This window comes from Sphingobacteriaceae bacterium GW460-11-11-14-LB5 (genome assembly GCA_002151545.1).
Classification (GTDB): Bacteria; Bacteroidota; Bacteroidia; order Sphingobacteriales; family Sphingobacteriaceae; genus Pedobacter.
In genome coordinates, this window is sequence record CP021237.1 from 749731 (window position 1) to 807401 (window position 57671).

Consider the following 57671-nt stretch of genomic DNA (forward strand, 5'->3'; position numbering starts at 1 on the left):
CTAACCTGAAAGGCGAAACCATAAGTTTAGCCAGTTTGAAAGGTAAAATTGTGATTTTAGATTATTGGGCCACTTGGTGCGGGCCTTGTGTATCCTCTTTCCCTGGGATGCAAAAAGCAATGAACAAATACGCCAGTAATCCAAATGTGGTTTTCCTGTTTGTAAATACCTGGCAAACAGAAGAAAATAGAGAGAAAGTGGTGACTGACTTTATTGCTGCGAAGAAATACAATTTTAATGTGCTTTACGATACCAAAAATGCAAAAGATCCTTCCAAGTTTGATGTGGTAAGTGCCTATAAAGTGGATGGAATCCCGACTAAATTTGTGATTGATGGTGATGGTAATATCAGGTTTAAAGCGGTAGGTTTCTCTGGTTCTGATGATGGTGTGGTGAAGGAAATAGATTCCATGATCGGCTTATTGGCAGGAAAAGAATCGAGTAAATAAATAATAATTTCAAAACAGAAAAGGTGCTGAGTATCGGCACCTTTTCTGTTTTAATACGCTATCCTCATCGGTGAGGTTTCCCATAGCTTAAAGGCTGCCAGGGCTTCGTCGCGCATCAGCTGGACAACCGGCAGGCTTCTGTTTTCCATGGGTTTGTCTAACTCTTCATAAATAAATTTATCACTAAAACCAATGTGTTCGGCGTCAGCCTTGGTATTAGCATAATAAATGGTGTCGATTTTTGCCCAATAAATTGCTCCTAAACACATGGGGCAAGGCTCGCAGCTGGTGTAAATTACGCAGCCACTCAAATCGAAAGTGTTTAACTCGTTGCAGGCCAGCCTGATGGCCGAAACTTCCGCATGTGCAGTCGGGTCGTTGGTAGAAGTGACCTTATTTGCCGATTTGGCAATCAACTTTCCATCTTTTACCACTACCGCTCCAAAAGGTCCGCCAATGCTTTCACTCACATTTTGTACAGATAACTCAATTGCCATCTGCATATATTTCTGATGTTGATTGTCCATATTAATCTGATCTTTTTATAAAATACAGCACAAAAAAAATGCCCCGATTTATACGGGGCATCTATATTTTAATCGCTGTTTGCTTATTTTTTGCTGTATTCAGCGTTTAAGCCTTTAATTACTTCAGAAGTAACATCTAAACTTTCGTCGGCAAATAAAATAGCGCTGTTACCTTTTGAGTAAGTTAAAACCATTTTATAGCCTTTTTCCTTCGCGTAACCTTTTAAGTAATCGGCTACTTTATCATAAAGTTTTTCATTCTCAGCAGCTTGCTCATTTTGTAAAGCACCACCAGCATTTTGTTGGTAAGTTTGTAGTTCTTGTTGTTTACGTGCTAAACGCTCTTCAGTGCTTTTACGTTGATCGGCCGATAAAGTTTGTGCCGATTGCTGGTATTGCGCCACCTCTCTTTGAAAAGCCTGACCTTTAGCCTGCATGTCTGCCTGAGCATTTTTGGTCTTACCTTCAAATTTCACTTTAAGATCTTTGAAGTATTCATATTTTGTAAGTAACGAGTCGGAGTTTACGTACACAATTTTCTCAGTTGGAGAAACCGCGGCAGTAGTACCCTCTGTTTTTTTAATTTCAGTAGTTTTAGTGTCTTTGTTCTGGCATGCAGAGAAAGCAGTTATCAAAGTTGCTGTTGCAAGTAAACCAAAGGTTTTAAAGGTTCTTCTTTCCATTCTTGTTTAATAAATTTTAGCAAACTTATATAAATTAGTTTTTATATCCAATTTAAAGAAAGGCCTATCGCAATACAAGTTGCTCCAAATTGGTTTTTGCGTTAAACGTTTAATTTACTCAACGCTAAGCGCATAAGGCTAAGCGTGTCATCTGGTAGCGGTGATTTGAAAAGCAAAGCCTGTATTTCAAAAGGTTGTTCGTCCCGCTGTCCGCTTTATTTCATGTCCGCTGCCATCCCTTAGGTTTGAGAAAGATTATCAAAGAATTAAATTTGACAAAGGAAACCTTAAAAGCAGAGGTGAACTATGCTGCGATCCAGACTTACGATCTAGAACCTGTAACAGACCTCTGCTTTTTAGTTGAACAAGAACCATATAGAATTTTAGTCTAGCGGACTATTAAGGGATTCAGTTTTATTCAACTTTAGGATTTCCATTTCACTTAACCGTAAAGTTATGAATTATGAACTATTTGTTGGAATAGATATTTCCAAATCAACCATCGATGTTGCTGTTGTTACACAGGCCTGTTTCGACAAGCCCCTTCACCATGTTTTTAAGAACAGCTATGATGGCTTTGGCCTAATGCTGGAATGGCTTTCCATACATGGTATCGCGCCTAAGAAGGTTCTTTTCTGTTGCGAGCATACAGGTATTTATATCTGCCCCATAACCAACTTTATGCATGCAAATGATTTATCTATATGGGTTGAAAACGGGCTGCACATTAAGCGTTCCATTGGACTTAAACGGGGGAAATCTGATAAGGCTGACGCACAGGCAATCGCAAGCTATGCTTTTTCAAATCAGCACAAAGCCCGTCCTTACCTCCTTCCTTCGGCAACAAGCTCAAAACTCAAACACCTGCTGGCACACCGCGAACAGTTGGTAAGACACCAGACCTCTTTTAAATGCACTTGCTCAGAGCTTAAAGGATTTGATAGGGAGAACGCTGGCTATTGCATAGCCGATAGCCAGGAAATGCTTGCCCTTTACGCCGAACGGATAAAAAAGGTAGATATCGAGTTGGCAGCCTTAATAACAGAGGACCAGGAACTAAACGAACAGTTCAGCCTTGTGCAGAGCGTGCATGGGATCGGAAAGCAGACGGCTATGTTTATCCTGATCCATACTGAAGCCTTCGCTGCATTTTCAGACTACAGAAAGTTTGCGAGCTATTGTGGAATAGTCCCATTTCCACATAGCTCGGGGACGAGTATACGAGGGAGAAACCGGGTAAGCAACCTCGCCAATAAAAAACTAAAGGCGTTACTGACCATGTGTGCGCTAAACACGATAAAAAAAGATAACGAATTCAAACGATACTATGATCGAAAAAAAGCTGAGGGAAAAAACGCTATGTGTGTACTGAATGTGATAAAAAATAAGCTACTGAGCAGAGCTTTTGCTGCTGTTAAAAGAGGTACGCCATACCTCCTGGAGCCTGCTGCATAAATCTAAAGTAATGCTTCTCAGAAAAAAAACTTTTTATTTGCATAAACCATAGAATACGGGTTTAAGTGGCGCGGCCAGCATGGCTATTTGGGGCTGCAGGGTGGCAATAGCAAATTTCACAATCCAAACATTCCTACGGAACGAAAAAACATTTCATTTTTTTTTCTACCCATCAGGCGTTCTTACGGAACGAAAAAGGGTAAAATTCTAGTTCACAAACCGTTCCGAAGGAACGCTTCATCGGTAGCCAATCGTACAATTGGCGTTTTCGTTCCGTAGGAACGTTTGGCAGAAGATGTAAAGTTGAGACATAAAAAATGAGAGATCAGCCCTTTTTGGAATACGCGATTTAATTTTCAAAAAAAAACATTTTAATTATCCTTAACAGGCTTTATGCTTAAGTGTTTAGTTAGAAAGCTTTATCGCTTTTTCACAGCCTAAAACTTATCCACATATTGGGTTAAATGCCAAAATTTCCGTATTTTTGATACTTATTGTTTTTAATTAAAATATGAGCGAAGAACAGGATTTAAAGTCAAATTATTCGGCAGATAATATACAGGTTTTAGAAGGTTTAGAAGCGGTGCGTAAGCGCCCTTCAATGTATATAGGTGATACGGGTGTAAAAGGTTTACACCATTTGGTTTACGAGGTTGTAGATAACTCAATTGATGAAGCATTAGCTGGTCATGCAGATACAATCGATGTTAGAATTTTAGAAGGTAACTCCATCAGGGTTGAAGATAACGGTCGGGGTATTCCAACCGGAATTAATACAAAAGAGAATAAATCGGCGCTTGAAATCGTAATGACGGTTTTACACGCGGGTGGTAAATTTGATAAAGATACCTACAAAGTATCGGGCGGTTTGCACGGTGTGGGGGTAAGTTGCGTTAACGCCTTATCTACACATTTAAAAGCAGAAGTTCACCGCGAAGGTAAAATCTGGATGCAGGAATATAACATCGGTAAACCTTTATACGATGTTAAAGAAGTAGGTGAGACCGATAAACGCGGTACCATTGTAACTTTTAGTCCGGATGCGACCATTTTTACGCAAACCACTGAATATAAATACGATACTTTAGCAGGTCGTTTACGTGAGTTGGCTTTCCTGAATAAAGGAATTACTTTAACGTTAACTGATGAGCGTGAAGTTTTAGAAGACGGGAAATTCTTATCAGAAGTATTCCACTCAGAAGGTGGTTTGAAAGAATTTGTTGCCTTTTTAGATGGAACAAGAGCATCTTTCTTACCTGAACCGATTTATATCGAAGGAATTAAGAACGGCATCCCGGTTGAGCTGGCTTTTCAGTACAACGATAGTTATTCAGAAAATGTTCACTCTTATGTGAATAACATTAATACCCACGAGGGTGGAACACACATTGCAGGTTTCCGCAGAGGTTTAACCCGTACTTTAAAAGCTTATGCCGATAAATCGGGTTTATTAAAAAATCTGAAGATGGAAATTACCGGTGATGACTTTAGAGAAGGTTTAACCGCAGTAGTTTCGGTAAAGGTTCAGGAGCCTCAGTTTGAGGGACAAACCAAAACCAAACTGGGTAACAGTGAGGTAATGGGAGCGGTTGATGTTGCGGTTGGTGAAGCATTGGGATACTATCTGGAAGAAAATCCGAAAGAAGCTAAAATGATCATCAACAAGGTAATTTTAGCGGCTACAGCACGTGCAGCGGCGCGTAAGGCACGCGAAATGGTGCAGCGTAAGAGTGTAATGGGCGGATCTGGTTTGCCAGGTAAATTAGCCGATTGCTCAGATAGCGATCCGGAAAGATGTGAAATTTATCTGGTAGAGGGTGACTCGGCGGGTGGTACCGCTAAACAAGGTCGCGATAGAAACATTCAGGCCATTTTACCACTAAAAGGTAAAATCTTGAACGTGGAAAAAGCGATGGAGCACAAAATCTACGAGAACGACGAGATCAAAAATATGTTTACGGCTATCGGTGTGAGTATCGGTACGCCAGAAGACGATAAAGCATTAAACCTGACTAAATTACGCTATCACAAGATCGTAATTATGACGGATGCGGATATTGATGGTTCTCACATTACCACTTTGATTTTAACGTTCTTCTATCGTTATATGAGGGCATTAATCGAAGCCGGTTATGTTTATATTGCATCACCACCGCTTTACCAGGTTAAAAAAGGTAAAGATTTCGAATATTGCTGGAATGATGTACAACGCGATGCAGCTGTACAACGTATTAAAGGTAATGGTAAAGAAGATAGCGTACACATCCAGCGTTACAAAGGTTTGGGTGAGATGAACGCTGAACAACTTTGGGATACTACACTGAATCCTGCTACGCGTACCTTATTACAGGCTACAATCGAAAGTGCAGCAGAATGCGATCATACTTTCTCGATGTTAATGGGCGATGAAGTTGCGCCACGTAGAGAGTTTATTGAGCGTAATGCAAAGTATGCAAAAATTGATGCTTAATCCTTAATCCCCTTAAGGGGACTTTAAAATACGAACCCTCTTCATTTAAATCTTGAAGAGGGTTTTTTGTTTTTTATCATATTAACTTTAAAATTTATATACATAATTTTCTTATGTATGTAAAAATTTATATGTTTGCGATATGGCAGTTAATAATGAATTATTTAAAGGTACTTTACAAACCATTATTTTAAATCTTTTATCAGAAAATGAAAAGATGTATGGTTATGAAATTACTCAAAAAGTAAAATCCATCACGCAGGGCGAATTATTGTTAAAAGAGGGGGCTTTATACCCGGCTTTACATAAACTGGAAGCAGAAGGTTTATTGGAAACAACTACAGAAGTGGTTGAAAACAGGGTAAGGAAATATTATTCCTTATCTAAAGATGGAGAAAAAGAGGTGGTAAATAAATTACAGGAAGCAAAAGATTTTATTGCCCAGCTACAGTTATTGTTAAACTTAAAACCTTCGTTTTAAATGAATCTCAGTAAAGAACAACTGCATCAAATTAAAGCGCTTATCGCACAGAGAGGCTTTAAAGATGTTGATGTACAAATGGAAATTTTGGATCATGTAGCCTCATCAGTAGAAGATAAAATGGACGAAAATCCATTGCTTAGTTTTGATGCTGCGGTAAGTGAAACACATCAGTCATTTGGTGTAATGGGATTCAGTGCCGTTGCCAATGGGATAGCCAATTCAATCCGTGCAAAATATAGCCGCCTGTTTTGGAGGATTTTCTGCTCAGCTTTCGGATATAAATATGTGCTACTGCTGTGTTTCTCCATATTTGGTATTTACAAAATGGAAGGGTTACTTACAAAAGACAACTTTTATATGTTTTTTGTTCTGGCGATGCTTTTAGTGTTTGGAGTTTTGATATTTTCCTACATTAACATTCAGGTTTCTGGTTATAAAAAATATCTGTCTTTTAAGTCTGGAAATTCTTTCCTTAGTCTGTTAGGAGCTGATTTGATTTTTACGAATCTTATCGTGAATAACACACCGTCTGAACTCACTATTTTTTCTATTAATGTACAGCAATTAGTGGTGTCACTTTCTATCATTTTATTTGTACTCTATTTTAATGCTGCTATTAGAACAGCAAGGGCAGGTATAAGGGAAACTAAGTCATTAATGGAGAAATACAAATTGTTATACAGTTAATTATAAAAACAAAGCCATTCCGTTTACGAATGGCTTTGTATCACTATAAACCTTTCAAAATGATCTGGACTATCCAGTACAGATACATTTTAATTAACTAACCATCTCAATGATGAGATTATTTTTAGGCAAGGATTGATTACAGAATGTAATACGATCCAACAGGTGCCAATTCGGTTTGAGGTTTGTCCTCGTATATTTTATTATCATCCAGCATCTGGCAAAGATCGCGTTCAATATTTCTACAGATAGTTGTCGTTGGTGTGTCTGTAGGTTTATTTTCGAATGGATCCTGAAGATGAACCGCCATTTTTTCTACCAATAAAAAGAATGCCGCAATAGCAACGACTAGAGGCACTTCCATGTAGCCAAAATATTCAATTAAGCCAAAAGGCAGTAATACGATGAACAAATGGATCGACATATTGATGTATTTGCTATAAGTAACCGGGAAAACGGTATTTTTTATTCTTTCCGATCCGCCCATATGGTTACATAAAGCCGTAATGGTTTTGTCGATTTCTATCTGCTGGTATTTATTAATCCAGCCTTCCTGTAATGCCTTTTTTAAGTCCATGGCATGTAACTCCAATATCGTTGTCGTTACATTTTTACGTTTTTTAATAAAAGCGATTTCCTCGGCGCACAGGTATTCTTCCAAATCTTTGCGTGCATTAAAACCCCTTAACGATTTACTTAAAGCATAACACCAGGCAATTTGCCTTTTGATGAAACGTTCTTTAAATTGCTCAACCTCATCTAAACCATAAGGATTTTCGACGAAAGACAATATCTGACGTGATAGCGTTCTGGAATCGTTAACGATAGCTCCCCAAAGAATTCTGGCCTCCCACCACCTATCGTAAGCCTGGTTAGACCGAAATGCCAATAGCAGCGAAATGATTGTGCCTAGTAAAGCGGGTACAGCAACAGGAATGGAAATGCGTGTAACATGAAAGTTTTCATATAATACCACAATACCTATAGAGTAGCCAATAACAAACAGGAGTTCTTTTTTGATCTTTCCGAATATATAAGTGAGCGGAATATTATTTCGTAACAGCATAATATAAATTTTAAAATGTGATAATTAAGCGTTTGCTTCTTGCAACTGTGTTTCGTGTATTTTTGTGTCAATTAAGTTTTCGCTTGCATGAACGGTCAACGTGTTTAATTGAATTACTTCACAGCCGGCACGTTCTGTTAATATTTTAGGGTCGATACTATATTTATTGATCGGCGTAAAATTGTATTCTTTTAAGTAGGCAATACGTTCTACATCAAAGGCTTCGATAAAGTTTTTGAAAGCCGCTACCGTACTTCCATAAAAATATTCGATCCCGATAGTATTGATCTGTGTAGGGTATTTTGCCTTGGCCTGATTGATCTGCTGATAAAATTCGTCGCTAACATTTTCGTAATCACGGCTGCGGCGACTCAACATTAACATATCAGTTATCGAATCGGATAGTTTAAAGGCGTGAACAAAAATGATGTTTACGCTTTCGTTTTTTTGATGTTGAACAAGCGCATCAATAATTTTAACGCTTTCTAATTTAAAGTCGGTTGGTACTAATACTGTTTTCATCGCTATATCTTGTTTAAATGAATTGAAAAATTATTTATACAAGTTTAGCCTGATGTTATTATAGCGAAATAAGAGCGAGATTAGAATGAGATTAGAGTGTACTCCTTTTTTGAATAATCAATGGTTAACTGTATAAATTGGTTAAGCGGTTAATTGTACCTCTCGTTTAATTACAGTTAACCAGGTAAACGGTTTAAACAATTAACCTGTTACAGGTAATAAAACCTTAATCTCTGAGCCAATGCCTTCCTGCGATTTAATAGCGATACTACCTCTGTGTAAACGGATAATATTTAAAGAAAGTGGTAAGCCAACGCCGTAGCCCTTAAAATCGTTGGTGTTAGATGCACGGTAAAAGGGTTCGAATATATGCTGGATATCTGACTGCGGTATTCCAATCCCTCTGTCTGTTACAGCAATCGAAAGCATATTGGCATTACTTTCGATACTAATGTTTACCAGATTTTCATTTGAGTATTTACAGGCATTGTTTACAATATTGCTGATGGCAAGTTTGATCAGGTTTTTGTTGACCCGAAGTGTTAGTAATTCTTCATCGTCAGGGAGTTTGGTAAAATCGATTTCTATTTTACTGTTGGGGTGTACCTGGTTAACCGATTCTTTAATTTCCCATAACAGTTCGTCCATCCGTACCTCTTCCCAGGGTTGGTTTTTCCCATTAAAGCCCGATTGTGCCAGGCCCAGTAAACTGGTTAAGATATGTTCTAATCTTTCTGCCTCATCTTTAATTTTCGCTAAAGCTTTTTCCTGTTTTGCGGTATCTTCGATGGTTTTCATCGCCAGTTCAACCTCCCCGCTAATAATGGTTAAAGGTGTTCTTAATTCGTGTGAAGCATTGCTGATAAAGTTATTCTGCGTTTCGAAAGCTGTTTCCAAACGGTTAAGCATGTTGTTAAAGGTTTGGGCCAATTGCGACATTTCATCATTCCCTTCTTTAACATCTAATCTCAGGTGTAGATTTTCTGCTTTTATTTTTTTAACACTCTTAATTACATTTCTTAACGGCATTAACATGTAATTAGAAAATTTCCAGCCAACCACAAAAGATAAAATAACAGAAAGGAAAAAACCGATAATCAAGATTCGTTGCAGGTCTTTTAGCTCCCGAAAGCCAAAGGGGTCGTTTGCCGAAACAATTACGATATATCCTTTACTTGGGTTTTTAAAGAATTTGCCAGCATAAAAGTGATTCTCCACACGATAACGTGCTACATATCCGGCATTTATGCGGTTGTAAAAACTAGCTGGTAACTCTCGGTCCAGTTTATTAGTTGGTTTTCCAGCTTCTATGATGTACTCTTTTTCTGAAGGCAGACGTTCAAGGTATTGATTACGCATTTTAGCATACACCTTATTGTTCTCGTCTTCGTACAATTTAATCTGCGCAGCAATATTAACCCTGGCTTCTAAACGTTTATAAAAATCTTCAAAGGCAAAGTCGTTAGAAAAATACCAGACAAAACCACTTAACAGGGAGATAATAATTGCCGATAAAATGGCGAAAAGTAAAGTGATTTTTTTGGCAATCTGCATTATTTATCTTTTAATATATAGCCCAGGCCTACTGCGGTATGGATAAGCTTTTGATCGGCGTTTTTATCTATTTTTTTGCGAAGATAATTAACATAAACATCAACCACATTGGTGCCGAGGTTAAAATCGATATCCCAAACGTTTTCTAAAATATCTATCCGGGATAAAATTTTAGATTTATTTTTTGCCATGTATTCGAGTAAGCGATATTCTGTTGCAGTCAGTACAATTTCCTGTTGATTGCGCTTGACCGTTTTCGCGCTTAAATTTAGCTGGAGATCTGCAATGGAAATGATCTGATCTTGTGAAACTACCCCATGATATCGCCTCAGCAGCATTCTGATCCTTGCAAAAAGCTCAGCAAATTTAAATGGCTTGATTAAATAATCATCTGCACCATTATCCAGTCCGTTTACCACATTTTCGGTAGTACCTAATGCGGTAAGCATAATAATAGGTGTATTTGGTTTTTGTTCTTTAATGATTTTGCAGAGCTCCAGTCCATTTATTCCAGGTAGCATGATATCGAGAATAATCAGGTCGAACTGATTTTCTAAAGCCATCTGCTTCCCGATTAAGCCATCAGGAGCTATACTCACCGTAAAGCCTTCGTCGCTTAAACCTCTCGAAATTACAGATACAACGCTCGGTTCATCTTCTACAAGTAATAAATTCATTTGCTGGCAAGTAATCTAAAAAATAGGGAATTACAAAATCTTAATTGCTGCTTAGTCGGTTTTTAATGTTTTTTTAACGTAAAGCCGACACAATTGTTTGGATTACTACAAATTATGGCAAAAAAAAGCCTCCCAAGCGAGAGGCTGTAAATAATTTTAACTAGTCTTAGACTATGTTCACAATGACAATACTCCGTGCTTTCCGTGGCTCCGTGGCAAATAGTTGTGCTCGGATCGATTAAACTCCCTTTTCTGATTTTTCTTTCAGAAATTTTAGCCCATCTTCAAAATCCTTGCCGATCATTTTATCCATACTCACAAACACACACATCCACTTACTGATCAGGTTATTTTCTCCACTCATTGTCCAGGTTACCTTATTGCTGCTTCCCTCAGGTTGAATGTCGAATTTGGTGTCTGCTAAACTTTCAAAAGGTTCGATAAATTTTAATTCAATATCTACCTGTTTGTTAGGTGCTACACTTTTTATTTTCATGTAGCCACTTCCTGTTTCCTTACCTTTCCATTCGTAGATATGCCCAGGTTCGCCAGCAACCCCACCATAGGTCGTTTTAGCTGTAGGCTCCATTTTTGCCCATGGATTCCATTTGTAGAATTCTTTAAAGTCCGCCACGTTTTTGTAAATCACACTGTCTGGAGCATTGATTACTGTAGACCTGGTAACGGTATAACTTTTAGGCAAGAAAAAGCCACCTACAATAATGATTATTGCCAATACGACAATAATGCCAAGTAAGATTTTTAGGAATTTCATAATTTGATTTTAGTTTGGTTAACTAAATTTATAAAGAAAGCAGTTGAAATCAAAGTAAAAAAACTTAAACAATTTTAATCTTCGGTTGCGGTGCATTGATTTTGAAATGCATTAAATCGGCAATAGATTGTGCTTTTTGTTTGATCAGATCTGCATTAGCTCCCGCAAAAAGATCATTAACGGTTTGGAAGAATAGATTTTTCCAGGTTTCGAAGGCTTCAGTTTGTAGTGGTGTTTGCTCATTTAGTGTAAAATGGGTAAGCATAGGATTACCTTTATAAGTGGCCTTTCCAAAGAGAATGCTTTCCCAGAAATCGTACATTTTTGGTAGGTGGTGCGACCAGTCTACTTTGGCAACATCGGTAAATATTGGCCCAATATGTTTGTTAAGGGCTACATTTTTATAAAACGTATCCACTAAAAGCATAATATCATTCCTGTCACTGATGTCGTTCTTCATTACCTTGTATTATTTATAAAGCCTGAGGATCATTTTCCTGTAATCAATAACGGCTTTATATTGCATTAATATATCTCCGCCAATAATACTTATAATAGGTGGGTGGCCAAACTGTTGATACGTTTCGCTAACCGATTGCAGATCAAAAGCCACTGTTTCGTAGTTTTTGAGCTTTAACGGTCCGATTTTTAGTTCAGGGATCGTTGCCTGGATGGTAGTGGTGGTGGTAAAAAGGGTAGCTGCATTAATTTCGTCTGATACCTGTAGGGTTTCAGAGAGGTGTTGCTCAATTAACGATTTATCGAATACACTACGTGAGGCACCAGTATCTAAAACTGCAAAATGTTTTTCCTTAAAAACAACAACTTCCACCAAAAGGTGGAAGCCGTCATCTTGTAAGTTGATCAGTTTTAGTGGGATTGAAATTGATCTCATTATTTATTGCTGTCTACTGTCCTTCGATTAAACTCAGGATGACAATTTATTTAAGTGAAAAAAAGCCCCGGATTACAAAAATACACGGATGATAAATCTATTCCGTGCTTCTGTGTTTACGTGGCAAAAAAATCTTTTATCTTTCTGTGGCAAAAAATAAAGTATGTTGGTGTTAAACCAACTTCATTTCTGCCAGTACACTGTTCATATTCCTTACCGCATCGGCACTTTTGTTAAATGCAGCCTGCTCATCATCGGTTAATTTAAAATCGATGATTTTTTCCCATCCATTACGGCCAATAATTACCGGTACACCTAAACAGATATCTTCCTGTCCGTATTCTCCTTCGAGGGAAACACAGCAGGTAAATAATTTTTTCTCATCACGTAAAATCGCTTCAACCAGTGCAGCACCTGCAGCACCTGGTGCGTACCAGGCAGAAGTGCCAATTAAACCTGTTAAAGTAGCACCACCAACCATCGTATCTGCTGCAACTTTATCCAGCGTAGCTTTATCCAGTAAATTACTTACTGGTAAACTTTGGTACGTAGCTAAACGGGTTAAAGGAATCATCGTGGTATCGCCATGGCCTCCAATCACAAAGCCCTGTAAATCGTTTGGATTGCAATTTAAAGCTTGCGATAAATAAAATTTGAAACGGGAGCTATCTAAGGTTCCACCCATGCCGATAATGCGGTTTTTAGGCAGACCTAATGATTTTAAAGCTAAATAGGTCATCGTATCCATCGGATTACTAATCACGATGAAAATGGCTTCAGGAGAGAATTTTAAAATATTTTCGGCAACACCTTTAACAATACCAGCATTAATACCTATGAGTTCTTCTCTGGTCATCCCTGGTTTACGGGGCAAGCCTGAAGTAATTACCACGACATCAGAACCAGCAGTTTTGCTGTAATCGCCTGTTACACCGGTAATTTTGGTGTCGAAACCCAAAAGGGTTGCAGTTTGCATCATGTCGATTGCCTTGCCTTCGGCAAAACCCTCTTTAATATCTAACAGGACAAGTTCGTTCGCCAATTCTTTGCGGGCAATATTATCTGCACAAGTGGCACCAACTGCGCCTGCGCCAACAACCGTTACTTTCATATATTTTATTTTAATGGTTTGCGTATCGTTAAATATTTAATCGAAGGTAGAAATAAATATAAGGTTTAAAAATCCTTTTCAAAACTTTATAATTTGATGATGGTTTACTTAATAAGTTCAAAAGCAGAAGCATAAAAGTAAAGGCCAATTATGGAAAACAAACCCATTTCAAATATCGATTATAAAGCCTTTGAAGGTAAATGGTATTCATTATATTCCATCCCAACATTATTGGATAAACATTGGAAACAAACTACCGAAACCTACACGCTGGCCGACAACGATCATTTTGATGTTTATACTACTTATCACAAAGAAGGAAAACCTGAAGAAAAGTCGATCACTTCCAAACTGTTTTTCGATGAAGAAAAGCATGATGGTGATATGAAGGCACAATTTTTATGGCCTTTTAAAATCGGTTACTGGATTATCGAACTGGCTGACGATTATAGTTATGTGGTTGTAGGTCATCCCGATGAAAAGTACCTGTTTATTATGGCACGCGAACCCAAGATGGAGGCCGATTTATTGGTGCACATCATCGAAAGGTGCAGGCAGAAGGGGTATGACGTAAGTGAGTTGGTGAGTCAGGAGCATTTTTAAAAATTTCCTGTCATTCTGAGGGGGTAATTTATGGTGTAAAAATCAATAGGAATGACAGATTTTTTTTTTGGCAAATGGCAGTCTGCAAGATATCGTAATTGCGAGGAAGGCTTTTCGTTTCTCCTTGCAATAAAGAGCTTTCTATTGGATTCTGTTAATGATAGCTTAGTCAAGAATCCCATCGCTCAATTATAAAACCGGTTTGGAAAGCAGTTACAGTGAAATGTGGGTTATTACAGTCCCGCTATACGCTTTATCCCGATAGAAAAAATCGGGATGTTCGCTCCTATCGGGTTTATTTACTGTGGATAGGAGCACAGACTGCCCAACCTAAACCCGACCGTAGCGGTATGCTGATTTTTCATCAGCAGAAGCGGGGGCGGGACTGAAAAGAGCGATGAAAAACCGAACCCCACATTTCCCAAAAAAAAACTTTTGAAGTTATTATGCCTTTTTTTCTGATTGGGAAAGCAATCGCAGTGCCGATTAGGACGGAATATATTTTCTTATTTTCCACCATATTTTGTTGATAAAATCTGACAAAAGCACCTGCCAAAATTCCTATTTTTGAAGAACCGTTATTATTCTGAAACGGTTAATTCTTTAAGCACAATATGTATTTAATTTTTGATACTGAAACCACTGGTTTGCCTCGTAATTATAACGCACCCATTACCGATACGGATAACTGGCCACGTTGTATACAAATTGCATGGCAACTGCACGATGAGATGGGGAGATTGGTTGAGCATCAGGATTATCTGGTTAAACCAGAGGGATTTAATATTCCGTACGATGCAGAGCGGATTCATGGTATTTCTACCGAACTGGCTACCGAACAGGGTATTGGTTTCGACGAGATGCTGGCGAAGTTTAACGAAGTTTTAAACAAGGCCAAATTTATTGTAGGCCAGAATGTGGGCTTCGATGTGAACATTATGGGCTGTGAGTTCCACCGTTTTGGTGTAGCCAACCGTTTGGCAGAGATGCCCGTTTTGGATACCTGTACTGAGGTTACCGCACAGCTTTTACAATTACCAGGAGGTAGGGGTGGAAGGTTTAAACTGCCAACCTTAACCGAGTTACATTCTTATTTGTTTGGCGTTCCATTTAACGAAGCCCACAATGCAACTGCCGATGTGGAAGCAACTACACGTTGTTTCCTGGAATTGGTAAAAAGAGAGGTTTTTAAAAAAGAAGAATTACAGGTTGATGTAGAATATTTCCCTCGTTTTAGAGAGGTAAACCCAGCTACCATTGAAGGTGTTGGATTAAAACACATCAATTTAAAGGCAGCTTCTGATGAAATCCGCAAACGTTTACAAAAAGCCGAAGGCGGCGGAATTTCGAAGCAGGAACTTGCCGGGAACAAACAGGAACTGGCAGCAGCAACTTTTGTACATTTACATAACCATACCCAGTTTTCGGTACTGCAAAGTACCATCAGTATCCCCGATCTGGTAAAAGCTGCGGCAGCACAAAAAATGCCTGCAGTAGCCATGACCGATCATGCGAACATGATGGGGGCTTTTCATTTTGTAAACAATGTTTTAAACCACAACAAAGCCGCCGAAGCGAAAAATGCTGCCGCAATTGAGGCGGGCGAACGTCCAACTGAAGTGGTAATGACGCCGATTGTTGGAGTAGAATTTTTTGTTTGTAATAATCACTTAGACCGGACCGCTAAAGACAACGGTTACCAGATGGTACTGTTGGCGAAAAATAAAAAAGGCTATCATAATTTAGCTAAAATGTCTTCTATCGCTTATACCAAAGGTTTTTATTACGTTCCACGTATTGATAGGGAAGTAATTGAACAGTATAAAGATGATATTATTGTTTTATCGGGTAACCTTTCCGGGGAGATTTCGAATAAAATTTTAAACATGGGCGAGAGCCAGGCTGAAGAAGCGCTGATCTGGTGGAAAAACATGTTTGGCGATGATTTCTATGTGGAGGTGATGCGTCACAATCAGGAAGATGAAGACCGTGTAAACGAATCGTTGATTGCATTGGCTCGTAAACATGCTGTTAAATTGGTCGCCACCAATAATACCTATTACATTAACAAAAAGGATGCGAATGCCCACGATATTTTGCTTTGTGTAAAAGATGGCGAAAAACAGGCCACACCAATTGGCCGTGGCCGTGGTTACCGTTATGGTTTGCCCAATCAGGAATATTATTTCAAATCTGGCGATGAAATGAAATCGCTTTTTGCCGATTTGCCAGAGGCGATTGTCAATATAAAAGAAATTGTAGATAAGATCGAAATCTACAAACTTGCCCGTGAAGTACTCTTACCTAAATTCGATATTCCTGAAGAGTTTTTGGTTGCTGAGGACGAAGCCGACGGTGGAAAACGTGGGGAGAATAAATTTTTACGTCACCTTACTTACGAGGGTGCCAAGAAACGTTATGGTGTATTAACCCCTGAAGTTACCGAACGTTTAGATTTCGAATTACAAACCATTGAGAAAACCGGTTATCCGGGTTATTTCTTAATTGTACAGGATTTTATTGCCGAAGCCCGTCGCAGGGATGTTTCGGTAGGCCCTGGCCGTGGCTCTGCAGCCGGATCGGTAGTGGCTTATTGTTTGTGGATTACGAATATCGATCCCATTAAGTACGATCTCCTTTTTGAGCGTTTCTTAAATCCCGATCGTGTATCCATGCCCGATATTGATATCGATTTTGACGATGAGGGCCGTGGCCGTGTAATGGAATATGTAATTGGCAAATATGGCTCCAGCCAGGTGGCACAAATTATCACTTATGGAACCATGGCCGCCAAATCTTCTATCCGAGATACAGCAAGGGTGTTGGATTTGCCGCTTTTTGAAGCAGATAAGATTGCCAAGCTGATTCCGAACATGAAGCTCGCCAAAATCTTTACGCTGGATGAGAAAACACTAAAAGAAGCTTTGCGTCCTGATGAATATGAACGCGTTGTTGAATTGAAAAACCTTGGAGGCTTAAAAGATTTGAGTGCCGAAACCATTCAACAGGCACAGATTTTAGAAGGCTCTTTGCGGAATACCGGTATCCATGCCTGCGGGGTGATTATTACGCCAAGCGATATTACCAATTTCGTTCCTGTTTCTACAGCAAAAGACTCTGATTTATATGTTACCCAATTTGATAACTCGGTTGTAGAAAGCGCGGGTTTATTAAAAATGGACTTTTTGGGTTTAAAAACCCTTACCCTGATTAAAGATACCGTAAAACTGGTTAAAAAACGCTTTGGTATCGATCTCGATCCGGATAACTTTCCCATCGATGATGTTTTAACCTACGAGCTTTTCCAGCGGGGTGAAACCATCGGGATTTTCCAGTACGAGAGTCCGGGTATGCAGAAATACATGAAGGAGCTGAAACCAACGGTTTTCGACGATTTAATTGCGATGAACGCATTATATCGCCCAGGACCAATGGAGTACATTCCGAGTTTCGTTCGCCGTAAAAATGGCGAAGAAGAAATTAAGTACGATTTAGATGCCTGCGAAGAGTATTTGAAAGAAACCTACGGAATTACCGTTTACCAGGAGCAGGTAATGCTTTTATCGCAGAAACTGGCTGGATTTACCAAAGGTGAGGCCGACGTGCTGCGTAAGGCGATGGGTAAGAAACAGAAAGACGTTCTGGATAAAATGAAACCAAAGTTTGTGAAACAAGCGGCCGAAAAAGGTCATGATGCCACAACTTTAGAAAAAATATGGAAAGATTGGGAAGCTTTTGCATCCTACGCTTTTAACAAATCGCACTCTACCTGTTATGCATGGATTGCCTATCAAACAGCTTATTTAAAAGCACATTATCCTGCTGAATATATGGCTGCGGTACTGTCGAACAATATGAGTGATATTAAACAGGTAGCCTTCTTTATGGAAGAATGTCGCCAGATGAGCGTTACGGTATTGGGACCTGATGTGAACGAATCTGATCTCAAATTCTCGGTAAATGCCAAAGGCGAGGTTCGTTTTGGAATGTCGGCAGTAAAAGGTGTGGGTGAAAAGGCGGTAGAAAGTATTATTGAAGAAAGATTAGCAAATGGGCCTTATGGTAATGTATATGATTTTGCTAAACGTTCCAATACCCGTATTGTAAATAAAAAAGCTTACGAGAGTTTTGTTTATAGCGGCGCTTTCGATGCATTTGGAGGTCATAGGGCACAGTATTTTTATATCGGCCCGAACGATAAAATGAATGGCATTGAAAAGATTATTAAATATGCCAACGATTTTCAGAACAATGAAAGTACCTCACAAGCTTCCTTGTTCGGGGGGTCTAAAGCTGATCTGATTTTAGAACCAAGTTTGCCGGTTTCGCCTGAATGGGCATTAATGGACAGGTTAAAATACGAAAAGGATGCGATTGGGATTTTCCTTTCCGGTCACCCTCTGGATAATTATAAACTCGAACTCGATAAATTCTGTACCCATGGGGTTAAACAGCTAAGCATCATCAATAAGGTGCGTATGGGCGATAACAATGAAGATATATTGGCTGAATTCGAAAAACTAAAAAACCGTGAGCTTTGTGTAGGTGGACTTGTAGTCACCGCATCGCAAAGGATTACCAAAACAGGTAAGCCATTTGGTACTTTTGTTTTCGAAGATTACGACGATGCCAGTGAAATGGCCTTGTTCGGCGAAGATTTTTTAAAGTTTAAATCGTTTTTAACAGAAGGATATTTCTTACAGATCAGAGGTAGGGTAGGCGAGCGTTTCGGTAAAGCCGGTGATTGGGAATTTAAAATCACAGCAATTAACCTAATGTCTGAGCTGAGGGATAAATTAGCTAAAAGTTTAACGATCCAGGTGCCGATTGAGCGGGTTAACGATCAGCTGATGCGCGAGATTGAAGCCATACTAGCAGACAATAAGGCAAACTCTGAGCAGCAAAACTGCCAACTTAACTTCGCTATTTTTGATCGGGAAAAGGAGATTATGCTGGATATGCCTTCCAAAAACCTTAAAATAAATCCAAGCAATAAGTTTTTAGAACAATTACTCGGGCTTAATGTTGTAAATTACAAGCTGAACTAAGCGATACGCGTTTGGCGCCGAGCGTTTAGCCCATCTAACGCAAAACGCAATACGCCCACCGCTTTCCGCATTTACCAAAATAATGTCAAATTGACATTGCGGATGGGTTGGCATTACAATTGAATACATATATTTGAACATAAAAAAAATAATTATGGCATTAGAAATCACAGATGCAAACTTCGAGGAGCTTGTATTAAAATCAGATAAACCCGTATTAGTAGATTTTTGGGCAGAATGGTGTGGCCCTTGTCGCATGGTTGGTCCAGTAGTAGAAGAAATCGCAAAAGAGTATGATGGTAAAGCGGTAGTTGGAAAAGTAAACGTTGATAACAACCCTCAAATTTCAATGCAGTTTGGTATCCGTAACATCCCAGCTTTATTATACTTTAAAGATGGTCAGGTTGTAGACAAACAAGTTGGTGCTGTTCCAAAATCAGTATTAGCAGAAAAATTAAACAAGCAATTAGTTTAAATAAAGGTTGAAGGTAAAAGGTAGAGGGTTTAAGGTAAACGCAAAATCTTCAAAACTTCACTAATAATATTACAAAAACCCAGGTTCATTTGATGGATTTGGGTTTTTTATTGCAAACATAATTTTGTTTCTTTAATAAAAAACTAACAATCATGTCTATTAACTTATTTAACAATAAAACTTTAGGTATTTTATTGGCAGGTATAACACTAAACTGTGCAAATGTTGCATGTGTATCGGCGCAGAATCCTGTTGAAACCAACGAACCATCAGCAGATTATAAGCCTGCATTTGCCGGGCAGACCAGAATTGCAGGTGTAAAGACGAAAACCCCTCTTGATATTAAGATTATTAATGAAAAGCTGGAAAATCCATGGGCCATTTCGGTTCTTCCAAACGGAGGTTTCCTAATTACCCAAAAGCAGGGTACCATGGTGATTCTTACGCCAGATGGAAAATTAAGTAAAAAGATAACCGGTTTGCCAAAGGTAGATCCATCTGGCCAGGGTGGTTTATTAGATGTAACCTTAGATCCTAACTTTGCTAAAAACAGAATGATTTACTGGGCTTATTCAGAGCCTCAGGATAAAGGCGTTTTATTGGCCATTGCAAAAGGTAAATTGGCAGCTAACGAAACGACCATTGAAAACCAAAGCATTATTTACCGCGCTACACCAGCTTATGGCGGTAAACTGCAATACGGTTCGAGAATTGTTTTCGATAAAAATGGCAATTTATTTGTAAGTACAGGTGAACGTTCTGGTAGTGATATCCGAATCCAGGCACAATATTTAAACTCTTCTTTGGGTAAAATCCTGCACCTTACTACTGATGGAAAAGCGGTGGCCAACGGCCCGTTTGCAGGCAAGGCAGATGCAAAACCAGAAATTTATGCCTATGGATTACGCAATCCTGATGGTTTGGCTATTAATCCATTAACCGGAGATTTATGGGAAGCAGAATTTGGACCAAAAGGAGGTGATGAAGTAAATATCATTAAACCGGGCAAAAATTATGGCTGGCCAATCATCACCTACGGAACAGAATATAGTGGTAAAAAAGTGGGCGACGGTATTCAGCAAAAAGAAGGGATGGAGCAACCCGTTTACTACTGGAATCCAAGCATTTCGCCAGGTTGTATTGCTTTTTACAACAGCAGCAGCATTGCCGAATGGAAAGGGAATTTATTTGTAGGTGGTTTGGGCGGATCGCACATTATCCGGTTAGTAATAAAAGATGATAAAATTGTTGGCGAAGAGCGTTTGCTGGAAGGCAAAGGCGAACGTTTCCGCGATATGGTAGAGGGTAAAGACGGAGCGCTTTATTCAGTAACCGATAATGGCCACTTGTTTAGAATAGCGAAGAAGTAAGTTAAGTAATTATAAAATATAGATCCCGAGTTCATTTATGGAGCTCGGGATTTTTTATTTTAAGCTCATTGTTCGTTGTTTTTTGAAAAAGTGGGGTTCTGCTTTTCATGGCATTTTCAGTCCCGCTGTCCGTTTTAGTCCCGATTTTCAATCGGGAGCTGCCACTACCATCGGGTTTATTCACCACGGCTAGCAGCACAATCGGTGCCACCTAAACCCGACCGTAGCGAGATGCCGATTTTTTTAATCGGCAGAAGCGGGGGCGGGATTGTACAGACCTAAATGTTGCTGTTGCTTTCCAAATCACTTCAAAAAATGACACGTGATATCTCTTTTTTTAACCATTTGACCGAAACGTAACTTCCAAACTATACTTATCGATAAAATATATTTTTTCCATCCAAACCTGATAAGTTTTTAAGAATTTTTAATAAATCTTTTATTAGCTTTACCATATGCAGGCTGTAAACTATGAAAACGAAACAAGCTATGGTAATTTAGAATTGCTTGCACAGCAAGTAGTAGAAGGTTTTATTACCGGACTGCATAAAAGTCCGTTTCATGGCTTTTCGGTCGAATTTGCCGAACACCGTCAGTATAATAATGGCGATAATGTTAAAAATATCGACTGGAAATTATACGCCAAAACGGATAAACTTTACAGTAAACGTTTCGAAGAAGAAACCAATTTGCGTTGTCAGTTTGTGATTGATGTTTCCTCATCAATGTACTTCCCCGAACCCAAAAATAATAAACTGATTTTCTCCATACAGGCAACTGCATCATTAATGTACCTGCTGAAGAAACAGCGCGATGCCTTTGGTTTAAGCTTATTTACGGATGAAATATTGTTGAATTCGCCGGCAAAGTCGACTACGGTACACCAGAAATATTTATTTACACAATTAGAAGACCTGCTGCACAAACCTAAGGTAAATGCGCAGACAAATTTAAGCGAAGCTTTGCATCAGGTTGCCGAATTAATTCATAAACGCTCTTTGGTTATTATTTTTAGCGATTTATTTAATACGCAGACCAGTACAGCTAAAACGGATGAATTTTTTGATGCCCTGCAGCATTTAAAATTTAACAAACACGAAGTGGTGGTTTTTAACGTGGTGGATAAATCAAAAGAAGTTGATTTCAATTTTGAGAACCGCCCATACCAGTTTATCGATATGGAAACCGGCGAAACGATTAAAGTGCACACCAATCAGGTAAAGGAAAATTATACTGCGGCGGTTTCTACTTACCGGCAGCAGATTGCACTAAAATGTGCCCAATATAAAATCGACTTAATTGATGCCGATATGAATGATGGCTTTTATCCGGTCCTTCAGTCTTATTTAATCAAACGGCAGAAATTAGGCTAAAATTTTGATGCAAACAACACCGGTTCAGTGCTGTTTAATAAAACGATTTAAATTTTAAACTCCCTAATATGTTAGAAAAAGGCGCTATAGCACCAGATTTCGAATTGAATGCTACTCCCGATCAGAAAATAAAACTTCAAGATTTTAAAGGTAAAAACGTTATCCTGGCTTTTTATCCTGCCGACTGGAGCCCGGTATGCAGCGACCAAATGGCACTTTATAACGAGATGTTAAAATATTTTAATAAGTATGATGCCCAGATTTTCGGTGTTTCTGTCGACAGCGTTTGGTGCCACCTCGCTTTCGAAGAAAATAGAAAATTGCATTTCCCCTTATTGGCCGATTTTGAACCAAAAGGCGCCGTGTCAAAAGCTTATGGTGTGTATGATGAAGAACTTGGCGAAAGTAAAAGGGCACTTTTTGTGATTGATAAAGAAGGGAAAATTGCCTGGAGTTATTTATCGCCAATAGCCGTTAATCCTGGTGCTGACGGAATTTTAGAAGCATTAGAGGAATTAGATAAGAAATAAGTTATGAGTACTTTAAAACCTGAAATCAATAATCAAGATCATGTCCAGGGCGATGATTCGGCTAGTGTAACCATTGTGGAGTTTGGCGATTATCAATGCCCTTATTGCGGCAATGCCTATCCGATTATGAAGGAAATTGAGGAAACATTTGGCCATCAGATCAGATTCATCTTCCGGCATTTTCCCTTGGCAAATGCCCATGAATTTGCGTTTCCAGGGGCCATTGCTGCAGAAGCGGCAGGTTTGCAAGGTAAGTTTTGGGAAATGCACGATGCACTCTACGAAAATCAATACCGCCTGGATGGTGAGCTGTTCGACGAATTGGCTGAAACCATTGGTTTAGATTTGGAGCTGTTTCAGCAAGACAGCACTTCAGAAGAGATTAAACGAAAAATAGAAGATGATTTTGATAGTGGTGTACGGAGTGGTGTAAATGGAACGCCTTCTTTTTACGTAAACGGGACTAAATTTGACGGGGGTGCAACAGACCTTTACCAGATGCTTAAAGAAAGTGCTGAATAACTTGCCAAAGAAGTCAATTTTGTTGGCAACAGGCTATTTAAACTTGATTTCTTCTAAAACAAAAAACCTCATGTATTTTGCAATACATGAGGTATCAGATAAGGGTAACCGGAAAACTAAAAAACTAATTATGAGTTTTTAGAATTTAACAAAATTGAAATCGCTTCGTGTTTTGTTATTTCAAAGGTGCACTTCATTTATGAAGTTTTAGTGAAGAAAACCTCACCTTATCGCAGTTGCAATACTTATGTTACAACTGAAAATAAATATAAAAGCGGTTGCATCATAAATATAAAATTGTCATCCTGAGCCTGTCGAAGGGTTTGTTTAAATGACTTGTAAAGCATTTCCATTACTTTCCTGAATCAACGTGACAAATTGGAAAGGGAAATCACAAATATGATACAGCCTCTTTCTGACGATTAGGTTCATTACTTTTTCGAATACATCTCTTGTAGCTGCGCTAATGCCGCTACCAATTTATCCTCATCACCTGCTAAACAATAATATTTAATTCCATTTTTATCGTTATCAGGCTCATCTTCACGTTTGTCGAAAACCGGATAGATTGATTTAATTTTGTTGCTGGTTTGTTCCGGACTAACTTTGAATCCTTTCCAGGCGGTTAATTGTGATTTGCTGGTGGTTTCTTCTTTGGCATGATCTGAACTGGCAAAGGTTTTTCCAACGGTAAAAACCCCGTAATTCATTTCCTCATCAATGGAAAATGAATTTGCTGTAATGGTAAATGTAGTTTCAATACCCTTACGTAAAATGTGATCGGTTCCGCCGATGGCTTTTGCCAGCAGTTGATTGATGGTTTTAACGATTTCGGCCTTTGTTTGTGCGTAGCCGCTGAGTGTGGCAGCCAGCAGGAAGACCAGTGTGAGTGTTGTTTTCATAATTCTTTAAGGTTAAATATTTGTGTGTATCTAAATTTAAAGAATTATTTTATTAAAACTAAAAGAGCAGGCTCAAGCCTGCTCTTTTTTGCGCTTAAATTTTAGATGTTGTCTTGCTGTCCCGAAGCTTTGGGATCAGCATCTTTTTGTCTAAGACCCTGAAATAAATTTACTCCGTAGCTTTTCGCTGCGCTACAGGTCAGGGTGACGTCTTGGATTAATTACTCGCGACGAATGATATTACAAATTACCCCTCAATTCCTGCTCACGCTCTAAGGATTCAAATAAAGCTTTAAAGTTGCCCGCACCAAAACTTTGTGCGCCTTTACGCTGAATAACCTCGAAGAAAAGGGTAGGACGGTCTTCAACTGGTTTAGTGAAAATTTGCAATAAATACCCTTCTTCATCACAATCGACTAAAATGCCAAGGCTTTCTAATAAGGCTATTTCTTCATCAATTTTGCCTACACGTTGTGGCATCATATCGTAATAAGCTTCTGGTGGCGCACTTAAAAACTCCACACCACGCGCTTTCAGTTCTTTAACCGTTTTAACAATATCTTTAGTGGCTACAGCAATATGCTGAACACCTTCACCTTCGTAATATTCCAGGTATTCTTCAATCTGCGATTTCTTTTTGCCTTCGGCAGGTTCATTAATCGGGAATTTCGAATAGCCATTTCCGTTACTCATCACCTTACTCATCAAAGCCGAATATTCAGTGTTAATCTGCTTATCATCAAAAGATAAAATGTTAACAAAACCCATTACGTCTTCGTACCATTGTACGGCTTCATTCATGCGGTTCCAGCCTACATTACCCACACAATGGTCGATATATAAAAGCCCAGCATCAGCAGGTTGATAATCGCTTTCCCATACCCGGTAACCTGGCATAAAAGTTCCATTATAATTTTTACGCTCAATAAACATGTGTACTGTTTCGCCATAAGTGTAAATACCACTCATTTTAAGCTCTCCGTTTTCATCCGTTAAGGTTTGAGGGGCCAGATAGGGTTTTGCACCACGTTTTGTGGTTTCTTCAAAGGCACTGTAAGCATCGTCTACCCAAAGGGCCAATACTTTTACACCATCGCCATGTTTTTTTACATGCTCTGCTATTGGATGATCTGATTTTAATGCCGTCGTTAAAATCAGTCTGATTTTTCCTTGTTGCAACACGTAGGATGAACGATCACGAACGCCTGTTTCAGGTCCGGCATAAGCCAAACTTTGAAATCCAAATGCCGTTTTGTAGTAGTGTGCTGCTTGTTTGGCATTACCTACGTAAAATTCGATATAATCTGTTCCGTTAATAGGCAGAAAATCTGGTGCTTTTGATATTTTTTCTGCAAATGTTTGTGTTTCCATTGTTGTTATTATTAAGTCCGAGGTCGGAGGTCCGAAGTCGGATGTGCTATTGTTTTAAATATTGGATGATTGCTTATTTATCTGCTCTTTATCTTCGGGCTCCGGTCTCCCGACTTCCTACTAATTTAAATGTTGAATGATTGCTTATTTATCTACTCTTTATCTTCGGACCCCGGTCTCCCGACTTCCGACTCGTTTAAATGTTAGATGATTGCTTATTTATCTGCTCTTTATCTTCGGACCCCGGTCTCCCGACTTCCGACTCGTTTAAATGTTAGATGATTGCATATTTATCTGCTCTTTATCTTCGGACCCCGGTCTCCCGACTCATTTATTCTATATTATTAAGTCCGAGGTCGGAGGTCCGAAGTCGGATGTGCTATTGTTTTAAATATTGGATGATTGCTTATTTATCTGCTCTTTATCTTCGGACCCCGGTCTCCCGACTTCCGACTCATTTAAATATTGGATGATTGCTTATTTATCTGCTCTTTATCTTCGGGCTCCGGTCTCCCGACTCATTTAAACGTTAGATGATTGCTTATTTATCTGCTCTTTATCTTCGGACTCCGGTCTCCCGACTTCCGACTCATTTAAATGTTGAATGATTGCTTTATTTATCTGCTCTTTATCTTCGGACTCCGGTCTCCCGACTTCCGACTCGTTTAAATGTTAGATGATTGCTTATTTATCTGCTCTATATCTTCGGATCCCGGTCTCCCGACTCATTCAAATAAATGTTGGATGATTGCTTATTTATCTTCGGACCCCGGTCTCCCGACTTCCGACTCATTTATTCTATATTAACCTGCCAGCTTTTGTGGTAATTCTCATCTTCAATATCCAAGGCATCCTGTGTAAGCATTAAAGGTTTAAAAGGATCGATCATTACCGCCAGTTCATCCGTTTTTTCTTTTCCGATTGATTTTTCTACTGTACCGGGATGTGGTCCGTGTGGAATACCACCCGGGTGCAGGGTAATCTGCCCCTTAAATACACTCTTGCGGCTCATAAAATCACCATCAACATAATAAAGCACTTCATCGCTATCCACATTGCTGTGATTATATGGTGCTGGGATAGAATCGGGGTGGTAATCGTATTTTCGGGGAACAAAAGAGCAAACCACAAAATTATGCCCTTCGAAAGTCTGGTGAACAGGAGGTGGTTGATGCAGGCGACCTGTTATCGGCTCGAAATCGTGAATGGAGAAAGCATAAGGATAATGATAACCATCCCAGCCTACATAATCAAAAGGATGTGTACCATAGGTGTATGGATAAATTAAGCCTTGTTTTTTAATCAGCACTTTAAAATCGCCATACTCATCGTGTGTTTGCAGGTTTTCAGGCAGCCTTAAATCTCGCTCACAATAGGGCGCGTGTTCCATTAACTGTCCGAACTGATTTAAATATCTTTTTGGCGGCCTTAGCGGACTAAAACTTTCTACAATGAACAGCCTGTTCTGTTCGGTATCAAATTCCAGCTGATAAATGGTTCCCCTCGGGATGATCAGGTAATCGCCATAAGCAAATTTAATTTCTCCAAATCCTGTTTTCAGCTTTCCTGAACCTTCATGTACGAAGATCATTTCGTCGGCCTGGCTGTTTTTGTAGAAATAATCGGTCATCGATTTTCTTGGTGCTGCCAAAACGATATGTAGGTCGTTATTCACCAGAACGGCTTTTCTGCTTTTTAGAAAATCATCTTCGGGTGTAATGTTAAAACCAATTAAACTCGTGTGTTTCAGGTGTTTTTCCCGGGCAATTTTTGGCTCAACACTGTACGGTTCACCTAAATGTTTTACAATGGTTGGCGGATGACAATGATAAACCAATGAATATAAACTGGAAAAACCTTCGGTTGATACCAATTCTTCGGCATAAAGATTTCCATCGGGTTTACGAAAAACCGTGTGACGTTTAGCTGGAATCTGCCCCAATTTATGATAAATAGGCATAATTAAATGATGTTATGGTTAGAAAGAAAAAATCCTAATGAATTAACAATCAAAACGACAATGCGTTTCAATTAAAAAAGAAGGGTAAAGAAAATTACAGAGAATATTGAGCCATGATCAGCTTGGATAGCATCTTATAGCGACGGGCCGCAATAGCGTCGTTTACCAGATTAATATGTAATGCTTTTAAGATCATGGTTTTAATGGTGCCAAGGTAAGTATTTTATTTAAAAGTTGAAATTTTAATTACCTTTAATTACTTACTATACGATCATCCCGATGAAATTTATTTTTACATGCTTAATTTTTTTAGCCTTGAGCCAAGCCACTTTTGCACAACAAAAGGCGAAGTACACCATTAGGGTTATAGACCGAAGTGGAAACGCTACAAGAGGTTCTTTTTACGCTGCAGCCGACGACTACTTAACCATCATCAGAAACCGGAAGGATACCATAAAATTAAGTGCCGATAGCATCAGTGCATTATACATTCACCGTAAAGGGATAGCTGCCCCGCTGGCCATTGCCGGAGGTTTAACTTTTTTTGTACTGGCTGCCAAAAGCGATAAACTGGTAGAATCGGTGGTGCTTATTGCTGCGGGTGTACCTGTTGGGGTATCGGGTGGCTTACTGATAGGTGGATTACTCTCCAATAAAAAGCATTACAAGAACCTACAGGCAAAAGATTTTCCTTTAATAAAATCAAACCTTCAGAAATATACCGTGTTAAAATAATAACGTTTAAGTTTTATTTTGAATGCCCTAATTGCTTAGCTTTACCGCGTATTTAACCAAATTGTATATGAAACTAGTATCCTATAAAACCGAAGACAGAGAGCATCTTGGTGTGTTTGTAAATGGGCATATTTATAATTTAAATAGCTGTGATAAGCTTATTCCTGATAACATGAGCGAATTTCTGCAAGGAGGCGAAGTGTTAATGGAAAGAGCAAAAAGGATAGACGATCAAATAAAGGATGGTAGTTTAGCGGCTAAAGAAGAAATTTTTTACGAAATTTTGGCCCCTGTTCCACACCCGACCAGTTGTCGCGATGGATACGCTTTCAGACAGCATGTTGCTGCGGCACGTAGGAACAGGAAGGTTGATATGATCCCGCAATTTGATGAGTATCCAATCTTTTATTTTACCAATCACAATGCTATTCAGGGTACTGGCGAAATTGAATGTATGCCAGATCATTTTGATAAACTGGATTTCGAACTAGAAATTGCTATTGTTATAGGTAAAAAAGGTAGAAATATTAAAGCTGCCGAGGCAGATGAATACATTGCCGGTTATATGGTGATGAACGACATGAGTGCCCGTACCTTGCAAATGGAAGAGATGTTGCTGAATTTAGGCCCTGCAAAAGGAAAAGATTTTTCTACCGTAATTGGTCCGTGGTTGGTAACTCCTGATGAACTATTGCAATATAAAGTGGCACCTAAAGCAGGACACGTTGGTCATGCTTACGATCTTAAAATGACCTGCAGGGTAAATGGCATTGAGGTTTCAAAAGGAAATGCTGCTGATATGGACTGGACTTTTGCCGAAATTATTGAGCGTTGTGCTTATGGCGTAGATATTCTTCCGGGTGATGTAATTGGTTCAGGAACAGTGGGTACAGGTTGTTTTTTAGAGTTAAACGGAACAGGGTTACTTAACGATCCAAATTATAAAGTGCAGTGGTTACAGCCGGGCGATGTTGTAGAGATGGAAATTACAGGTCTGGGCGCTTTAACCAATACGATTACAAAAGCCAATACCGATTTTTCGATCCTGGCGTTGAAGAAGTAAATCCGCGCTTGAATAATGTGTTCCTAATTCTGAATTCATTTCATGATCTTTTTTCTATTAGATGTTATCAATGATAAAATCTAATAGAAAAGTCGTCATCTCGACTGAAGCGCAGTGTAATGGAGAGATCTATGATAGATTTCTCGACTACGCTTCACTCCGCTCGAAAGGACGATCTTTTTAAAGTTTTAATCGCCATTTAATCCTTTCAAATAGTAAACTTAACTACCTGTGCTAACTTTAAATACCTCTGACTTAAGCCCTGTAGAATTGCAAAATTATTTGCAATATGCTATCGCTCCGCGGCCGATTTGCTTTGCCTCCACTATTGATGCCGAAGGGAATATTAATTTAAGTCCCTTCAGTTTCTTTAATATGTTTAGCACAAATCCACCGATCTGCATTTTTTCCCCGTCGAGAAGGGTGCGTGATAATACCACCAAACATAGCCTTGAAAATGTATTGCAGGTTAAAGAGTGTGTAATCAATATTGTAAATTACGATATGGTGCAGCAAATGAGTTTGGCCAGTACCGAATATGCGAAAGGCGTAAACGAGTTCGAGAAAGCAGGATTTACCATGTTGAAATCTGATCTGGTTAGTCCGCCAAGGGTGGCCGAAGCACCGGTACAGTTTGAATGTATTGTAAATGAGGTAATTTCATTGGGCGATCATCACGGTGCTGGCAACCTGGTTCTGGCTGAAATAAAAGTGATTCACATTAATGAAGCTATTTTAGACGAAAACGGCCGGATTGATCAGGAAAAAATCGACCTTGTAGCCCGTTTAGGTGGTGATTGGTATTGTAGGGTTACAGGCGACAATTTGTTTAAAGTGGCTAAACCCCTGGCTAAATTAGGCATAGGTGTTGACCGCTTGCCACATTCGGTCCGTTTTTCTAAAGTATTGTCTGGAAATGATCTCGGCATGTTAGGAAATGTTGAACATTTGCCGAGTGACGAAGAAATCGATTTGATCAATACCCACGCCGAGGTAAAAGAAGTGCTCGATGCAACCATAGGAGATGCAACCAACCGTGAAAGGGAACTACACGAACTGGCCAAAAAGTTTCTTCATCATGGAGCGGTAGAACTTGCTTTAAAGGTTGTTTTGCTTTAAATTTATTAAAGGTAATTTATAAGTTATGCATACAATTGTTCAGGTAGATCAGTACATCATTAATTCGGCAGCATTTGCGATCCCCATTTTAGATCATTTAAGAAATCTGGTACATAAGGCCGATGCACGGATTGAAGAAAAAATGAAGTGGAGCATGCCATTTTTTGATTTTAAAGGCACGGTTTGCCATATGGCATCCTTTAAACACCATTGTGCTTTTGGTTTCTGGAAAGGTTCGTTAATGCAGGATGAGTATGGCATTTTCAAAGAACGTTCTGAAGCGATGGGTTTTTTGGGGAAAATAACTTCTTTAGAGGATTTGCCTTCGGATGAGATCCTGATTGCGTATATACAACAGGCCATTCAATTAAATGAGGATAATGTAAAATTGCCGGCAAAACCAAAGTCTGCAGAAAAGAAAGAACTGGTTATACCAGAATATTTAATGGAAGCTTTACAGGAAGATCCTGAGGCATTGGCGGTTTTTCAGAATTTTAGCACATCCAATAAAAAAGATTATGTATTGTGGCTTGAAGAAGCTAAAACAGAAGCTACCAGACAAAAAAGACTGGTTACCACATTGGTATGGCTTGCAGAAGGCAAAACAAGAATGTGGAAATATAAAAAGTAAGTTATATAATACTTACAATTTTCATGAAACGGGCCTTATAATGGCCATCAAGATCCGTAATGGTTACCTGATGCGCTTTACCCGAAGAGGCATGGATAAACTTGATCCCATTTTCATCAATAGAATAAACAATCCCAACATGGCCTATTCTTCTTATTCTTGAATTACTGCCTGTAAAAATCAATACATCGCCTACTTTGGCGTTTTCCAGGCTGGTTTCTTTACCCGCGTAGCTAAACTCGCGTGAAGAACGTGGAACCTTAAAACCAAAATTACTGAAAACATAACTCACAAAACCTGAACAATCAAAGCCAACTTTGGGATTGCTTGTTGCATAACGATAGGGGATACCTAACATACTTTTAGCAAATTCGATTAAACTTTCAGACTGGTTAGCCGGCGAATGGTTTGATGATTTCTCCTCTTTAGGCAGGCTGGCAACAAGTTTTTTAACTAATTCCTGGTATTGAGCCGGGATGATGGTTTGGGCTTTTCCTGCCGTGGCAGACAAAATGAAAAACGCAATCGGGACTATTATTTTCTTCATATGTTGGAACCAAAGATATAAAAAATATCCAAAGTCGATTAAAATGTTGAAAATGAGTGCAAATAAAACGAGGCTGTATCCTAAATATAGGATTGTCATCCTGAGTCTGTTGAAGGACCTTGTTGAAATGTCTCGCAAGACGTTTCGGGAAGCTCAACATGACAAATTCGAATGGAATTACAACTTAGGATACAGCCTCTTCTGATTAAAATATTTAAATACTTGGGAACATGGTTTGTGCCCGCTCTCCAATTAATGGAATAGGTTTTTTTTCGCCCTGGAATGCAGCAATTAGTCCGATAATCCACAATACGAACAATCCAATTTGAACAATGCGGAGTATATAAACGGCATCTATAAAACCAGTTGCAAAAATTAAAGGAATTAAAAATAAGCTTAAACCCCAGCTCACAACAGTTGATACCAGATGGAACAGCAGCGTTTGTTTTAAATGGTATCTGCTCAATTCGGTCTGATTATCTTTATACATGGCGAAATAGGCAATTAACCAGCCAATAAACCAAAAGTAGCTTATTATTGCGGCATTTTTTCCATTGTCGGCTGTTTTAAAAGGAGAGTTTGTTTCCATAGGTTTTTAGTTTTTCGATTTAGCATGTAAATTACTAAATAATATGGATATTATGGTGTGGTAACAGCAACAGGCAAAATCTTTCCATTAAAAAATTTATGTCCGGTTTTTGCAAAACCAGCAACGTATTTTCCCATTTCGAAGGCCATAACCGGACTTTGGTATCCAGGGAAAGCAGCTTCGAGCATTTCAGTTTGTGCTGAGCCCAAAGCGAGGCAGTTTATTTTAATTCCTGTTTCAGCCAATTCAAATGCTAAACATTCTGTTAAGGTATGTAGTGCCGCTTTACTTGCAGAATAAGCCGAAAGGCCCGGGAATTTAACGCTTCCTTGAAAACCGCCCATACTTCCAATGTTTACAATATGGCTTCCAGCTTGCATTAATGGTAAAATACTTTGGATCATCCTGAAATGCGAAATCACATTGCTTTGCAACATCTCGCCAAGGTCAATTTCGGTAGTTTCTAAAAAAGGTTTATTAATTAGGGCTCCTGCGTTATTAATCAGGATATCAACAGTCCCTAATCGTTCTTTTAAAAACGGAATTAATGCAGCGTAATCGTCATTTACAATATCAAATTCTACTGGTAAAAGTGTACAGTCGGGATTAATGCCTTTAGCAATTTCTAAGAGTTTACGCAGTTTATCGGCAGATCGGGCAATGGCTACAATTTTGTTCTCTTTCTGTAAGCTAAATTCTAAAGCAGTTTCAAAACCAATTCCACTACTTGCACCTGTAATTATAATGTTCATTAAAAAAAGTTAAAATTGTTGGGTATTTAAGAGATGAGTTCGTCATGCTGAATTTATTTCAGCATCTATTTGTATTAAACATATCATAAAATTAATAAAATTAAAGGTATGGGTCAATCCTCCACAATCAACTGGCTTACCGGGTTTTTAATTACATGCAAACCATCACTGATTAATTTGCTGTGATCAAGCTCCCTGCCAGCTTTGATTTCCAGATAAACCTGAATTTCTTTTTCCAGCTGATGATAAATCTTTTTATGGTAAATAATTTCCAGAATTTCCAATGCACAAAGCCAGTCCTGCCTGTGGTTCGTTTTAAGTTGTGCAAAGATTTCGGCAAGCTGATCCAAACCTTCGCCACTTTCCCTAATCGCACGAACTGTTTGGTATAAACCGTGCAGTTTTAATGTTTTATCATCGTAAACAATCTGATGCGTTTTCTCATTGCTTATTAAAGTAATCTCCTCGTAGGCGTCTTTATCGGCGGCACCATTAAAAACTGAAACAATCGTTTCACCTATCGCCATATCGTAAATGCCCCATTCGGGTTTAAACAAGATGTTTCCATTACCTTCTGTAACCCTACAATCTTTAAAGGCAATTAAAAGAAGCTTATCGTTTTCTGTAATAATATCCTTAACTGTACCAATTACTTTAATGCCGCTTTCAAATATAAGTTCAGCCTTTTCGCCTAAAATTACCCCCAGGGTTTGTAAATCATTGGGCTTGTAATCTTCTAATGCCTTTACAGCATCTTTTAACTTACCCACAGGAGACGAAAAACCGTCAGCATGGTAGTGTTTTCCATGACCTGCTAATTGCTTTCCGTTAAATGCCAGTGCCGAAGGACCAGTTGTTTTAATAAAAGTGACCTCATCTTTTGTACCCACACCAATATCGGTAAAAACACCGCTTACTTGTAAACCCGAGCTATAAACAGCCGTGGCCACATTTTTACAGGCAATTGCTTTCATAATGCTTTCTGTTCCACCTTTTCTAAAGGCCATGGTGTTGGCAAAAGTTTCCAGAACATCAATCAGGTTTTGGAATGTTTCGGTTACAAAAAGCTGCGGTTGTGGTTTTGTAATATCGTAGGCATAGTTAATCGTATCAATGTTGTACCAAAGTTTCTCCACATCACTTTGCATGCAGGTTGCACTTTCACCAATAGAAGAAAGCAAGCCCGCGCCATAAATTTTAGGGTTCTCTAAAGTACCAATTAAACCATATTCAACTGTCCACCAGTGTAAGCGGCCAAGTAAAGCCATTTCAGAAGGCTCGCCCATATTTTCACTAATGTAGCGCAATTCCTTTTCTGCTTTTGCAATCTGAAATTCATCAGCATCTACAGCTTCTTTCAAAATCGATAGTTTCCTGATGGCTTCGTAAAGTTCAAAATCTTTAGCCGAAAACATGGCTTTGGCACCAATCGAGCCAAAATAACTTAAATAATTGTTGTAATCGGTATCGGCGATAATTGGGGCGTGGCCAGCACTTTCGTGTATAATATCGGGGGCTGGTGTATATTCGATGTGGTTAATCTGACGGATATCTGCCGCAATAACCAGTACACGGTAAGCCTGATACTCCATAAATGCTGCTGGCGGAATAAAACCATCAACGGTAACAGCTCCCCAGCCAATCTTGCCCAGGTTATCGTTCATGGTTTTCAGATCGGGAATGTGTTCAATACTCAAACCAGCTCGCTGTAAGCCTTTTATATATGGGTAATAAGCAACATTTTTAAGATAACTATAATTCTGGCGCATCACATAACGCCACACCGCCTGATCGATTGGTGTATATTTTTCGTAATTCTGGTCAACAATAAATTGCTTTAAATGATTGGGCAATTTCGTTACCTGCGCATTATTAAAATCATTAAAATGGCTCATGGTTAATTTGAAAATAAGTTGGTCGGCAGCTAAGTTAGGATGTTGTTTTTATCTTATCAAGAAAGCGGCTGCATAAATTAACAGGTTAAAGTAATAAAGGTTTTAGGGGGGTAAAAAGATGGATTAATCATTAGAAAAGATGCTGTGGTATTTCATAGGGAAGCTTCGGTCGGGCTGTTCGCTGTATTCCCGATGAAGAATCGGGGGATGCCGCTTCCATCCCGTTTAGTTACAAAGGCTTGTGCTGATAAATTAGGTTTTTTAGGCAGTTCGCTGCAAAACGAAAATAGTAGCAAATATTGGCCACCTAAACCCGACTGGCGCGTAAAGCCTGGAACGAGGCACGAGTGAGGACTTGAAGCAAAGGCGGGACAGTAGAAACCGAAGTGCTTGTGGCCTGCTTTCCAAAAAAACATCGAAAATATTAAGGCTTTGGTGGAAAGGTGCTGTGGTATTTCATCGGGAAGCTTCGGTCGGGCTGTTCGCTGTATCCCCGATGAAGAATCGGGGGATGCCGCTTCCATCCCGTTTAGGAACAAAGGCTGGTGCTGATGAATTAGGTTTTTTAGGCAGTTGGCTGCAAAACGAAAATAGTAGCAAATATTGGCCACCTAAACTGCGCCACAAATATTCCGTGCCTCCGTGGCAAAACCATTGCCGAGGGTTATTAATGTTTCTTACCTGCTTTTTTGCCCCCTATTTTTTTAACGCTAAACGTAAAATAGTGCTGATACAGGTAACTGAAAAGTGCCATTAAAACCGATACCAGTATTCTCGAAAGCATGGCTAAAGTTGGGTAATCTCTTAACAGTTCCAGCAAAAACTTCAATAAAACATAATTGGCCAGTATGTTAATGAACTGAAGGTTTAAAAACCGGAAAAGCTGAACCCTGCCCTTTAATTCGCTATGTGTAAATATGATGTATTTGTTGAGTAAAAAACTGGTGGGGATGGCAATGGCATAATCGACTAATAATGATGCGGTTTCTCTCTGAAGCACAATTACGCCAAAATCTACCTCTTCGGTTTTAAAAATGAAAAAGTAAGCAAAATAATAACTTAAGATTCCCAGCAGCAAAGTGCCACCACCAGTGGCCAGGTACCTGAAATTATGTAAGGAAATAAAATTTTTAAAAGGAGGGTGAAAAAAATCTATGACGGCTAAAATTATTTTGCGCATTACTTAAAACGGTTCGTTGTGGTTATTGGGCATACATCAAATTACATAAGCGGTCGTCATCCTATCCCGTAACTTCGGGATCAGGATCTTTTCCTGCGGTCAAGATGCTGAAACGAGTTCAACAGGACGTGGTGGCCTTGAAATATGCAATTATTGTGCACCTTTTATTGTTGGGCGCAATTTACAATTATATTTTTATTGCCACAGTAATAAGATCATTTATACAATTACTCATTATTGGTGTAATACGTAGATTGCGCAACAAAATCAATCACTGCACACCAGGTATAAGAGGGGTGGGGCTGTATGCTTACCCCAACGGTATTGAGCTTGTATTTCTGATCGAGTAAATTAAAACGGTGACCAAGGGAAGGTACACCACAATCTAATAATAAGTGGCAAACAATATCTAAACTGTTCGAGTAACCAAAATCGATATTCTCGCTCATAGCCTTATTGGGGAAGTATCGGGATAATCGTTTCGAAAATTTATCGCCGTTACTGCTTTCGTGTGTATCGAGATTATTCCTGTTTAAATCCTGTGCATGGCTCCGGCTTAACGAAGTTAATTTATCATCAGGGTAAAACATCTGCAGGTTTTTTACGCCACGTAAATGTTTAAGTAAAGAGGTGTAATAGGAATTATTTCTGGTAATCCGGAGTTCATTGTAATTTCTGTACTTCCGCACTTTAGCATTGTAGTTATTGATGTAGTCTTCTAAAAACGTATAATAAAACTTTTCGCCATCAATGCGGATCAGGTTCATATACATCACAATGTTTTTTTCTTCATTGCTTAAATAAGAAGCATTTGCGGCCGTATTGGCCTTGCGAAATTCGGCATCAGTCCATTTTTGGGCCTTAGCCTGACTGGCAAAAAATAAGAGTAAAAGAATGGGTAGAAGTTTTTTAAACATAGGACGATTTTCATGGATAACGTCTTTTAATTTTTTTTATTTCTCGTTTGTTAAAAATAATATCGAGTAAGCAATTAGTTACAGCATTTACCTCATTAAGCAATATGAATATTCGTAATTTTATTTTCATAAAACGATGATGAAAAGAATATTAATACTGGGCTGTTTATTACATTTTGCGGTTTCCTTACAGGCGCAGGTTGATACGGCAACATATAGAGCCGTTTCGAATCAGGTAAAAAAAGAGTTTGCACCAGATAAACGATCTGTTTATTTTAATGTTCAGTTTAAAGGGGATACGGTTATTGCAGAAAGTACATCGGCGCAAGTGCTTGAGGCACTAAATAATCAAACCAAAGATTTTAAGGGCTTCGTTAAAATAAATACACTGCTTCCTTCGAACAAATTGACCGGAATGGAATACGGATTAGCCAATCTTTCGGTCTGTAACAACAGAGCTGCCCCCCAAAATGCGGCAGAAATGATGACGCAGATGATTTTGGGTACACCTGTGCAGGTATTAAAAAAGCAAGGTGGCTATTATCTGGTACGCACACCCGATGGTTACTTATCGTGGACTGACGGTACCGCTGTAAGTGTAATGGATAAAGCGGCTTTTGACCAATGGAAAAAATCGAAAAGGATTATTTTTACTTCCGACTTTGGTCATGCTTTTAGTCAGGCAGATGTGAACTCCTCCCGCGTTTCTGATTTAGTGAGTGGCAATATCTTAGTGTTAACTGGTGAAGAAAAAGCTTATTATCAGGTTCTTTTCCCTGATAAACGTACCGGCTACATTAAAAAAACTGATGCGAAGTTGTTTTCGAGCTGGATTAAAAGGCCTAATCCAAGCGCTGAATCTATTTTAACTACAGCAAAAACATTAATTGGCGTACCCTATCTTTGGGGTGGTACATCTAACAAAGGTGTAGATTGTAGCGGTTTTACCAAAACAAGTTATTTTCTGAATGGGATCATTATTCCGAGAGATGCTTCACAACAAGCTTTGGTTGGCGAAGATGTTGATATTTTAGAACAGGATTCAATCAGCCTGACTAAGTGTCTTAGCAATTTAAAGGCTGGCGATTTACTGTTTTTCGCCGCTGCAAAGCTGAGGGGAACTACAGGGGGGAGGATAACGCATACCGCTATTTATATGGGTGATGGCGAATTTATTCAATCAGCAGGAATGGTCAGGATTAACAGCTTAAAACCCGATGCTGCCAATTTTGATGAGCGGGAAAGTAAAACCCTGGTGAGCGCCAAACGTTTTTTAACCCAGATTGGTAAGCCCGAAATTACAAGGGTAGATCAACATGACTGGTATGGCACCTCAGCCTATTAACGGTTGGGTTGAAGCAGATGTTCAATAAGTTTTAGCGTCATCCTGAGTTCATCTCAGGATCTTAATAGTAACAGATACTGAAACAAGTTCAGTATGACGCAAGGATTTTAATTTATTTTGTGACCCTTGCGCCTTAGCGGTTAACTAAATTTTACAAAAACATACCACCCGATGCTTCAATGCGTTGTGCATTAATCCATCTGGCATCTTCGGTACATAAAAAAGCAACCACGCCGCCAATATCATCAGGTAAACCTACACGGCCTAAAGCAGTATGCGAAGCAATTCCGGCATTAAGCTGATCGTTATCGCGCACTACACCACCACCAAAATCGGTTTCTATGGCACCTGGAGCAACAATATTCGATCTAATTCCTCTTGCACCCAATTCCTTGGCCTGGTATTTTGTTAAGGTTTCCATTGCACCTTTCATCGAGGCATAGGCTGCATAGCCAGGGGTAGCAAAACGTGCCAAACCAGTAGAAAGATTAATAATCCCACTGCCATCATTTAATAATGCCAAAGCCTTTTGGGTTAAAAAGAAGGCTCCTTTATAGTGGATGTTTACCAAAGTATCAAATTGTTCTTCAGTCGTTTCTGCAAATGAAGCATGAATGCCAATACCCGCATTATTAATTAGAAAATCGAATTTTTCGGCATTAAAAACAGATTTCAATACCGTTTTAACTTCCGTAAAAAAGGCATCGAAAGTTTTAGTATCGGCAACGTTTAACTGTAATGCTGCAGCCTGAACCCCTAACTGTTTTATTTCGTTAACGGTATCTTCGGCTTCTTCTTTTTTTGATTGATAGGTAACAATGACACCAATTCCTTTTGCTGCAATTTTTAAAGCGGCATTTTTTCCTAATCCGCGGCTACCGCCGGTTATCAGGGCAATTTTATTTTGTGTTTCCATTTTCTTTAAATTTGTTAAACAAAGTTAGATGGAAAGCCGCTGTAAAAATGGTGATAGCTTAAGTAAAAATGGTGACTGTTTAAGTTTTATATGGTGACAATTTCCTTATTGCCGGCTAAAGACTGGAAATAAGCTTCCCTGTACTGTTTAGGAGTCTGGCCGGAGAAATGTTTAAAAAACTTGGTAAAGTTAGAGGGGTCGTAGGTTAATGTCCTTGCGATTTCGGCAATAGGCATACTTACATTCTGCAACATCGATTTCGAAATTTCCATTAAACGTTCTTCAAAGAAATAACAAGGCGAATAACCTGTTGCCGATTTAATGGTATTGCTTAAGTGTGTGGGGTGAACATGAATAAGTTCGGCAAAATCTCTTACTTCGAACATTTCAGTTGCCCGGCCCGATACCACATCATCTAAATGTTTATCCAACTCTTTCAAAAAATCGGCTGCGATTTCATGTTGACGGGCAAAAAACTTCTGTGGGATTTTCATATCAAAGCGATTCCGGTTTAAACAAATATAATATTCAGCTAAATGATTATGAAATCTGAAACCTATGGTAATGGTATTTGTGACCAAAGGATTACGCGCTATCTGGCAGTTTATGGAAAATTACTTGTTTTTTTTCTTCCCTAACCATAATAAACTGTTGATAATCATTTTATTCTGTGTTTCATTGCCGAAGGTGTAAGAGAGTGTTTTATTGGTTTTATCGTATTTGTGCTCGTAGTCAATGTCATTATGCCCCATGTTTACATAAACCATTTTAAATTTTTTATTGCTCCAAACCACCGGATAATAACCATTATGCCAGATCTCGTGTGCTTTTGGGCCGGTACCTAACGGAAAACTAGATGAATCAATAGATAGTAAAATCTGGATGTCTGGATTTTTTCTTAAATCATTCTGCCAGCGATACCATTCGTTGGGCTGTGCTTTAAAGGTATTGGGCAGGTGTTTGGTTACCGCATGTTTTTTATTTTCTACTTTAAGTATTGCCGATGTTGGTCGCCAGGTATTACTGCCATATTCGCCCGATCCTAAAAAGGTATGGTGGTACCAGTTCCAGTTTTGATCGAAAGCCGACTTTGAAAGGGCAAAGGCAGAAAAATGAAAACCCATCCATCCGCCACCATTTTCCATATATTTTTCAAAAGCTTTGCGCTGTTCGGCTGATTCCGGCCGGGTATCTAAAAACATAACAACCTGATATTTAGCTAGAAACCAGGCGTTTAAATTACTCCAGTTTGCTGTAGAATCGTAGCTGAAGTGATATTTTTCAGCCATTTTAGGAAACCATTTGTTTGCTTCATGAACAAAACTGATGTGCGCCTGATCATTTTTGGCCGTGTAAAAGGCAATGACCTTAAATTTTGGTTTTCCCTGTGCAATAACCATTGAAATGCTGAAAAAAACAGCTAAAATGGTGAGTATCGATTTTTTGGCCTTATACATTTGGTCAGATTAGCTTACTAAATTAATAAAACGCAGTTTAATTGAATTTGCCTTAGAAAATAACAAAGCCAGAATGTGGTTTTACAAACAGTTCAATCGATTGATATTATGATTTCAATTCAAATACCTGTAGTTTTTTTACGAATCTTTCCCTTTGGTACCAATCGTTATAAACCAGTTCTATCTGTTTTACTTCGAAAGTGCCAAAATCAAAACCCCTGTACTTTTCGATCAGATTAAGCAAAGTATCTATATGTTTCAGCTCCGATCTGAAACGGATTACTGTAGCATGGGCAGTTTGGATGGTATAACGTTTATCGATGCTTTGTTGCAAACCTGAATTTTTAAAGCCTGCCCGTAAATCGTCTCTGATTTCGTTTAAGGTATCCGTTAAAAAACCTTGAATTAAAATACAGGATGGTGATGCCGTAAGCCCTTTAAACTGAATTTTGAAACTTTTATGCCTCGCAAGCACCTTTTGGATAAGCTGAATATAGTCCTCCACCTCAATATCCTTTAAATCGAAGCCCTCATAACAGGAAATGATAGACATTAAGGTAATGTGGATATCTGAATTTTGATAATAATATTGATCAGGTTCAATGGCTTCCGCTTCCGCTAAAAACTGTTGGATGTTGGTGTTGGTTGCCGCATCAGGCCTGATGACCAAAGTGAGTCCAAAACGCTGGTCAGTATTTGAATCGATTAAATGATCTGTTTCATATCGGCCAGCTGATATTTTCGCAACAGCGTCGGTATACAGTTTATGGTAATGTTCGGCTAAATTCATTTTTTATACACAAAAAAGTCGCAGGGGTAAAACCTGCGACTGAACTATTTATCTTGTGAGATGCTGAATTAAATTCAGCATGACGATTCGTTTTATGCTAACAAGGTTTTCCAGCTTACTGCCGAGCCTATAATGTTTCCTAAATCGGCAATGGCTACGCGTTCTTGTTCCATGCTGTCGCGGTGACGAATGGTAACCGTGTTATCTTCTAAACTTTGATGATCAACGGTAATACAGAAAGGTGTACCCACAGCATCCTGACGGCGGTAACGTTTACCAATCGCATCTTTCTCTTCATAAATACAGTTGAAATCAAATTTCAAGGTATCCATAATTTCGCGGGCCTTTTCAGGCAAGCCATCTTTTTTGGTTAATGGGAAAATGGCAACTTTGTAAGGTGCTAAAGCAGGGTGTAAACGTAATAAAGTACGGCTATCCTGTTTGTCATCGGTGCTTAAATCCTGCTCTTCAAAGGCATTAATCATGGTTAACAAGAACATACGGTCTAAACCGATAGATGTTTCGATTACATAAGGAACGTAATTGCCATAAGGTTTACCTTCTTCATTTAAATCGTTATCGAAATACTGCATTTTCTTGCCAGAATATTCCTGGTGTTGGGTTAAATCGAAATCGGTACGGCTATGGATACCTTCAACTTCTTTAAATCCGAATGGGAATTCGAATTCGATATCAGTAGCGGCATTGGCATAGTGTGCTAGTTTTACGTGGTCGTGGTAACGGTATTTTTCAGGCGAAGTACCTAAAGCTTTATGCCACTTTAAACGTGCTTCTTTCCAGTATTCGAACCATTTTTTGTCTTCACCCGGGCGAACAAAAAATTGCATTTCCATTTGCTCAAACTCACGCATCCGCATAATAAACTGACGGGCAATTACCTCATTCCGGAAGGCTTTACCAATCTGTGCAATACCAAAAGGAATTTTCATCCTTCCAGATTTTTGAACATTTAAAAAGTTTACGAAAATACCCTGCGCTGTTTCCGGACGAAGATAAACTTCATCGCTACCTTCGGCCATTGCACCGAATTGGGTGCTGAACATCAGGTTAAACTGGCGTACATCAGTCCAGTTAGACGTTTTAGAAATCGGACAGATTACTTTGTAATCAACAATTAAATCTTTTAGCTGTGCTAAGTTTTCCGACTTCAGCGCAAGGTTCATTTCTACCTCAAGCGTTAAACCCTTTTTAACAAATCTCCAGCTTGCTTCCTCCACAAAAGGATATTTTGCATGGTCTAAAATCGTTTCCTCATCTTTAAATGTTGGAACCCAGCTCGCCTGACCTTCATCACTTAAACCCAATATTTCTTGCTGAAATGCTTCAAATTTAGCCTTATTCTCCGCACTGAAATTGGCCAGTTCTGAATATAACTCATCAATTTTATTCTCCAATAACTGATCGGCACGGTAACGTTTTTTAGAATCCTTGTTGTCGATCATGGGGTCGTTAAAACCATCAACATGTCCGCTGGCTTTCCAAACCTTGGGGTGCATAAAAATTGCAGAATCAATCCCTACAATGTTTTCGTGCATCTGCACCATAGCTTTCCACCAGTAGGTTTTAATATTGTTTTTTAACTCGGCACCCAATTGGCCATAATCGTAAACAGCACTTAAGCCATCATATATTTCGCTGCTCTGGAATACAAAACCGTATTCTTTAGCGTGTGATATTACATTTTTAAATTGTTCGTCGTTATTCTTTTGAGCCATAATGCAGCAAAGATAATAAATAAGGTAAAAGGTAAGAGGTAAAAGGTAAAAGGTTTTTGATCAAGCTAAAAAAACAATCCAATCGTCCTGCTGAATTTATTTCAGCATCTTTCAAGGGAATCAGATCCGTGATAAGTCAGCTTATTTGCCCTTAAATCTCTTAAATGGTTCAAATGATTTGAAAAGCAATTGGAATGCTAATCGGTTTAATCAACCCTGCTTTCCGCTTTACTTGTTACACTCGTGCCCGCTGCAATCAAGGTAAAAGGTAAAAGGTAAAAGGTTTTTGATCAAGCTAAAAAAACAATCCAATCGTCCTGCTGAATTTATTTCAGCATCTTTCAAGGGAATCAGATCCGTGATAAGTCAACTTATATGCCCTTAAATCTCTTAAATGGTACAAATAATATGGAAAGCAATTGCCGTGCTAATCGTTTTAATCAACCCTGCTTTCCGCTTTACTTGTTACACTCGTGCCCGCTGCAATCAAGGTAAAAGGTAAGAGGTAAAAGGTTTTTGATCAATGGGCAAAGGAACTGCATATTTTAGAATTTCTGCACTTAACTTCGGTGTGCTAAGGTGCCTTAGGTGGTCGAAAACGGGTGAAAGGCAGTCTTGCCAGTCAGCTTATTTGCCCTTAAATCTCTTAAATGGTTCAAATGATTTGGAAAGCAATTGGAACGCTAGTCGGTTTCAGTAGTCCTGCTTTCCGCTTTAATCGTTACACTCGTGCCCGCTGCAATCAGGTTTAGGTGGCCACTTTAGTGCTTCTATTTTTGTATTAATAGCAAACAGCCAGACCGAAGCCTTCCCATAAAGTGCTATAGCACCTTTATTAATCATTTGCTTGATCTCATCAGACTTAACTCAGCTATAAAAAAAAATCAGTGCAACTAAATGTCGCACCGATTTTAAAATTAAGCGCATGATTAGGTTTTGCTGGCTTAAATGCTGATGTCCCTTTCCTCTTCAACACTTAATACGCCATCAATTTTTTTGATATCTGCAATTTTATGGTTGCCCGGAACAATTACAACTACACCAATTGCATCTAAGGCTTCTACATCTTTAACACCAATTTCCTTCAGCGCTTTGACCACTAAATCCATTGCGTCGTCTTTTACAGATATTAACCATTTTGTTTTCATCTTATAATTTTTTCTATTGGACCAATTGGATCGATAGGGAATTTCGGATTAACTAAAATAGGGAGTTTATCAATTGGGAATTTATCAATCGGTAATCTATCAATCGGTAATCTATCAATCGGGTATTTTATCAATCTTGTTTTTGTAGGTGCCTGTACCAATCCAGCTCCTACATCTCTACCTGGTAAAGGTAATGCTTTAGCCGTTGAGGTTAATTTTCTCCATAAATTAATTCCTCTCAAACCCGATGCCTGTGCCCATAGTGCGGCAATACCTGCAACATGTGGTGTAGCCATACTGGTTCCGTTCCAGCTTGCATATTTGGTAGGCAGTTTTGTAGAAGAGTATACGTTAACACCCGGAGCTGCAATATCTACAGCGCCATAAGTTGGGTAAAGGCCTCCGTTAGAAAAAGCGGCCACATTCATACTCACATCTACCGCACCAACAGCCATTATCGACGGGCAATTTGCAGGGTGCATTACCTGTCTTACTGTGCCTGGCCTTGCCGAGTCGTTTCCTGCAGCAGCAATAATTAAAGTGCCTTGTGCCAAAGCGCGGGCTGCAGCGGTTTCAAAAACAGCTGAATAACCTGCTCCTGTTACAAAGCCCCTCAGCGACATGCTTACCACATCGCAACGGTTGGCAATGGCCCAGTTAATACCAGCAAGAATACCGCCATCTCCACCAGATCCACCATTGCTTAAAACTTTTCCGATATAAATACTTGCGGCATACGCAATACCGTATCTTTCAGTAGCCGATGGCGAGCTAGAAGGACCACAGGCGGTACCAGTACAGTGCGTGCCATGGCCATGTCCATCTTGCGTACTTTCTCCGCTGATAAAACTTTGATGAACAACAGGGCGGCCAGCAAAATCAGGGTGATGGAAATCAAATCCTGTATCCAATATGGCAACTTTAATGCCGGCACCATTGTAAGGATTGTATCTTAAAAAGCTGGTGGGTACCACATTGGTTGCTTTTAATCCCCAGGTGGCGCCAACAGATTCTACTTCCGATTCCTGCTCTTCATAGCTGTAATCTTCTGTTTCGGTTCCAACCAATACATTGGTCATTTGGTTTACCGCATCTCTGTAACCCTCTACATAATTTTGGGTACTTTCATCCAGCATTCCAATAGCATAAACTACTCTTTCTTTTTCTACAATCATCTCAGTGTCGCCTAAACTGCTGATTGAATTTTCAATTTTTGGTTTTTCGTTTACAATGGCGATACCTAGCTTGTCTAAGATGATACCATCGGTTTTAGCAAGGTCTTTATCAGTGAAAAACTCGTTTTCAAATTCTAAAGAGCTTTTTAAGTTCAATCCGCTAACAGAATTGATCTGGTTAATAGAATCGGAGGTGTTTGATCCTTCTGGCAGTAATACCAGGTATCTTCCGGTGTACTGTACTTTTTCTTCTTTTTTCAATGTTTTTGACATGGTTTTAATGTTTTAGGTTTTGCCTACTCTATTCAGGATTTTCGGCTTGTTCCTTTGTGTTAAACAATACCCAAAATTGAAATAGTTACCGTGAAAAAATGGCAGGTAAAACACTAAAAACCAGTAGTAAAAGCAACAAAATAAAAAGCGGTAAAAACAACATTAAAATATGGGGAAAACCCCATCTGTTATCCATAAAAGTTTTATCACATTTGGGAATAAAAGTTAACTTTAATTAAAACTTAAAAATTATGGAAATGCAACATCTGCCAACCTATGCTATCGTGTTTTTATGTGGGGCGCTAGCTTATTATCTGTTACAAAAATTAATCGATCTTATGAAAAAAAACGAAAGACCAGGACATCCAAATACGATGGATCCGGCCACAATTCAGCAAATGGTAGATGGTTACCGCAATAATCATTTAGCGGCCATTAATAAAGTATTGGGCATAACCGATTCGCATTCGGTTTCTTTCGGCTTAAAAACCTTAAAGAAGTTTATCGCCGACATCGAATTTTTTAGCAAAAAAGTAGACCCGCGCATTGCAGATGGGGCGCTGGGTATCCGTTTTTATTATGCTGCTTATCCAAAAGAGAACGAATGGAATGGCTTTGAAGATGAAAAATCGATAGGCAAAAATTATGCTCAGAAACATACACTGGTGATGATCCCTACTTTAAAAAAGAAGAGTAGTGACGGAAGTTACCAGGATTATGACTTTAATCCTTTAGACCGTACCACTTTTCCACTAAAAGAAACAGAAAAGCAGCAGGCAGTTACCTTGATGGCCATGAGTTCGGATAGTAATGCAAGCCAGTCGCGTGAGGTAATGGCTCAAAATCACGGACAGCTTATTCCACCTGCAGAAGCTGCGGTTGAAATTTATTAATGTGCCATAAGTATGAACAGCTTTCAGAAATTTCTGAGCGATAGCTTCCTTTGGATTGAAGGAGGGACTGCAATTGTTGCTTTGCTGCATTTAAAAGGCTTGAAAAAGCAATATTGGCGTTTTTTCGTCTATTTTCTGGTAGCTGTTTTTAGCTGTGAGGCCTTTGGTAAATGGGGAGGAGCCTACCTTAGTTTTTCTAAAACAACCTATTATAACTATATCGTTATCCCTTTTCAGTTTATCTTTTTTTACTGGCTTTATGCTTTGAAATCTTTTAACAATAAAAAGCTGTTTTGGGCACTCTCCTTATTATATTTAATATCATTTATACCCAGCGAATTCTACTTTAAAGGGAGTAAAATAATCTTTTCATTTAACTATACTTTTGGCTCCTTTATTTTGATGGTTTTAGTGGTGATGGAATATTACAAACAGATCACCTCTTCCGATATCATTAATTTTAATAGAAACAGGATGTTTTATGTTAATTTGGGGGTAACGTTATTTTATATCGGAACCTTGCCATTTTGGACATTTTATTACCTGCTGGTAGAATATAAGCAGATCTGGAATATTTACTTCGATTATTTTCTGGTATCGGGGATTGTAATGTATATATTATTCTCAATTTCATTTATATGGGGAAAACAGAGCTCTTAATTACAATCATCCTTTTTAACTTGTTTTTCGTGCTGTTTGTAGTGGCCATTATGGTTTACATTAAAAAATACAAAGAGCGGAAAAGAGAATATCTGAATGAAATCAAAATCACCAACGAAATACATCAAAAGGAACTATTAACTACACAGTTAGAAATACAACAGGCCACCATGCAACAGATTGGCCGCGAATTGCACGATAATATCGGACAAAAATTAACATTGGTGAGTCTTTATACCCAGCAATTGGTGCACGAAAACAAAGTGCCACAGGCAAGTACAAGAATTGAACAGATTTATCAGATTATTAATTCATCGCTCCAAGACTTGAGAAGTTTGTCGAAAAACTTAACGAACGATAATATAAGTGAAAATGAAATTGTAACTTTAATACAGGAAGAAGTGAACAACCTTAATGCTTTGAAAAAATGTAAGGTAACCTTTCAATACAATTTCGAAAGTCTAGATCTTGAGTTTGTGAAAAAGAATGTATTATTGAGGATAACCCAGGAATTTCTTCAAAACAGTTTAAAACATGCACATTGCAGTAATATCAAGATTCAAATAAGTTCTTCGCCTGAGGTTTTTTTAGTCTTAAAAATACAGGATGATGGTGTAGGATTTGATTATGATCAGATCACTTCTGATGGTATAGGATTAAAAAATATGAAAAAAAGAGCCGAAATAATCGGTGGACAATTTAACTTAGAAAGCAAACCCGATTTAGGCACCACACTTACTATTATTTTAAATGGCCCGGCATGAAAAAAACTATAGTTATTGTTGATGATCATATCCTGATTGCAAAAGCACTTCAAGGCATTATCGATAATTTTGCAGCCTTTGAGGTGATCTACGTTTGTGAAAATGGAAAAGAGCTGATTAAAAACTTCGAAAACAGCAATAAAATACCCGATATTTTACTTTTGGATATTAGTATGCCCATTATGGACGGTTTTGAAACTGTAACCTGGGTAACCGAACATCACCCGGAGGTAAAAGTAATGGCGCTGAGCATGCAGGGTGAAGAAAAAAGTGTGATTAAAATGGTGAGCAATGGCGCTAAAGGTTACCTGTTAAAAAATGCACATCCGGTAGAGCTCGAAAACGCACTGACCAAATTGAATATTAACGGATTTTTTTATCCTGATTGGGCATCGAAAATCATTTTCTCCAGCCTGAATAAAACCAAAGATGTGGAGATCAAAATTTCAGATCGGGAGAAGGAGTTTTTAAAATACACCGTTACGGAGCTAAATTATAAAGAAATAGCCGATAAAATGTTCTGTAGTCCAAGGACTGTTGAAAGCTATCGCGATCAGCTGTGCGAAAAACTCGAACTTAAAACCCGGGTAGGATTGGCTGTTTTTGCCATCAAGAATGGATTTGCCTAGAGGTTAATTGTTTAAAGAAATGGTTAACTGTTTAAACTGTATAAATTGGTTAACTGTACATGACATTTAAGATGGGGAGATTGTTTAATAGTTGTAATAAGTAATTAACCGATTAACCGATTTCAACAATTAAGCATTTAACCGATTTAAACAATTAAGCAATTTCAACATTTAACCATAACCATTTAACCACCCCGACAATTAACCGATTAACCCGTTTAACAGTTAAGCAATTTGTTTACTTTTGAAGCATGAAATTTCATCATTTGCTATTCCTGGTTATTGTTGCAGTTTTTACCTCATGCAAACCAGAAGAAAAAAGCCATCAATATATTAAGTTTAATAAACCCGCAGAGTTATATCAATTCTTAAAATGGTCGCCAGAAAACCGTTTTCCATTAATCAGTGCGCATCGTGGTGGCCCAATGCCTGGTTTTCCTGAAAACTGCATCGAAACGTTTGACAATGCCACTACCTATAATCCGGTCATCATTGAATTTGATATCGCTTACAGTAAAGATTCGGTAATGGTGATTATGCACGATGATAAGCTCGATCGGACTTCGACAGGAAAAGGACCGATTGGCAACTATACTTACGAGGAGTTAAAAGCTTTTAATCTTAAAGATGATGCAGGTAAAGAAACAAAATTTAAAATCCCGACTTTAGATAGTGTATTAAGCTGGAGCAAAGGAAAAGTTTTGTTAACTATCGATTTAAAAAAAGGAGTTTCTTACGCTAAAGTGATTGAAAAAGTAAGGCAGTATAAAGTGGAAAGTAACTCGATAATCATTACCTATACTGCAGATCAGGCGAAGGAAGTACATCAATTGGCACCCGAGCTAATGATTTCAGCCTCCGTTCAGAAAAAAGCAGAATTGAAACGCTTAAATAACATGGGCATTCCCAATAACCGCATTGTAGCATTTGTTGGTGTATCTGCTCCTGATAAAGAACTCTATCAATACCTGCACAATAAGGGCATTACCACTATTTTAGGCACCATGGGGAATATCGACAAGAGTGCCATGGCCAGTCCGGTAAAAAATGTTTATTATCATTTGGTTAATAACGGCGCAGATATTTTATCGGGCGATAATTTACCGCAGGCATCAGAAGAACTGGATAAGTTTAGATATAATAAAAAAATAAATTCACCATATATTAATTAACCACAGACAAACAGGATAGACACAGATCGGGAAACGTTAAAATCTGTGTTTATCTGTGTAATCTGTGGCAAAAAAATAAAATGAGCATTTCAGTTAAAAATCTTTCTAAACATTACGATAAGCAAAAGGCGGTCGATTCAATTAGTTTTGAAGCCAAACCAGGTCGTATTTTGGGTTTTCTTGGTCCTAATGGCGCTGGTAAATCTACCACCATGCGTATGCTAACCGGTTATTTAGAACCAACATCTGGTGAGGCTGAAATTTCTGGAAAGAGCATTCTTTCAGAAGCTATCGAAGCTAAAAAACATATTGGTTACCTTCCTGAAAATACCCCGCTTTATGCTGATATGTATGTAAAGGAATTTTTAAATTTTGTTGGCCAAACGTATAAGCTTAGCCATTTGCCTACACGGATTGATGAGGTAATCAAAATGGTAGGTTTAACAGCAGAACAGCATAAAAAAATCGGGATGTTATCAAAAGGTTATCGCCAAAGGGTTGGTTTGGCACAAGCCATTATCCACAATCCGGAAGTTTTAATTTTAGATGAACCCACTTCTGGTTTAGACCCCAACCAACTGGTTGACATCAGGCAGCTGATCAAAACATTAGGCGCAGCTAAAACGGTTATTATTTCTACACACATTATGCAAGAGGTTGAAGCCATTTGTGATGATATCATCATTATTAGTAAAGGTAAAATTGTAGCGAAAGACTCGCTCGAAGGCCTGAAAAAAAATCACCAGCAACAATCGTTAGAAGATATTTTTAGAAAACTTACCGCTTAATTCATGTATTGTCCAAAAATTAAAAACGCCTTAATCACCTTTCTATTTTTAATGCCTTTTATATTGAAAGCCCAAAACACCACCAGTATTGGTATTGGTGCAGAAATAGGTTTACCATCAGGAAACTTCGTTAATTTATCAGGAATAGGTTTGGGTGCCTCAATAAAAGCTGATTTTCCAATAGCTGCTGATTTTGCCATATCCCTAAATGGAGGTTTTATGAATTTCTTTGGTAAACGCAACCAGTTTTTTAAAGTTCAGGATTTAACTTATCTACCCGCTAAAGCTGGCTTGAAATATCAGTTGGGTGAAAGCTTTTATGCAGAAGGGCAGTTAGGCGCAGCATTGCCACTAAACAATGGACAAAAAACTTTATGGGTCTGGTCGCCGGGCATTGGAAATCAATTTAAGCTATCGGGCGGAAATAAACTGGATTTAGGCATAAGATATGAAGCATGGACAGGCAAAAATGAGTTTTCCGATTCAAATAAAACAAACACCAAAGGTTTTGTTGGAATCAGATTTGCCTATATGTTTGTGTTATAACTAATATAATTAAGTGGACCATTTATTGTTTTTATTCAATTAATTCATGATAAGCATACAATAATTTAGTCTTTTTTAGTAGGCCTACAACTTATTGGAATAAAAACTATCTGTGTGTAATTACCAGTAAATCAATGTGTTGTGCTTTTGTTTTAGCTTCATTTGTTTCGTTTGTAACGTTTTTGGCATAATGCTTGTCTAAAAACAGTAAATAATTAACGAACAATAATCTAAAAATCACATGAAAAAAGTATTACTTTCTTTATTAATGGTTGCAGGCTTAGGCTTTGCAGCTTCAGCTCAAACAGAAGGAGCAGTTAACAAAATTAGTGTAGGACCAGATTTCTTATTGCCTGTGGGTGATAATACGAATGGACTAAGTCTAGGTTATGGAGGTTCAGTGATGGGTGAATTTAATGTGGCTAAATCATTGAATTTAACCGTATCAGCAGGTTATATTTCAGTAGCTCCTGAAAAGGCTTGGAAAGACCTTGGCGCTACTAATTCAGGTGTTATACCTTTAAAAGCAGGAGCTAAATATTATTTTGGTGGTAATTTTTACGGTGCTGGTGAATTAGGTGCTGCAATTTTTACTGAAAACAATGGTGGCACAGCATTTTCTTACGCTCCAACTTTAGGTGCTTCATTTTCAGTTGCTGATAAATCTAGTATTGATTTAGGAATACGCTATGAAGGATGGTCGAAAAATAGCACCACTTTATCATTTGTTGGTATCCGCGCTGCATTTGCATTCGGTTTATAATAAAACTATAATTCATTCAAAAGCCTCCACGAAGTTGGGGGCTTTGCTGTATATCAGCCATTTAACGTGGTAAAGTTGGAAAACAAAATTTTAACTATCAAATTAGTTTATTTATTATTGTAATGTTTTCGCTGATGAGGCGAACGCACGGAAACTAAAAAATAATATGTAAAAATCAGATGAAAAAACTAGTATTATCTTTATTAACAGTTGCAGGTCTAGGCCTTGCAGCTTCAGCTCAAACAAGTAAACCTGTAATTTTTGGCGTGAAAGCCGGGTAGCCTTTCCAAACATGACCATATCATCAGGAAGTACATCGGTCAGTTTCGATGCAAAAACATCTTATTATGTTGGCGGTACAGCCGAATTTGTATTATCTGATGTAATTTCAATTCAACCTGGCTTAACTTTTATAAACAAAGGAACAAAACTGGCTAGTGGTGATATTGATTTCGAAGATGATGATATTGCAGTTACAGATGAGGCAACATTAAATTTTAAATACCTGGAGTTACCGGTAAATTTATTGGCGAATTTTAAATTAGGAAACGCTGGAAAAGTGTTTCTAGGCGCAGGGCCGTACTTTGCCTATGCATTAAGTGCAAATGGTAAATACGGATCGGTAAAAGAAGACATTAAATTTGGCGAAGCAGAGTCAGAGTTTAAAAGAACCGATTTTGGTTTAAACTTTTTGGCTGGTTACCAATTAAACAATGGCTTTAACATCCACGCAGGCTACGGATTAGGATTAAGCAGCATTGCAGATACGGATCTTTCAGATGAGATTACCTTTAAAAATAAAGTTTTCTCAGTAGGCGTTGGTTTTGCTTTCTAAAACCAAGGCAAATAAAAAGTGATTTTCAAAAAAACAAATGAAGTCATCATGATTTTCAAAATCATTAATTAAATGAAAAATCGTGATGGCTTCATCACAATTGAAAACAAATCTAAACGGATGAAAAAACTAGTATTATCTTTATTAACAGTTGCGGGCTTAGGCTTTGCAGCTTCAGCTCAAACAAACAATCTCAAAATTGGTGTAAAAGCAGGTGTAACATTTCCAACCTTTAGTGCATCGGGGACCAAAAACAATGGGTATAAGCAAAAAATGAGTACCTCTTTTTTTGTAGGAGGAACGATGGATATTTCTGTTTCGGAAATATTCTCAGTCCAGCCCGGCTTATCTTTAATTGGTAAGGGTGGAAAAAGTGATTTTTCTTATTTTAATGCGGAGCCAGGAAACATTTATACGATTACTGCTAATTCGAAAATCAGTATGATGTATATTGAACTTCCTGTAAATGCAGTATTTAATTTCGATTTAGGTGATGGAAAATTTTTTATTGGTGCAGGCCCTTATTATGCAATGGCCATAAGCGGAAAAAATAAATCTACAGCAACATTAAGTGGTGGAGGTAGTACCATAACCAATTCAGAAGAAGAAATCAAATTTGGAGGAGACGGTACGATGAAAAGAGGAGATTTTGGGATTAATTTCTTAGCAGGTTATAAACTAAGTAATGGTTTTAACATCAACGCGGGTTATGGTTTAGGCTTGAGTAACCTTGACTATGCTGATACGAATAAATCAAAAGTAACTAACCGCGTATTATCAGTGGGTTTAGGTTTTTCTTTCTAAACCGATCTGGGCGTAAATAAGAGATTATATTATAAAGATAGTTTCTCTTGAGATTTTGTCATGTTGAGCCTGTCGAAACACAAAAGGTTATTTAACTATGCCCTTCGACAGGCTCAGGATGACAATTCTATTTATAATACGGCCTCTTTTTAAATTTAAATATTGCAGATTTGATAATCCATTCATTTAATCAATTCCTTTTAAATTTGCAGGAATAAATGGTTAACTTCGGCGTTTTAATAGCACATGTACGCAGTTTTTAAACGCGAGTTATTCAGTTTCTTAAGTTCGATGGTTGCTTATATAACCATTGGCATTTTTCTATTGGTTTCTGGCCTGTTACTTTGGTTTTTTCCTGATACCTCCATACTTGATTATGGTTACGCCGAACTTGATGGTTTTTTCAGTTTGGTTCCTTATCTTTTTATGTTTCTTATTCCTGCCGTTACAATGCGGTCTTTCGCCGAGGAGCGGAGAGAAGGAACATACGAGCTTTTAATCACACGGCCCATCCAGATCTGGCAAATCATCTTCGCAAAGTATTTAGCGAGCTTGGTTTTGGTATTATTTGCCTTAATCCCGACGTCAATTTATTATTACAGCATTTCGAAGCTGGGTTTTCCTGAAGGAAATATCGATTCAGGATCGGTAATTGGCTCTTACATCGGTCTGTTTTTATTAGGTGCTGCTTTCACATCCATTGGTATTTTCTCCTCTGCGCTTACTAAAAATCAGGTAATTGCCTTTGTAATCAGTGCCGCTTTATGTGCATTCGCTTTTTTAGGCTTCGATTATAGCAGTCAGCTTGCTGCATTTCAAAGCATCGGCAACATGATCAGCAGTTTAGGAATCAATCAACATTACACCTCGATAAGCCGTGGTGTGTTAGATACCAGAGACCTTATTTATTTTATTACGTTTTCAGTGCTGTTTTTATTGGTCACTAAAATAATCATAGGAGGGAAACGATAATGAGGCTGAAGTATAAATGGATTAATTCTATCATCGTTATAGCCGCATTGATTATTTTAAATGTTGCGGGGCAATATGTTTTTCATCGTTTTGATTTTACGTCCGATAAGCGTTTTACTTTAAGTGATAAGACGAAAGCTTTATTGGAGCAGAATGAAAAACCGGTCATCATTACTGTCTTTTTAGCTGGAGAGTTACCACCTGCTTTTAAACGGTTGCAGGCTGCGGTATCAGACATTTTAGCTGACTATCGGGCTTATGCTAAAACCGAAGTTAAGGTGGTTTTTGTTGATCCGCTAGCCGGGCTAAATCAGGCCGATCAGGATACCGTGATCAATAATTTATACGACAGGGGAATAGAAGCAACCAATTTGAGTGTGAAAACTGAAAGTGGATTAACGCAGAAACTCGTTTTTCCGATGGCCATGATGGAAAGCGAAGGGAAGGAATTTCCCATTAAGCTCTTCCAAAATTTAGATACCCGGGGAAATTATGAAGACAATATAAACCGTGCTATTGAAAATCTGGAATATATTTTTACTTCAAGTTTAAAGAAAGTATTAGCGGGAGATAACCCTCGTATTGGCTTTTCCGAGTCAAATGGCGAGCTCTCCGATTTGCAACTGGCTGATGCCATTCACACCCTATCAAGCAGTTATTTGGTTGGCCGTATCGATTTAAATAGTATTGATAAAGCAGGGCTTGATAAATTGAAAATGCTGGTTATCGCCAAACCCAAAAAACCTTTTACAGAAACGGAGAAATATAAAATCAATTATTTCGTAATGAATGGTGGGAGGGTCCTCTGGAGTATTGATCAGGTAAGTGCTGAATTGGACAGTTTGCGGGGAAAAAGCGGACAAATGGCGGTTAGCAGTAATTTGAACCTGGATGATATGCTTTTTATGTATGGAGCAAGGATTAATTATGATATTATTGCCGATCCGGCAAACAGTGCCGAAATTCCGGTTTCAACAGGTGTAGTTGGCGGGCAAAACCAAATGCAACTCGTGCCCTGGATTTATTACCCGATTTTATTACCCGATACTGTAGAAAGTATTGTGAAAAAGCTGGATGGTGTAAAATCTGAATTTCCAAGTACAGTAGATACCATTGGTGTTAAAGGCGTAAAGAAATCGTATATTTTAGCAACATCTCCTTTTAATAAAGTATATAATGTGCCGAAATTGTTTAGCTTGCAAATGGTAAGCGAACAGTTAGATCCACGATCTTTCCAAAGTAAACCACAGCATGTTGGTTTGATGCTGGAAGGTAATTTTCCATCGGTTTTTGCCGGTCGACCTTTACCGGCTAATATTACACAACCTTACACGCTGGAAAGTACAGGTAAAGCGGCTAAAATGATTGTAATAGGAGATGGCGATATTTTTAAAAACCAGGTGTCAGAACAAAATGGAAATCCCTTTCCCTTAGGTTTCGATCGTTATTCGCAGCGTACTTTTGGCAATAAGGCCTTATTGCTCAATATTGTTGATTATTTTACAGATAACGACAACTTAATTGCGCTGCGGAATAAAGAAGTAAAAATCAGATTGTTGGATAAAGCCAAAATTAAGCTCGAAAAAACGAAATGGCAATTTATAAATGTAGTGGCACCCTTGCTATTGTTAATATTCTTTGCGATTTTTCAACATTATTACCGCAAATACAAGTACGCTAAATAATTTTTATATTTTTGAAGAAGACTAAATAATATCATGAGATTTATTGTATCCACATCAACTCTATTAAAACACTTACAAACCGTAAATGGTGCATCAAGCAGCAGTACGGTTTTGCCTATATTAGAAAATTTTCTCTTCGAAATTAAAGATGGAAACTTAACTATCTCTGCTACCGATCTGCAAACCAGCATGACAACTGCTTTGGCTGTAGAATCAAAGGAAGAAGGTAAAGTAGCTGTTCCATCTAAAATTTTATTAGATACGCTTAAAACATTGCCAGATCAACCTATCGCATTTAATATCGATGACAGTACTTTTGCGATCGAGATCAGTGCCGGCGATGGTAAATATAAATTGAGTGGTGAAAATGGTGATGATTTTCCGAAGATTCCCGTAGTAGAAAACGCGTCTTCTGTAAATTTGCCTGCATCTGTTTTAACTGAAGCCATTACAAAAACTATTTTTGCCGTAAGTAACGATGAGCTACGCCCGGCGATGACAGGTGTTTTCTGTCAGTTATCTCCTCAGCACATTACCTTTGTGGCTACCGATGCACATAAATTGGTGAGGTATCGCCGTATGGATAGCAAGGCAGATAAAGCAACATCATTTATTCTCCCTAAAAAAGCTTTAACACTTTTAAAAGCGGCTTTACCTTCAACTGATATCAACGTGTCAGTAGATTATAATGCAACCAGCGCATTCTTTAAGTTCGAAAATATCAATTTAGTGTGTCGTTTAATAGACGAACGTTATCCAGATTACGAGGCGGTAATTCCAACCAATAACCCTAATAAATTAATTATCGACAGAAGTCTGTTTTTAAACACACTTCGTAGGGTTGTAATTTTTGCCAATAAAACGACACATCAGGTAAGATTGAAAATTAGCGGAAGCGAGTTAAATATTTCTTCTGAAGATTTGGATTTTGCTAACGAAGCACATGAGCGTTTAAGTTGCCAATATGATGGTGAAGATCTTGAAATAGGCTTTAATGCACGCTTTTTGATCGAAATGTTAAGCAATCTAAGTGGTGATGAGGTGACTTTAGAACTTTCAACACCTAATAGAGCAGGACTTCTAATTCCGCAAACCAATGACGAAAATGAAGACGTTTTAATGTTGGTGATGCCGGTTATGCTAAATAATAGTTATTAAGAAAAAACTAATTTATTAGTTTTGATAAGAAAGTGGCTTGGTTTTTGACCGAGCCATTTTTGTTTTTAATCAACTAACACAAGCATGAAAATCTATAACAATCTCTCGAAATCACTGATTTTGCTCATCGCCCTATGTAGTATAGGCTTTTCATCCTGTAAAAAGGATAATCCAGATGAAGTCGTAAAAGGCCAGGCCAAGGTAAAAATGGTCAACGCATCGCAG

60 protein-coding genes (2 of these 60 only partly in view) are annotated in these 57671 nt (G+C 38.4%); 31 read left to right on the forward strand and 29 right to left on the reverse strand.

Going from position 1 to position 57671, the window contains the following annotated elements; all coding sequences use genetic code 11:
* Window positions 1–449: the 3' end of a hypothetical protein gene (locus CA265_03010; protein ID ARS38700.1), read on the forward strand. It extends 1477 nt beyond the left edge of the window; the window shows 449 of its 1926 coding nt (coding positions 1478–1926); its start codon lies beyond the left edge, outside the window; the stop codon is at window positions 447–449.
* A gap of 50 nt (window positions 450–499) precedes the next feature.
* Here the strand turns inward: CA265_03010 and CA265_03015 are convergent, their stop codons facing one another.
* Both CA265_03015 and CA265_03020 read right to left on the reverse strand, forming a co-directional pair.
* Window positions 500–976, reverse strand: coding sequence for a tRNA-specific adenosine deaminase (locus CA265_03015; protein ARS38701.1), 477 nt, complete (start codon window positions 974–976; stop codon window positions 500–502).
* An 83-nt stretch (window positions 977–1059) separates the two neighbouring features.
* Window positions 1060–1659: an outer membrane chaperone Skp gene (locus CA265_03020; protein ARS38702.1), complete on the reverse strand. Its 600-nt coding sequence runs from the start codon at window positions 1657–1659 to the stop codon at window positions 1060–1062.
* 456 nt (window positions 1660–2115) lie between these two features.
* Between CA265_03020 and CA265_03025 the strand changes: the two genes are divergently transcribed.
* The 4 genes from CA265_03025 (at window position 2116) to CA265_03040 (ending at window position 6755) form a co-directional block, all read left to right on the forward strand.
* The gene (locus CA265_03025; GenBank protein ID ARS38703.1) at window positions 2116–3114 is read left to right on the forward strand and encodes a hypothetical protein; all 999 of its coding nucleotides are present in this window, start codon (window positions 2116–2118) and stop codon (window positions 3112–3114) included.
* A 511-nt stretch (window positions 3115–3625) separates the two neighbouring features.
* Complete coding sequence (locus CA265_03030) at window positions 3626–5584, forward strand: DNA topoisomerase (ATP-hydrolyzing) subunit B (GenBank protein ARS38704.1); 1959 nt, start codon at window positions 3626–3628, stop codon at window positions 5582–5584.
* Window positions 5585–5726: 142 nt separating this feature from the next.
* Window positions 5727–6065, forward strand: coding sequence for a PadR family transcriptional regulator (locus CA265_03035; GenBank protein ID ARS38705.1), 339 nt, complete (start codon window positions 5727–5729; stop codon window positions 6063–6065).
* On the forward strand, window positions 6066–6755 hold the full coding sequence (locus tag CA265_03040) for a hypothetical protein (protein ARS38706.1): 690 nt from the start codon (window positions 6066–6068) through the stop codon (window positions 6753–6755).
* Between the two features lie 139 nt (window positions 6756–6894).
* Here CA265_03040 and CA265_03045 read toward each other — a convergent pair whose 3' ends face one another.
* From CA265_03045 to CA265_03080, 8 genes are all read right to left on the reverse strand, one after another.
* The gene (locus CA265_03045) at window positions 6895–7821 is read right to left on the reverse strand and encodes a hypothetical protein (GenBank protein ID ARS38707.1); all 927 of its coding nucleotides are present in this window, start codon (window positions 7819–7821) and stop codon (window positions 6895–6897) included.
* Window positions 7822–7845: 24 nt separating this feature from the next.
* Window positions 7846–8343 (reverse strand): hypothetical protein, encoded by a 498-nt coding sequence (locus CA265_03050; protein ID ARS38708.1) that lies wholly within the window; start codon window positions 8341–8343, stop codon window positions 7846–7848.
* 201 nt (window positions 8344–8544) lie between these two features.
* Window positions 8545–9897, reverse strand: a complete 1353-nt coding sequence (locus CA265_03055) for a two-component sensor histidine kinase (protein ARS38709.1) — start codon at window positions 9895–9897, stop codon at window positions 8545–8547.
* Window positions 9897–10574 carry a DNA-binding response regulator gene (locus CA265_03060; GenBank protein ARS38710.1) on the reverse strand — a complete coding sequence of 226 codons (678 nt, stop codon included), beginning with the start codon at window positions 10572–10574 and terminating at the stop codon, window positions 9897–9899. Before CA265_03060 ends, CA265_03055 begins: the two co-directional genes overlap by 1 nt.
* Window positions 10575–10812: 238 nt before the next feature.
* The gene (locus CA265_03065; GenBank protein ARS38711.1) at window positions 10813–11349 is read right to left on the reverse strand and encodes a hypothetical protein; all 537 of its coding nucleotides are present in this window, start codon (window positions 11347–11349) and stop codon (window positions 10813–10815) included.
* A 64-nt stretch (window positions 11350–11413) separates the two neighbouring features.
* Window positions 11414–11809, reverse strand: coding sequence for a sec-independent protein translocase TatC (locus tag CA265_03070; GenBank protein ARS38712.1), 396 nt, complete (start codon window positions 11807–11809; stop codon window positions 11414–11416).
* Between the two features lie 9 nt (window positions 11810–11818).
* Entirely contained in the window at window positions 11819–12244 is a 426-nt protein-coding gene (locus tag CA265_03075; protein ID ARS38713.1) for a hypothetical protein, read from the reverse strand.
* Window positions 12245–12416: 172 nt separating this feature from the next.
* Window positions 12417–13355, reverse strand: coding sequence for a malate dehydrogenase (locus CA265_03080; protein ID ARS38714.1), 939 nt, complete (start codon window positions 13353–13355; stop codon window positions 12417–12419).
* Window positions 13356–13505: 150 nt separating this feature from the next.
* On the opposite strand from CA265_03080, the gene CA265_03085 reads away from it, so the two are divergent.
* The 4 genes from CA265_03085 (at window position 13506) to CA265_03100 (ending at window position 20851) form a co-directional block, all read left to right on the forward strand.
* A complete protein-coding gene (locus CA265_03085; protein ID ARS38715.1) occupies window positions 13506–13958 on the forward strand; it encodes a hypothetical protein in 453 nt (150 codons plus the stop codon).
* 614 nt (window positions 13959–14572) lie between these two features.
* On the forward strand, window positions 14573–19006 hold the full coding sequence (locus CA265_03090) for a DNA polymerase III subunit alpha (protein ID ARS38716.1): 4434 nt from the start codon (window positions 14573–14575) through the stop codon (window positions 19004–19006).
* Between the two features lie 154 nt (window positions 19007–19160).
* The gene (locus CA265_03095) at window positions 19161–19481 is read left to right on the forward strand and encodes a thioredoxin (GenBank protein ID ARS38717.1); all 321 of its coding nucleotides are present in this window, start codon (window positions 19161–19163) and stop codon (window positions 19479–19481) included.
* A 158-nt stretch (window positions 19482–19639) separates the two neighbouring features.
* Complete coding sequence (locus tag CA265_03100; protein ARS42872.1) at window positions 19640–20851, forward strand: glucose dehydrogenase; 1212 nt, start codon at window positions 19640–19642, stop codon at window positions 20849–20851.
* Window positions 20852–20882: 31 nt separating this feature from the next.
* Here CA265_03100 and CA265_03105 read toward each other — a convergent pair whose 3' ends face one another.
* Entirely contained in the window at window positions 20883–21062 is a 180-nt protein-coding gene (locus CA265_03105; GenBank protein ID ARS38718.1) for a hypothetical protein, read from the reverse strand.
* Window positions 21063–21306: 244 nt separating this feature from the next.
* Here CA265_03105 and CA265_03110 point away from each other — a divergent pair, with 244 nt between their 5' ends.
* From CA265_03110 to CA265_03120, 3 genes are all read left to right on the forward strand, one after another.
* Window positions 21307–22224 (forward strand): DUF58 domain-containing protein, encoded by a 918-nt coding sequence (locus CA265_03110; GenBank protein ID ARS38719.1) that lies wholly within the window; start codon window positions 21307–21309, stop codon window positions 22222–22224.
* Between the two features lie 68 nt (window positions 22225–22292).
* A complete protein-coding gene (locus CA265_03115) occupies window positions 22293–22754 on the forward strand; it encodes a peroxiredoxin (protein ARS38720.1) in 462 nt (153 codons plus the stop codon).
* A gap of 3 nt (window positions 22755–22757) precedes the next feature.
* The gene (locus CA265_03120; protein ID ARS38721.1) at window positions 22758–23276 is read left to right on the forward strand and encodes a disulfide bond formation protein DsbA; all 519 of its coding nucleotides are present in this window, start codon (window positions 22758–22760) and stop codon (window positions 23274–23276) included.
* 431 nt (window positions 23277–23707) lie between these two features.
* Here CA265_03120 and CA265_03125 read toward each other — a convergent pair whose 3' ends face one another.
* The 3 genes from CA265_03125 to CA265_03135 form a co-directional block, all read right to left on the reverse strand.
* A complete protein-coding gene (locus CA265_03125; GenBank protein ARS38722.1) occupies window positions 23708–24178 on the reverse strand; it encodes a hypothetical protein in 471 nt (156 codons plus the stop codon).
* A 240-nt stretch (window positions 24179–24418) separates the two neighbouring features.
* Window positions 24419–25549, reverse strand: coding sequence for a 4-hydroxyphenylpyruvate dioxygenase (locus tag CA265_03130; protein ARS38723.1), 1131 nt, complete (start codon window positions 25547–25549; stop codon window positions 24419–24421).
* Between the two features lie 793 nt (window positions 25550–26342).
* On the reverse strand, window positions 26343–27509 hold the full coding sequence (locus CA265_03135; GenBank protein ID ARS38724.1) for a homogentisate 1,2-dioxygenase: 1167 nt from the start codon (window positions 27507–27509) through the stop codon (window positions 26343–26345).
* Between the two features lie 279 nt (window positions 27510–27788).
* Between CA265_03135 and CA265_03140 the strand changes: the two genes are divergently transcribed.
* The 4 genes from CA265_03140 (at window position 27789) to CA265_03155 (ending at window position 31057) form a co-directional block, all read left to right on the forward strand.
* The gene (locus CA265_03140; GenBank protein ID ARS38725.1) at window positions 27789–28244 is read left to right on the forward strand and encodes a hypothetical protein; all 456 of its coding nucleotides are present in this window, start codon (window positions 27789–27791) and stop codon (window positions 28242–28244) included.
* A 67-nt stretch (window positions 28245–28311) separates the two neighbouring features.
* Window positions 28312–29307, forward strand: a complete 996-nt coding sequence (locus CA265_03145) for a fumarylacetoacetate hydrolase (protein ARS38726.1) — start codon at window positions 28312–28314, stop codon at window positions 29305–29307.
* Window positions 29308–29538: 231 nt separating this feature from the next.
* Window positions 29539–30426, forward strand: coding sequence for a flavin reductase (locus CA265_03150; GenBank protein ARS38727.1), 888 nt, complete (start codon window positions 29539–29541; stop codon window positions 30424–30426).
* Between the two features lie 25 nt (window positions 30427–30451).
* Window positions 30452–31057 (forward strand): hypothetical protein, encoded by a 606-nt coding sequence (locus tag CA265_03155; protein ID ARS38728.1) that lies wholly within the window; start codon window positions 30452–30454, stop codon window positions 31055–31057.
* A 1-nt stretch (window position 31058) separates the two neighbouring features.
* Here CA265_03155 and CA265_03160 read toward each other — a convergent pair whose 3' ends face one another.
* The 7 genes from CA265_03160 to CA265_03190 form a co-directional block, all read right to left on the reverse strand.
* On the reverse strand, window positions 31059–31703 hold the full coding sequence (locus tag CA265_03160; GenBank protein ID ARS38729.1) for a hydrolase: 645 nt from the start codon (window positions 31701–31703) through the stop codon (window positions 31059–31061).
* Window positions 31704–31818: 115 nt separating this feature from the next.
* Window positions 31819–32193 carry a hypothetical protein gene (locus tag CA265_03165; protein ARS38730.1) on the reverse strand — a complete coding sequence of 125 codons (375 nt, stop codon included), beginning with the start codon at window positions 32191–32193 and terminating at the stop codon, window positions 31819–31821.
* A gap of 50 nt (window positions 32194–32243) precedes the next feature.
* Window positions 32244–32945: a short-chain dehydrogenase gene (locus tag CA265_03170; protein ID ARS38731.1), complete on the reverse strand. Its 702-nt coding sequence runs from the start codon at window positions 32943–32945 to the stop codon at window positions 32244–32246.
* Window positions 32946–33058: 113 nt separating this feature from the next.
* The gene (locus CA265_03175; GenBank protein ARS38732.1) at window positions 33059–34840 is read right to left on the reverse strand and encodes a phenylalanine 4-monooxygenase; all 1782 of its coding nucleotides are present in this window, start codon (window positions 34838–34840) and stop codon (window positions 33059–33061) included.
* Between the two features lie 152 nt (window positions 34841–34992).
* The gene (locus CA265_03180) at window positions 34993–35364 is read right to left on the reverse strand and encodes a hypothetical protein (protein ID ARS38733.1); all 372 of its coding nucleotides are present in this window, start codon (window positions 35362–35364) and stop codon (window positions 34993–34995) included.
* A 143-nt stretch (window positions 35365–35507) separates the two neighbouring features.
* On the reverse strand, window positions 35508–36020 hold the full coding sequence (locus CA265_03185; GenBank protein ARS38734.1) for a hypothetical protein: 513 nt from the start codon (window positions 36018–36020) through the stop codon (window positions 35508–35510).
* Between the two features lie 227 nt (window positions 36021–36247).
* Window positions 36248–36937: a hypothetical protein gene (locus CA265_03190; protein ID ARS38735.1), complete on the reverse strand. Its 690-nt coding sequence runs from the start codon at window positions 36935–36937 to the stop codon at window positions 36248–36250.
* A gap of 136 nt (window positions 36938–37073) precedes the next feature.
* Between CA265_03190 and CA265_03195 the strand changes: the two genes are divergently transcribed.
* Window positions 37074–38282, forward strand: a complete 1209-nt coding sequence (locus CA265_03195; protein ID ARS38736.1) for a hypothetical protein — start codon at window positions 37074–37076, stop codon at window positions 38280–38282.
* Between the two features lie 151 nt (window positions 38283–38433).
* Here the strand turns inward: CA265_03195 and CA265_03200 are convergent, their stop codons facing one another.
* The 7 genes from CA265_03200 to CA265_03230 form a co-directional block, all read right to left on the reverse strand.
* Complete coding sequence (locus tag CA265_03200) at window positions 38434–39198, reverse strand: short-chain dehydrogenase (protein ID ARS38737.1); 765 nt, start codon at window positions 39196–39198, stop codon at window positions 38434–38436.
* A gap of 86 nt (window positions 39199–39284) precedes the next feature.
* On the reverse strand, window positions 39285–39692 hold the full coding sequence (locus tag CA265_03205) for an AraC family transcriptional regulator (protein ARS38738.1): 408 nt from the start codon (window positions 39690–39692) through the stop codon (window positions 39285–39287).
* Between the two features lie 120 nt (window positions 39693–39812).
* Complete coding sequence (locus tag CA265_03210; protein ARS38739.1) at window positions 39813–40655, reverse strand: hypothetical protein; 843 nt, start codon at window positions 40653–40655, stop codon at window positions 39813–39815.
* A gap of 106 nt (window positions 40656–40761) precedes the next feature.
* Window positions 40762–41445, reverse strand: a complete 684-nt coding sequence (locus CA265_03215) for a mutarotase (GenBank protein ID ARS38740.1) — start codon at window positions 41443–41445, stop codon at window positions 40762–40764.
* Between the two features lie 92 nt (window positions 41446–41537).
* A complete protein-coding gene (locus CA265_03220) occupies window positions 41538–43181 on the reverse strand; it encodes a glycine--tRNA ligase (protein ARS38741.1) in 1644 nt (547 codons plus the stop codon).
* A gap of 944 nt (window positions 43182–44125) precedes the next feature.
* The gene (locus CA265_03225; protein ID ARS38742.1) at window positions 44126–44329 is read right to left on the reverse strand and encodes a hypothetical protein; all 204 of its coding nucleotides are present in this window, start codon (window positions 44327–44329) and stop codon (window positions 44126–44128) included.
* The gene (locus CA265_03230) at window positions 44326–45777 is read right to left on the reverse strand and encodes a hypothetical protein (GenBank protein ARS38743.1); all 1452 of its coding nucleotides are present in this window, start codon (window positions 45775–45777) and stop codon (window positions 44326–44328) included. Before CA265_03230 ends, CA265_03225 begins: the two co-directional genes overlap by 4 nt.
* A 338-nt stretch (window positions 45778–46115) precedes the next feature.
* Here CA265_03230 and CA265_03235 point away from each other — a divergent pair, with 338 nt between their 5' ends.
* The 8 genes from CA265_03235 (at window position 46116) to CA265_03270 (ending at window position 51992) form a co-directional block, all read left to right on the forward strand.
* Window positions 46116–46670 carry a hypothetical protein gene (locus CA265_03235; protein ARS42873.1) on the forward strand — a complete coding sequence of 185 codons (555 nt, stop codon included), beginning with the start codon at window positions 46116–46118 and terminating at the stop codon, window positions 46668–46670.
* 12 nt (window positions 46671–46682) lie between these two features.
* On the forward strand, window positions 46683–47330 hold the full coding sequence (locus CA265_03240; protein ID ARS38744.1) for a hypothetical protein: 648 nt from the start codon (window positions 46683–46685) through the stop codon (window positions 47328–47330).
* Window positions 47309–48094: a two-component sensor histidine kinase gene (locus tag CA265_03245; GenBank protein ARS38745.1), complete on the forward strand. Its 786-nt coding sequence runs from the start codon at window positions 47309–47311 to the stop codon at window positions 48092–48094. The genes CA265_03240 and CA265_03245 overlap by 22 nt, the downstream gene beginning before the upstream one ends.
* Window positions 48091–48723: a DNA-binding response regulator gene (locus CA265_03250; GenBank protein ID ARS38746.1), complete on the forward strand. Its 633-nt coding sequence runs from the start codon at window positions 48091–48093 to the stop codon at window positions 48721–48723. Before CA265_03245 ends, CA265_03250 begins: the two co-directional genes overlap by 4 nt.
* Before the next feature lie 251 nt (window positions 48724–48974).
* Window positions 48975–49895: a glycerophosphodiester phosphodiesterase gene (locus CA265_03255; protein ID ARS38747.1), complete on the forward strand. Its 921-nt coding sequence runs from the start codon at window positions 48975–48977 to the stop codon at window positions 49893–49895.
* Window positions 49896–49975: 80 nt separating this feature from the next.
* Window positions 49976–50683 (forward strand): multidrug ABC transporter ATP-binding protein, encoded by a 708-nt coding sequence (locus tag CA265_03260; GenBank protein ID ARS38748.1) that lies wholly within the window; start codon window positions 49976–49978, stop codon window positions 50681–50683.
* A gap of 3 nt (window positions 50684–50686) precedes the next feature.
* A complete protein-coding gene (locus tag CA265_03265) occupies window positions 50687–51229 on the forward strand; it encodes a hypothetical protein (GenBank protein ID ARS38749.1) in 543 nt (180 codons plus the stop codon).
* Between the two features lie 241 nt (window positions 51230–51470).
* Window positions 51471–51992 (forward strand): hypothetical protein, encoded by a 522-nt coding sequence (locus tag CA265_03270; protein ARS38750.1) that lies wholly within the window; start codon window positions 51471–51473, stop codon window positions 51990–51992.
* Window positions 51993–52106: 114 nt separating this feature from the next.
* Here CA265_03270 and CA265_03275 read toward each other — a convergent pair whose 3' ends face one another.
* Complete coding sequence (locus CA265_03275; GenBank protein ARS38751.1) at window positions 52107–52292, reverse strand: hypothetical protein; 186 nt, start codon at window positions 52290–52292, stop codon at window positions 52107–52109.
* On the opposite strand from CA265_03275, the gene CA265_03280 reads away from it, so the two are divergent.
* The 6 genes from CA265_03280 to CA265_03305 all read left to right on the forward strand — a co-directional run.
* Window positions 52285–52827: a hypothetical protein gene (locus CA265_03280; GenBank protein ARS38752.1), complete on the forward strand. Its 543-nt coding sequence runs from the start codon at window positions 52285–52287 to the stop codon at window positions 52825–52827. The genes CA265_03275 and CA265_03280 overlap by 8 nt on opposite strands.
* A 72-nt stretch (window positions 52828–52899) precedes the next feature.
* A complete protein-coding gene (locus CA265_03285; protein ID ARS38753.1) occupies window positions 52900–53631 on the forward strand; it encodes a hypothetical protein in 732 nt (243 codons plus the stop codon).
* Window positions 53632–53877: 246 nt separating this feature from the next.
* Complete coding sequence (locus CA265_03290; GenBank protein ID ARS38754.1) at window positions 53878–54603, forward strand: gliding motility-associated ABC transporter permease subunit GldF; 726 nt, start codon at window positions 53878–53880, stop codon at window positions 54601–54603.
* Window positions 54603–56288 carry a gliding motility-associated ABC transporter substrate-binding protein GldG gene (locus tag CA265_03295; GenBank protein ARS38755.1) on the forward strand — a complete coding sequence of 562 codons (1686 nt, stop codon included), beginning with the start codon at window positions 54603–54605 and terminating at the stop codon, window positions 56286–56288. The genes CA265_03290 and CA265_03295 overlap by 1 nt, the downstream gene beginning before the upstream one ends.
* A gap of 33 nt (window positions 56289–56321) precedes the next feature.
* Complete coding sequence (locus CA265_03300) at window positions 56322–57446, forward strand: DNA polymerase III subunit beta (GenBank protein ID ARS38756.1); 1125 nt, start codon at window positions 56322–56324, stop codon at window positions 57444–57446.
* Between the two features lie 84 nt (window positions 57447–57530).
* A protein-coding gene (locus CA265_03305; protein ARS38757.1) for a hypothetical protein crosses the window boundary here: on the forward strand, window positions 57531–57671 show its 5' portion. 537 nt of this gene lie beyond the right edge of the window; 141 of the gene's 678 nt are visible here — the first part of the coding sequence; it begins with the start codon at window positions 57531–57533; the stop codon falls past the right edge of the window.

Bases quoted from the DNA above. Each gene is read 5' to 3' on its own strand.
- CA265_03115 (ARS38720.1), top strand. From the start codon at position 22,293: ATGTTAGAAAAAGGCGCTATAGCACCAGATTTCGAATTGAATGCTACT.
- CA265_03275 (ARS38751.1), bottom strand. From the start codon at position 52,292: ATGGTCATGTTTGGAAAGGCTACCCGGCTTTCACGCCAAAAATTACAG.
- CA265_03180 (ARS38733.1), bottom strand. From the start codon at position 35,364: ATGGAAGCGGCATCCCCCGATTCTTCATCGGGGATACAGCGAACAGCC.
- CA265_03090 (ARS38716.1), top strand. From the start codon at position 14,573: ATGTATTTAATTTTTGATACTGAAACCACTGGTTTGCCTCGTAATTAT.
- CA265_03155 (ARS38728.1), top strand. From the start codon at position 30,452: ATGCATACAATTGTTCAGGTAGATCAGTACATCATTAATTCGGCAGCA.
- CA265_03245 (ARS38745.1), top strand. From the start codon at position 47,309: ATGGGGAAAACAGAGCTCTTAATTACAATCATCCTTTTTAACTTGTTT.
- CA265_03300 (ARS38756.1), top strand. From the start codon at position 56,322: ATGAGATTTATTGTATCCACATCAACTCTATTAAAACACTTACAAACC.
- CA265_03190 (ARS38735.1), bottom strand. From the start codon at position 36,937: ATGTTTAAAAAACTTCTACCCATTCTTTTACTCTTATTTTTTGCCAGT.
- CA265_03125 (ARS38722.1), bottom strand. From the start codon at position 24,178: ATGAAAACAACACTCACACTGGTCTTCCTGCTGGCTGCCACACTCAGC.
- CA265_03205 (ARS38738.1), bottom strand. From the start codon at position 39,692: ATGAAAATCCCACAGAAGTTTTTTGCCCGTCAACATGAAATCGCAGCC.
- CA265_03255 (ARS38747.1), top strand. From the start codon at position 48,975: ATGAAATTTCATCATTTGCTATTCCTGGTTATTGTTGCAGTTTTTACC.
- CA265_03225 (ARS38742.1), bottom strand. From the start codon at position 44,329: ATGAAAACAAAATGGTTAATATCTGTAAAAGACGACGCAATGGATTTA.
- CA265_03050 (ARS38708.1), bottom strand. From the start codon at position 8,343: ATGAAAACAGTATTAGTACCAACCGACTTTAAATTAGAAAGCGTTAAA.
- CA265_03295 (ARS38755.1), top strand. From the start codon at position 54,603: ATGAGGCTGAAGTATAAATGGATTAATTCTATCATCGTTATAGCCGCA.
- CA265_03130 (ARS38723.1), bottom strand. From the start codon at position 25,549: ATGGAAACACAAACATTTGCAGAAAAAATATCAAAAGCACCAGATTTT.
- CA265_03290 (ARS38754.1), top strand. From the start codon at position 53,878: ATGTACGCAGTTTTTAAACGCGAGTTATTCAGTTTCTTAAGTTCGATG.
- CA265_03185 (ARS38734.1), bottom strand. From the start codon at position 36,020: ATGCGCAAAATAATTTTAGCCGTCATAGATTTTTTTCACCCTCCTTTT.
- CA265_03055 (ARS38709.1), bottom strand. From the start codon at position 9,897: ATGCAGATTGCCAAAAAAATCACTTTACTTTTCGCCATTTTATCGGCA.
- CA265_03265 (ARS38749.1), top strand. From the start codon at position 50,687: ATGTATTGTCCAAAAATTAAAAACGCCTTAATCACCTTTCTATTTTTA.
- CA265_03215 (ARS38740.1), bottom strand. From the start codon at position 41,445: ATGAATTTAGCCGAACATTACCATAAACTGTATACCGACGCTGTTGCG.
- CA265_03160 (ARS38729.1), bottom strand. From the start codon at position 31,703: ATGACAATCCTATATTTAGGATACAGCCTCGTTTTATTTGCACTCATT.
- CA265_03085 (ARS38715.1), top strand. From the start codon at position 13,506: ATGGAAAACAAACCCATTTCAAATATCGATTATAAAGCCTTTGAAGGT.
- CA265_03165 (ARS38730.1), bottom strand. From the start codon at position 32,193: ATGGAAACAAACTCTCCTTTTAAAACAGCCGACAATGGAAAAAATGCC.
- CA265_03110 (ARS38719.1), top strand. From the start codon at position 21,307: ATGCAGGCTGTAAACTATGAAAACGAAACAAGCTATGGTAATTTAGAA.
- CA265_03035 (ARS38705.1), top strand. From the start codon at position 5,727: ATGGCAGTTAATAATGAATTATTTAAAGGTACTTTACAAACCATTATT.
- CA265_03170 (ARS38731.1), bottom strand. From the start codon at position 32,945: ATGAACATTATAATTACAGGTGCAAGTAGTGGAATTGGTTTTGAAACT.
- CA265_03095 (ARS38717.1), top strand. From the start codon at position 19,161: ATGGCATTAGAAATCACAGATGCAAACTTCGAGGAGCTTGTATTAAAA.
- CA265_03260 (ARS38748.1), top strand. From the start codon at position 49,976: ATGAGCATTTCAGTTAAAAATCTTTCTAAACATTACGATAAGCAAAAG.
- CA265_03135 (ARS38724.1), bottom strand. From the start codon at position 27,509: ATGCCTATTTATCATAAATTGGGGCAGATTCCAGCTAAACGTCACACG.
- CA265_03030 (ARS38704.1), top strand. From the start codon at position 3,626: ATGAGCGAAGAACAGGATTTAAAGTCAAATTATTCGGCAGATAATATA.
- CA265_03235 (ARS42873.1), top strand. From the start codon at position 46,116: ATGAAAAAAAACGAAAGACCAGGACATCCAAATACGATGGATCCGGCC.
- CA265_03145 (ARS38726.1), top strand. From the start codon at position 28,312: ATGAAACTAGTATCCTATAAAACCGAAGACAGAGAGCATCTTGGTGTG.
- CA265_03200 (ARS38737.1), bottom strand. From the start codon at position 39,198: ATGGAAACACAAAATAAAATTGCCCTGATAACCGGCGGTAGCCGCGGA.
- CA265_03015 (ARS38701.1), bottom strand. From the start codon at position 976: ATGGACAATCAACATCAGAAATATATGCAGATGGCAATTGAGTTATCT.
- CA265_03065 (ARS38711.1), bottom strand. From the start codon at position 11,349: ATGAAATTCCTAAAAATCTTACTTGGCATTATTGTCGTATTGGCAATA.
- CA265_03240 (ARS38744.1), top strand. From the start codon at position 46,683: ATGAACAGCTTTCAGAAATTTCTGAGCGATAGCTTCCTTTGGATTGAA.
- CA265_03220 (ARS38741.1), bottom strand. From the start codon at position 43,181: ATGGCTCAAAAGAATAACGACGAACAATTTAAAAATGTAATATCACAC.
- CA265_03070 (ARS38712.1), bottom strand. From the start codon at position 11,809: ATGAAGAACGACATCAGTGACAGGAATGATATTATGCTTTTAGTGGAT.
- CA265_03045 (ARS38707.1), bottom strand. From the start codon at position 7,821: ATGCTGTTACGAAATAATATTCCGCTCACTTATATATTCGGAAAGATC.
- CA265_03285 (ARS38753.1), top strand. From the start codon at position 52,900: ATGAAAAATCGTGATGGCTTCATCACAATTGAAAACAAATCTAAACGG.
- CA265_03230 (ARS38743.1), bottom strand. From the start codon at position 45,777: ATGTCAAAAACATTGAAAAAAGAAGAAAAAGTACAGTACACCGGAAGA.
- CA265_03175 (ARS38732.1), bottom strand. From the start codon at position 34,840: ATGAGCCATTTTAATGATTTTAATAATGCGCAGGTAACGAAATTGCCC.
- CA265_03020 (ARS38702.1), bottom strand. From the start codon at position 1,659: ATGGAAAGAAGAACCTTTAAAACCTTTGGTTTACTTGCAACAGCAACT.
- CA265_03075 (ARS38713.1), bottom strand. From the start codon at position 12,244: ATGAGATCAATTTCAATCCCACTAAAACTGATCAACTTACAAGATGAC.
- CA265_03080 (ARS38714.1), bottom strand. From the start codon at position 13,355: ATGAAAGTAACGGTTGTTGGCGCAGGCGCAGTTGGTGCCACTTGTGCA.
- CA265_03250 (ARS38746.1), top strand. From the start codon at position 48,091: ATGAAAAAAACTATAGTTATTGTTGATGATCATATCCTGATTGCAAAA.
- CA265_03270 (ARS38750.1), top strand. From the start codon at position 51,471: ATGAAAAAAGTATTACTTTCTTTATTAATGGTTGCAGGCTTAGGCTTT.
- CA265_03210 (ARS38739.1), bottom strand. From the start codon at position 40,655: ATGTATAAGGCCAAAAAATCGATACTCACCATTTTAGCTGTTTTTTTC.
- CA265_03280 (ARS38752.1), top strand. From the start codon at position 52,285: ATGACCATATCATCAGGAAGTACATCGGTCAGTTTCGATGCAAAAACA.
- CA265_03140 (ARS38725.1), top strand. From the start codon at position 27,789: ATGAAATTTATTTTTACATGCTTAATTTTTTTAGCCTTGAGCCAAGCC.
- CA265_03025 (ARS38703.1), top strand. From the start codon at position 2,116: ATGAATTATGAACTATTTGTTGGAATAGATATTTCCAAATCAACCATC.
- CA265_03195 (ARS38736.1), top strand. From the start codon at position 37,074: ATGATGAAAAGAATATTAATACTGGGCTGTTTATTACATTTTGCGGTT.
- CA265_03120 (ARS38721.1), top strand. From the start codon at position 22,758: ATGAGTACTTTAAAACCTGAAATCAATAATCAAGATCATGTCCAGGGC.
- CA265_03040 (ARS38706.1), top strand. From the start codon at position 6,066: ATGAATCTCAGTAAAGAACAACTGCATCAAATTAAAGCGCTTATCGCA.
- CA265_03060 (ARS38710.1), bottom strand. From the start codon at position 10,574: ATGAATTTATTACTTGTAGAAGATGAACCGAGCGTTGTATCTGTAATT.